The sequence below is a fragment of the Microbacterium sp. SORGH_AS_0454 genome (genome assembly GCF_031453395.1).
Taxonomy (GTDB): Bacteria; Actinomycetota; Actinomycetes; order Actinomycetales; family Microbacteriaceae; genus Microbacterium.
Genome location: NZ_JAVIYS010000001.1, coordinates 1654620 through 1712290 on the forward strand (window position 1 = coordinate 1654620; position 57671 = coordinate 1712290).

Genomic DNA, 57671 nt, shown 5'->3' on the forward strand with positions numbered 1-57671 from the left:
CGTCGTGAGGACGCCCTCGCCGTCGACGAGATGGATGACGCCGTCGCCACCGGCCGTCACGGCGATGACGCCGGTGACCGGATCGATCGCGACGGCCCGTCGCTGCGCGGGGCGTCCGTCGGCACCGTCCCACGGCATCCGACCCGGTTGTGGCGGGGTGCTGAGCGGGGGGAGGGGCACCGCGCGGGCGATGCGCCCCGTCACGCGGTCGATCACGACGAGGGCGTCGCCGTCGGGGTGGATCACGGTGGCCGCGGCGATGCCGTCGGCCAGCGCGAAGCGGAAGATGAGGCCCTCCGGCAGTGGCACGGTGCGCGCGGCACCCGCGCGCAGGTCGATCTCGGCGAAGACGTTGGTCCATTCCGTCCAGCGCGACGGGTCCGCGGGGCCGCCGCGGAGCACCCCCGTCACGGCGCCGGTGTCGCCCGCGCGACGGAGGTAGTAGGCGCGTCCGTTCGCCGGCCACGGGATCACCCCGAGTGCGGACGGGATGCCGTTGTCGATCGCGAACCTCTCCAGGCCGCGCCCCGTGGCGACGCCGACGACCCCCGTCTCGTGGTCCACCACGTCGCCGTGCCCGTCGTCGGCGATGTCGTCGCACGTGGCGCCCCGCAGCACGGGTACGTGCGCGCCGAGATCGAGCGCACTCGCGAGCGGTATCGCCTCGATCGCACCCGGATCGCGGTGGCGCAGCACGATCGTCGGTTCTCGGGTCACCCGGTCGGGCGCGATCACGACGCCCGGCTCTCCCGCTCGCGTTCGAAACCGCACCGAGGAGTCACGAACGAGATCGACGACCGTCACGACGTCGTTCCACGCTTCGTCGTTCGCACCCAGTCCGGGTGTCGCGACGACGTGACGCCCGTCTTCCGAGGCGGCGAGGTGTTCGGCGGGGATCGCAATCGGGATGCGACGGATGCCGTCGGGGCCACGGACGACGAGAGCGCCGCCGCGGTCGTCGGCGAAGGCCCACGCGTCGCGGGCGTCAGGCGGAAGCACGAGGAAGCCGGCGTGCTCCGCGAGTCGGGCGTCCGGGGCGACGACACTCCCGTCGAGGGAGAACACGGTTCCTGCCCGGTGATCCGCGGCGATGAGGGCGGTGGCTGGAGACATGACGGCGATGCTACTAGATATTGAGAATCGTTCTCATTTAGAGTCGACGATGTTCACGACCGTGAACCCCGCTCCGCATATCGGAGTGGACGAACGAGAGAAGGAGAAGGCAATGGACAAGCAGATCCTGTCCGAGATCGAAGAGACCGAGCAGCTGGCGCACCTGTCGGCGACCCACTCGAACGCGCTCGTCGAGAACCCCTTCGAGTGACCCTCGAGGTCGCATCACGTTGACGCGACCCCCGGCCGGGCGCCTCGCGCCCGGCCGGGCTTTCGGAAAGACACCCATGCATCACCACCGCCGAATCACCCCGCTGCCGAGCACCGGAGCCCACGTCGTCACGGTCGCCGATAAGGCGCCCCTGCTGCGTCTTCGCACCGGAGACCACACCGCGATCGGGTCTCCGCCGCCGGGCCTGCACGATCTCCTCGACTCGTCGTCCGCGGGTACCGTTGGATCCGCGTATCGGGATCGTCTCGTCAGCGAGGTCCGAGAACGCGAGCGCGCCGACGGCGAACGCCGCTGGCCCTCGGCCCGTCGGAGCATCGGTGTGGTCGGCACCGGCGTGCTCGCCGACGAGATCGCGCGTGTATTGGCGGCCTGGGGTGCCCGGGTGACGACGGGTGCATCCGCGACCGACAGGCGAGACTCCGCCGCCCTCGTCATCTCCGTGTCGGACGGGGCGAAGGAGCGCCGCGATCACGCGGTGCTCGACGACCTCCTCGCCACCGGTAACGCCCGCCTTCGCGTGTACCGGGAAGGGGAGTGCGTGTTCATCGACCCGATCGCCCTCGACGTCACCGACATCGCGGCACGGCAGGTCGTGCGGCGACGGATCGCCGCCAGCACCGTGCCGGACGCTCTCGACGCGTGGCAGGGGCACGGCCCGGCAGCGGATCAGCCGGTGGACTCCGCGAGCGTGACCCTCGTGACGGCGCGAGTGCTGACGATGACTCTGAGCTGGGCGCGAGACGACGAGGCGCTGCCCCGACTGCGCACCACGCTCTGGAAGCTGGTCCCCGCACTCGGACGGGTGACCGAGCACCCGGTGCTGGCCTACCCGGCGCCGCACCCGGGGGCGGGCAGGTGATCCCGCCGCGCGACGCTCGTGCGCACGTCTGCCGCGCCGACGACGGCGTCGCTCTGCACGGCTGGATCTGGGAGCCCGAAACGCCGCGAGGCATCGTCCTCGTGCGCACGCCATACGGCGCGTGGCGCCACGGCGACACCGCCCGCTCCTGGGTGCGACGGGGATACCGCTGCCTGGTGCAGGACGTGCGCGGCCGCCACTGTTCCGAGGGTGAGTGGAACCCCTATCTCCATGAGCGTCGTGACGGCGCCTCCGCCGTCGCCGCGCTTCGCGCCCAGGACCCGCAGCTTCCCCTCGTCCTCTCGGGAGGGTCGTACGACGCCCACGCGGCCCTGGAGGGCGCCCGCGATGTGGACGTCGACGCGCTCGTGCTCATGGTCCCCGCCCTCGGACTCGCCGAGACCGCCTGGGACGCACAGGGCCGCCCGCAGCTTTACGACCGGATCGGGTGGTGGCATCAGCACGGGCGCGGTTCTCGCTCGTTCCCGCCGTTGAGCGACGACGAGCTGAGGGCGCGGGTCGCGGGCGCCGAGCGGCGGGGCGTGGAGAGGGCGGCCCGAGAGTGGGGGTGGACGCCGACCGTTCTCGCGGGGTGGCGGCGGTTGTGGATGACGCCGCCCGTCGATCTGGACCGCGCATACGGCGGGATCGACGCGCCGCTCCTGCTCGTGCGCGGCGACGATGACTTCTTCCACGCCGATGCGGGGCGCCTGGCCGCCGCGTGGCGCGCCGACGTGCACGTCGTCGACGGACCGTGGGGTCATCGCCTCGGAGCCGACATCCGCGATGAGGATGTGCGCGCTCGTCTCCGCGACTCGGGCGGAATCGGCGCCGTTCTCGACGCCTGGCTCACGCGAACCGGCCTGCCCTCGGGAACGAGCAGCACCCGCCACGTCGTGCCGGCCGGTCGTCGTTCGCGGTCAGCCTTCGAGCCGCGCTCGGGCCACTGGCACCACGAAAGGACCGCATGAACCAGGGCAGTACGTCGTCCCTCCCACCGCTTCCCGTCGAGAGTCTGGTGGATGCCGAGACCGGCGTCATCCGGTCGATTCGCGCGGTCCCGCACCCGGCGGGGGCCCCGCATCGCTACCTCGCTCTGACGGCATCCGTCTCCGATGCGCGCGCGCTCGGCGAATGGCCGGCCGATCGGGTCTCGCTCGGTACGTCGTTCGGTGACCCCGCCCAGGCACGGATCGCGGCGATCGGCGAAGGCGTCGAGCGCTACTGCGGCAACTGGCTCCCCGAGACCTTGCCGCCCGACGACCTCCGCGTCGCCACCGCCGACGAGCTGCGGGGGGACGGGCACCCCGTGATCGAGCTCGACGATCTGCCGCGATTCGCCGACTGGCAGCTCGCTCGGGACGGATTCGCCTACCAGCATCTGGATGCCGTGACGCCCGCGCTCTGGGCGAGATGTCAGGATGCCGAGGGCCGACCCGTCTGGCTGCCTGACGCCCTCGTGCATCTGAACTGGCGGCAGTCGCGCTTCCGGCACCTTCCTCGAACCCACCACCTCAACTACGCCGGCATCGCCACCGGGACGAGTGTCGACGACGCCCGCGACCGCGGGGTGCTCGAGGTCATCGAACGCGACGCGCTCGAAGTGTGGTGGCATCTCGACGGGCCGACGTTCGGCATCGATCCCGCGAGCGTGCCCGGCTTGGTGGATGATCTGCGGGGCAGCAGCCTGACCGTCTGGCTGGTGGCGATGCCAACGGAGTTCGCACCCGCGATCGCCGCTCTGGTGCACGACGCGGATCGCGGACTGTACGCGGCAGGCTTCTCCGCCGCGCTCGACCCCGCGAAGGCGGCGCGGAAGGCCGTACTCGAGGCCGTCCACACCTGGATCTATACACAGGGCTGCACGGATGCCGACGGCTGGGTCTTCCGAGCCGTGCAGGCGGGGGTCATGGCGAAGGGGCTGATGTTGGACTTCCGTCCCGACGCCGACTACCTCGCCGCGGCTGGTCCGCAGTTCGAGCGGGTGATCGATCTCGGAGCCCACGTGCAGGTCTGGCTCGACCCCGCGGTGCACGGTGAGGCGCGCAGGTTCACCGACCCCGCGCTCGGGGTGCGCCCGCTCAGCGCCGTCTCCGCGGTCACGATGGCGCAGGTCCACGATCGGCTGCGTCGCCGGGGCCATCGTGTGCTCACCCGCGATCTCACCACGGCCGACGTGCGCCGCACGCCGCTGCGGGTCGTGCGCACGCTCGTCACGGGGCTCGTTCCCAACGCTCCAGCCGCGTTCTCGTACCTCGGCATGCCCAGACTGCGCGACGCCGCGCAGGAACGAGGGTGGCGTTCGGCCTGGAGCGGCGGACCCGCCGAGTTCACGCTTCTGCCCGCGCCGCACATGTGAGGCGGATGACGTGATCGATCCGCGACCGACCGTTGCCCCGCAAGACGACGCCCTCGTGAAAGGGCCGCTCGCACGCGCGCTCACGAGGGAACCGCCGGGGGAGCCGCGTCCACCGGGACCGCGTGTCAACGCCTGGCATCACGCCGGTGCGGTGGCGGGGAATCCCGGAGCAGCGCTCGTCGGGTTGGCCGAGGCGCTGTGGCGCCCGGGGAAGCCGCATCGCGCATCGGACGGCACCGAGACCGGCATCCTTCGTCGCCCGGTGCCCTCCGCGGGGGCGTGTTACCCCGTACAGACGCACCTCGTCGTCGGCGGCTCGCGCTGGGTCTACGACCACGAGCGTGGCGTCGCCCGCCGGAGAGATCCCGAAACCGAGCGCCGCGCGGGATGGTCCGGCGGCGTGGCTGCGGCAGCCGACACAGCCACGCTCGTCTTCACGGTGCAGCCCGGACGATCGTTCGGCAGATACCGACACCGCGCGTGGCCGTTGTGGATCGCCGACGCCGCCTACGCACTCGCTGCCGTCGAATTCGTCCTCGGGGGGCGCCCCACCATCACGAGATACGGTCCGTCCGCGTCTCTTCGCGCGCTGCTCGCCGTGCCTCGCGCAGCGCAGGCGTCTGCGTGGACCGGTCTGGGGCTTGCCCCCGAGATCCCGCTCGTCGCCCTCGACGTGCCGTTGTGCCCCGAGATGGTCGACGGGGCCGTCGACGCCCTCGCCCGACGGCGTTCGCCCCACCCCGACCGCTTCCTGGCGCAAGCGGCATCCCATGGCCCGACACCGATCGTCGAGGCGGTCGCCCGCGCGTCCGGCCAGGCGTGGGTCCGCGGCGCCGCAGCGGTCCGGTCGTGGGCGGTTCCGGTGCCGTCCTCGCCCGCTGTGCTCGTCCGGGCGCTGTGGGCCGGCCATCTCGCGGCTGCCCGCCTGTCGTATGCCGCGGCGCTGCGCGCTGAAGCCACCCGCTCCGTCTCCGGTCTCGCCGCCCAGGGCAACCGGTGGGTCTTTCACGCCCTCGCCTTCCTCGACTCCCCAGGAGACCGCCCATGATGATCGTCCCCGCACTCTGGCGCGAGGCGTGGCGTCGTCCACGACTCCTCGCCGCGAGCGTCCTGCTGCAGCTCCTGGTGTTCGCGACGTACGTCGCGCAGGCTGTCTCCCTCGCGGTCGCCCTGTCGGCCCTCGTGCGGGCCGACGCGGGACGCGCGCTCCTCGGGATCGGCGTCATCCTCGGACTCGGTGTCGCGCGCCTGCTGCTGGGCCTCGCCCAGCGCGATGCCGCCGTACGTCTCGGCGGGTGCGTGCGCGAAGCCCTGCGGGCGCGGGCCGTCTCCGCCGTGCTCGCGCCGGAGCGACTCCACGACATCTCCCTGCGCGATGGCTCGACCCGACTGACGCTCGGCGACGGAATCGACGGCACCGAGGCCTACGTGTCGAAGTACATTCCCGCGGTCGCTCAGCTCGCCGTCGGCGGCATCGGCGTCGTCATCGTGCTCGCAACGCTGTCTCCGGCGCTCGCCGCGGGAATCGCCCTCGCCCTCGTGCTCGCGGTGCTCGGGCCGATGGCGTGGAAGAAGATGCTCGCGCGCCGAGGGTTCACGCACTGGGACACGTACGAGGCTCTCAGCGGCGACCTGCTCGAGGCACTTCGGGGTATGTCGACGCTCCGCGCACTGGGCGACGTTCCTGCGACGCGCGAGCGCCTCCACACGCGCTCGGAGGCGTTGCGACGGGCGACCGAGCGCGTGATGCGTTCGTCGCTCGCGGAGACGGCGATCACGGATCTCGCGATCCAAGCCGGGACGGTGCTCGCCGCGGGGGTCGCGATCGTCGACGTGCTGACAGGGCGAGCGCCGGCAACGGAGGTGTACGTGCTGTTGCTGCTGTCGTCCGAAGCGTTCCGGCCGGTTCGCGAGCTCTCGCGTCACTGGCACGCGGGGTTCCTCGGTCTCACCGCGGTTCCCGGGCTGCGCACACTCGGTGCGTTCGCCGAAACCGGCTCGAGCGAACGCCGACACCCGGCATCCGACTCTCCGGCGGACGCAGCCGGGGCGGCGATCGTGATCTCCGACGTGACGTACCGCTATCCCGGAGCCGAGTCGCCCGTGCTGAACGGTGTGTCCCTCCGAGCGGAGCGTGGCGCGGTGCACGCCATCATCGGCCCGTCGGGAGCCGGCAAGTCGACGCTGTTCGATCTCGTGCTCGGGTTCCTCCCCGCCGACCGGGGGAGCGTCGAGCTCGACGGACGACCTCTCCGCCCCGAGGACGTCGCGGTGGTCTCTCAGCGCCCCGTCCTGTTCGCGGCGACCATCCGCGAGAACATCGACCTGTTCGGAGCGGCGGAGGGGGAGCTCGAGCGGGCCTGTGCGGATGCCGGGATCCTCGCGGAGATCCGCGCCCTGCCCGGAGGCTTCGACACGCCCGTCGCCGAGGCCGGGGCGAGTCTCTCCGGGGGGCAACGACAGAGGCTCGCCCTTGCCCGTGCCCTCCTGGCCCGTCGACCCGTCCTTCTGGTCGACGAGCCCACGAGCGCCCTCGACGACGCGAACGCAGAACTGGTCGCAGAAACCCTGGAGCGGGTCGCCACCGACCGCATCGTCCTGATGATCAGCCACCGTCCCGAGGCGCTCCGCCGCGTGGCTCACGTGCACGTTCTCGAGGGCGGCGTCCTCGTGGAGGCGGCGTCGTGAGCGGCGGGACGGCGTCGGTCCTGGCTCGCCTGATCCCTCCGCTGCGGCCCGAGTGGCGGCGCATCGTCGGCAGCTACGTCCTCGCCACCACGAGCCTGCTCGCTCTCGCGGCGATCGGGGTGCTCGCGGCCCTGGGCGTCGGCGGCGCCGTCGTCCACGGGGCGTGGCCGCCGGCGGTCTGGTGGGTCGCGATGGTCGTGCTCGTGCTGCTGCGGACGCTGCTCACCTGGCGAGAAATGGACGTCTCGCATGCCCTCGCCTACCGGGTGCTCGCCCGCTTGCGGGTCGCGCTGTTCGACGCCTACGCGCGCAGCGTCCCGGCCCGCCGTCGCGAGCACTCCGGGAGAGCGGCATCGGTGGCGATGACCGACATCGAGAAGCTCGAGTTCTTCTACGCGCACACCCTCGCGCAGATCGGCGCTTCGGTGACCCTGTTCGTCGCGGCCCTCGGGGTCGCTGCGGCCCTGATGCCGGCAGCCGCCCTCGTCATGGTGTCCGGCGCCGTCCTCGTCGCGCTCACCGCGCGGGCGGGAGCGGGCGCGGCGCGTCGCGTCGGCGAGGAGGAGCAGGTCGAGCGCGAGCGCCTCTCGGAGCGACTCGTGGATGCGCTCGGAGCATTACGCGAGATCCTCGCCTACGGGCTGCAGGACCGTGTCGTCGCCGATGCTGTCGAGGGGACGCGGCGCTCGGTCCGGACCGCTCGGCGCCGCGAGCTCCTCTCGGGAATCATCGACGGGTCGCGCGAACTCATCCTCACCGGTGTCCTCGTCGGTGTCGTCGCCTCGGCCCTGATCGTCGGAGGCGTCGGTGACGCCCGATCGGCGGCGCTGGCCCCGGCGGTCGTCGCGCTCGCCGTCGCCGGGGTCGCGGCCATCGCCGACGCGGCGCACACCCTTTCGGAGCTGCACCCCCTCGTCGCGAGTGCGGCGAGAGTGGACGCGGGACTGCGTCGACCGCCGGTGGTCGCTCCGGTGGTCGACGCTCGTCCCCTACCGGCCGGGCCGCTCGGCATCCGTTTCCGAGATGTGGAGTTCTCGTACGACGATCGCACGCGCGTGCTGCGCCGCTGGTCGGCGGAGGTGCACCCGGGCGAGCACGTCGGGATCGCGGGGCCATCCGGTGCGGGCAAAAGCACGGTGATCGCTCTCGCCGCACGGCTCTGGGACCCCGACGGCGGCGAGATCGCACTCGTCGATGGCGAAGTGCGGGGGATGCCGCTCCGCGAGGTGTCGGAGGAAGACCTCCGCGCCGCGGTAGCGGTCGTCGAGCAGGACGCACGTCTGTTCCACGGCTCGGTGCGTGAGAACCTGTTGCGGGGCACGGGGGGTCGATCGGACGCGGAACTCGTCGGCATTCTGGATCGCGTCGGCGCGCGTGACTGGATCAGCCTCGACGACGAGCTCGGTGAGCACGGCGTCCGCCTCTCGGGAGGCCAGCGCGCGCGGCTCGCCCTCGCCCGAGCGCTGTGCCGCGAGCCGCGGATCCTCATCGTCGACGAGATCACCGCAAGCCTGGACCCCGCGACCGAGAGGGCGATCTCCCAGGTCCTCGCCGAGGTCGATGCGACCGTCATCGTCGCCTCGCACCGCCGAGAGACACTGGAACGACTCGAGCGCGTTCTGCGGGTGGACCCACCGTTCGCGACATGATCGCGGTGGATTCTGCACCTTCGATGCCGCCTCTCGGCGTTCGGCGCCTGAGCTCGTCGAGCGGGGTGAGGGCCGCGACGGGTGGGTCGGCGCCGTCGGGGTGAGGTTTCTGACGGTGACCGCGCCGACCCTTTCGTCACTCAGCCCACGCGGAAGGTGGCGTCCTGCCGGTCGGTGTCCGTCGTGACGGGGTCGACGCGCAACGCGAACGCCGAGTGTCGCACGTACCGGTCGGGGAAGTTGAAGGACTGGAACGACGTCGCGGTCGAATCCTTCAGACCGGCGACGCGGCGGAACGTCGCGTCAGAAGCGAAAGCGGCGCTGCCGTCGTTCTTTTCGAGACGCACTTCGAACCCGTAGTGGCGGAGGAAGTACCCGGGGTAGTTGACCGACTCGAACGACACCGTTCCACTCGAGCCGTCGGCGAGACCCGAGCGCAGAACCCACTGCGAGTCCGCGTACGGTGCGACACCCTGGTCGATTCGAGCGGCGAAGTTCGAGTGCCGCACGAAACGGTCCTCGAAGTTGTACGACTGGATGCGCTTCGCGGCCGACGGCCACTTCGCGGACAGGCGCTCGAGTTCGGCGGACGTGATCTGCAGCACGGAGCCGTGCCGCTTCGTCGTCGCGCCCATGCTGTAGGAGTCTTGCGGCCGGATCTTCCAGTTGGCAGCCGACGTGATGTCGGTGGTGGCCAGGGGGAGGTACCCACGGCCCGTCGCGTACTGGTCGACGAACATGCCGAAAGTCTGGGTCGTGCCGTTGTAGCGGAACAGGATGGGTCCCTCGACGTCTGAGCCGGTCAGTCCCTGGCCGCGCAGGTCGCCCACGTAGGTCCACGACCCGAGGATGGAGTTGCTTCCCTCGATGGTGATCTGCCCGTCACCGGAGGCGCGGTAGTACCTGAAGCCGCCCGTGGAGTTGTCACGCTCGACGATCTGGGTGTCGATGATGCTCTGGCTCCCCCGGTCGATGTACAGCTGCGGCGTCGAAATGGAGCGGAAATCGTTCGTGTTGGCGCCCCAGATGCGGTGCGTCACCACGCCGTTGAGGGTGGAGTTCGTGGCCCAGTAGAGGAAGTACGAGTTGGTGGCCGGGTTCCAGATGGCCTCCGGCGCCCACGCGTTGCGGCCGTCGGGGATCGCACCGGCGACGTTCAGCAGCCACGGCGCGGACCAGTTCACGAGGTCGGAGGACTCCCAGACGACGATGTTGCGGCTGCCGTTGTCGATGGCGTTGCCCCAGCCGCTTCCGCTGGCGATGCGGAGATCGGTCGCGACGATCCAGAATTTGCTTCCGTCGGGAGAGCGCACGATCGAGGGGTCGCGCACCCCCTTGGTCCCGACCGTCGAGAGAAGGGCGGGCTGACCGTTATTGAGATCGTTCCAGTACTTCCCGTCAGTGCTGGCGGAGAGATAGATCTGCTCTCCCTGCGATGACTCACCGGTGAAATGGACGAGGAGGTAGGCGGAGTAGGGATCGGCGGCGGACGCGGATTGCGTCCCGGCCAGCGTGAGCCCTGTGAGGGCGATGACGAAGGCGAGGGCGCTCGCCAGGAGACGTCGGAGTGTGCTTCTCATGTCAACTCTCGGTCTGAGACGACGTCGAAGCGCGCAGGGGAGAGCCGCACCTCGGGTCCTCCACTCGCCGGGGGCGAGCACCAGGACATCGTCGTCGGGGTGTGTAAGGGGCACAAGAGAGCGACCGTGAGAGAAGCAACGGGCCGCCGGCGGGTAGCCGAGAGTCCCGCTGACCGGCGAGCGAAGCATTCCCTGGACGTCTTCTTCGACGACCCGATAGTGCTGCGTTCTCCGCGAGTCAGTCAGCTTGCGGAATCAGTATCGTCCATCCCGCGAGGACTCCACCACAGGAATTGTGAGGGTTCACATAACGATTCTGGCAACGAATTCTCTCGCACGCCGGCTACAGCTCGAGCGTGATCCGCGCGCACGCCGCACGCGAGACGCACGGCATCATCGAGCGGTTGGCATCCTGCTCCTCGGGGGAGAGGACGGAGTCGCGGTGCTCGATGTCGCCGTCGACCACCGCCACCTCGCACGTGCCGCAGGTGCCGACGCGGCAGCTCGAGGGCACGACGATGCCCTGCTCCTCGATGACATCGAGCACCGAGCGCTCCGGCGGCACCGTCACCGTCAGCCCCGACATCATCAGGTCGACCTCGAACGGCTCGGTCCAGACGGGTGGCCCGAGCACCTTGGCCTCGAAACGCTCGACGTGCAGGCTCCCGCGCGGCCAGACCGACATCGTGGCATCCAGGGCCTCGAGAAGACGGGCGGGTCCGCACGCGTAGACGACCGTGCGAGCCGCGGGCGTGCCGAGGCGAGCGGGGAGGTCGAGTCGTCGTCCCTCGTCGGCCGCGTACACCTCGACGCGGGAGCCGTACTGCGCCTCGAGCTCGCTGACGAAAGCCATCGTCGTGCGCGACCGCCCGACGTAGAGCAGCGTCCATTCGGCGCCGGCCGCCTCGGCCGCCTCGATCATCGGCACGATCGGGGTGATGCCGATCCCGCCGGCGACGAACACGTACGACCGGCCCGCGGTGGGCGCGAAGAGAAAGTGGTTCGCGGGGCCGCGGACGCGCAGGGTGGACCCCACCCGGGCGTTCTCGTGCAACCACACCGATCCTTCGCGCTCGCGGAGGACCCCGATGCGCCAGGTGCCGCGCTGGGCCGGCGAACCGCACAGCGAGTACTGCCGTTCGATCCCGCCGGGCAGCACGACGTCGATGTGCGCTCCGGGTGACCAGTGGGGCAGTGTGCCCGTCGCGCGCTCGAGGTCGAGCACGACGACGCCGTCCGCGGCATCCCGTCGCTCGCGAACGATGGCTTCGAACGTCACTCCCGCGCTCACGCGTCCTCCTGTTCGACCGCGTCATCGGCGCCACCGCCGTGCACGAGCTCTTTCACGATGAGCAGCCGGTACGTCGAGCCGTCCGGCGAGTGCCACCGGTGGGGGGTACCCGACCGGCAGTACACCGAGTCGCCGACGCGCAGGGTGCGCTCGCCGAAGCCGCCGAAGCCACCGAACGAGATGACGATCGAGCCTTCGAGCACCGTGAGGAACTCGTCTTCTTCGTGGACGTAGTGGTCGCCGGGCGCGGAGTTCGACCCCGTGAACTCGAGGGGCTCGAACCGGCGCGGACCCTCGGCGAGCAGCCGGGCGGTTCCCTCGGCGTACGGGCCGATGACGCCCTCGTCGGCCGCGACGAACGAGGGCTCGCAATCGTGGTCGGCGCGCGGCGGCTCCGACCCCGCGAGCAGTTCGACGCGGCTGGTGCCCAGGGCCCGGGCGAGTCGTTCCAGGCTCGCCATGCTCGGGCGCGCGAGACCGCGCTCCAGCTGACTGAGGAAGGGGTGCGACAGGGTCGCGGCTTCGGCGAGCTGGGTGAGCGTGAGCCCACGCGCCTTGCGCAGCCCACGCAGGTGAGCGCCGAGGCGTTCATCGCTGCTGGGGGTATCCATCACCGGGGCCATGGTGGTCATCGTTTCACCCTCTCGAACAGTCGGGCGACGACCTCGTGTTCGTCCACGCGCACCAGTCGGCCCGCGTCGACGACCACGCGTCCGGCCACGAGGACGGTCCGCGGGCGTCGACCGGGAGCGGCCCACAGCAGCCCCGCCACGGGGTCGGCCACGCCGGCGTCGGCGATGCCCGAGACGTCCCACAGGCACAGGTCGCCCGCCGAGCCGGGAGTCAGGCGCCCCAGCTCGGGGCGACCCAGCCCATCGGCCGATCCCGAGGTCGCCATCGTCAGGACGTCGGATGCCGGCACCTGCGGACCCACCAGGGCTGAGACCTGCATGGCCAGGCGCGCGTCCGCGAGCAGGTGCCCCGCGTCGTTGCTGCCGCCGCCGCTCGTGCCGAGGCCCACGGCGACGCCGGCGTCGAGCAGGCGCCGCACCGGCGCCACGCCCCAGCCCATGGGGACGTCGCACCCGGGAGCGTGGGTGGCGGAGACTCCGGCTGCCGCGACCCGCGCGATCTCGTCGTCGGTCACCGCGCACAGGTGCGCGAGGGTGACGTCGGGAGCGAGCCAGCCCCACTCCTCGAGCAGATCGAGGGGGCGTTTCCCGTAGCGCGAGACGGCGATCTCGACATCGACGACCTCGTTGGCCTGCGTGCGTCGGCGCAGGCCGTGGCGCTGGGCCACCTCGCCGAGCAGCTCGAACGTCTCGCGCGGGTCGCTGTGCACGCCGGCCGGTCCCACGGCGACCTGCAGCATCCCGTCGGCGGAGACGCCGCCCGCACGATCCGGAACGAGGGCCGAGACGATGGCCTCCGCCGAAGCGGCCGCGGTCTGCGGGTCGTCGCGCGCCGCCCCTCGCACGAACACCAGGCGGGCGCCGAGGTCGGTCGCGGCGTCCGCCGCCGCTCGGGCCATCGCGACGGTGTCGGCGTCGGCGGGCCAGGTCAGATGGTGGTCGGCGACGGTGGTCACCCCGCACAGCAGCGCTTCGGCGAGACCCGCTCGACCGGCGAGCCCGGTCAGTTCCGGGTCGACACCCGCCTCGGCGTACGCCGCCGCCATGGCCGGGAGCCACTCCCGCATCGGGATGCCGCGCGTGCCCGGCAGCGTGCGAAACGCCGTCTGCAGCAGGTGATGGTGGGCGTTGACCAGTCCCGGCGTGACGACGCAGCCGGTGGCGTCGATGATCTCGGCATCCGTCGTGTCGGCGCTTGCGACCACGGTCCCGTCGACGATCGTGACGTCTCCCTCGCGCACGCGCCCGGAGCCCTCGACGACGGCGACGGCGCCGCGGACGACGACGACGCTCATGCGCTCCTCGCAGCACACGAGTCCACGCCGCTCGCGATCGCGTGCAGGCGGGGGCCGGCGGCCTCGCGCAGCGGTCGGGCGTCGGCCTCGTTCCGGGATGCCACGATCTCGGCGATGACCGACAGGGCCGTCTCTTCCGGGGAGCGCCCACCGAGGTCGAGGCCGAGAGGGGAGTGGAGGCGCGAGAGCTCGGCATCCGTCACGCCCGCGGCGCGGAGGAGAGCCGCCCGACGCGCGACGGTGGCGCGAGCCCCCATCGCCCCGACGAAACCGACCGGCAGGCGCAGCGCCGCGCGGATCGCGGGAACATCGAGACGCTCGTCGTGGGTGAGGACGCACACGGCGGTGCGTGCATCAGGGGAGGGGAGGGTCTCGAGGACCTCGTGGGGTGCTCCGACGACCAGTTCGGTCGCGTCGGGGAAGCGGTCGCGGGTCACCAGAAGTGCCCAGTCGTCGCAGACGGTGATCGCGAAACCGGCGGCAGCTCCGAGGCGGCAGAGGGCGGCCGCGTGCTCTCCCGCGCCGAGGATGATGAGCCGCGGAGGAGCCGGGCGGTGCAGCACGAGAGGCTGTTCGGTGCCGAGATCGAGGTGCAGCGTCGCCTCGCGCCGGTCTCGGGCCGCTTCGAGCGCGGGTCGGTGCGCCGCATCGACCCGGTAGGCGACGACGTCGACGGCCCCACCGCAGGCGAGGCCGGCGGCGATCGGGGCGATCGCGTCGTCTTCGCCGAAGCCGAAGCGCGCGCGGCGGATCGTTCCGGTGCGCAGGGCGTCGAGGCCGAGCATGACCGCGTCGTTCTCGACGCAGCCTCCCGAGATCGATCCGATCACCCGGGCGTCCCTCGTGACGGCGAGGGTCGCGCCCACCCCGCGGGGTGCGCTGCGCACGACCGCGGTGACCGTGACGGCCGCCACGGGCACGCCCGCGTCGAGCAGCGGCACCAGGTCGGCGGCCAGTTCGAGCATGGATGTGACCGTAATCGGGGCGTGTTTCGCGCACGCTACGCTGTCGTGACCATGCCCGCCGCACCCCTCGGAACCGTGTCGGGCCTCGTGCTGGCCGCCGGGGCCGGACGGCGTTTCGGAGGCCCCAAGGCCCTCGCCCGCACCCGCGCCGGAACACCCTGGATCGCGCTCGTCGCCCGCGCGCTGGTCGAGGGCGGGTGCCACGACGTCACCGTCGTGCTCGGTGCCGAGGCCGACGCCGCGACGGCGCTGGTGCCCACCGGGGTCTCGGTCGTTCGAGCCGAGGACTGGGCCACGGGCGTTGCGGCGTCGCTGCGCGCGGGGCTGGAAGCGCTGGCATCCGGGCCCTCCCACTCCGTCGTGGTGCTGCCCGTCGACACCCCCGACGTCCCGGCATCCGCCGTCGCTCGGGTCGCACGCGGCGCGCGCAGAGACGCCCTCGCACAGGCGACCTATGACGGGGCGCCCGGTCACCCGGTGCTCCTGGGCCGCGATCATTGGGCGCCCGTGGCGGCCTCGATCCGGGGCGACATCGGCGCGCGGCCGTACCTCATCGCGCAGGACGCGCAGCTCGTCGAGTGCGGCGACCTGTGGTCGGGCGTCGACCACGACACGCGCTGAGAGCGGCTCGACGACCGTTCCGTCACGGTCGGATCACGGGCCCGCACGAATTTTGACGCGGCTATAGACAAAACCCCCTCCGGTGGATATTTTTTCGGAGCCGTCATAATTCGACGGGCCAGAGTGCCGGGAACGAAGACGTACCCGATCCGACGCCGGGGAGGGCGCGGGTACGGATCGAAGGATCCCTGCTGTTCAGAGAGGAACGCAGATCACATGCTGAAGAAAATCCTGACCGGTGCGGCCATCGCCGCACTCGCCGTGGGTCTCGGAGCGTGCAGCTCCACCCGTCCGGCCGACGGCGGAGGAGACGCCGCGGGCGGCGGCGCGACCGAATGCAACGTCGGAATCGCCATGCCCACCCGCAGCCTCGAACGCTGGATCAACGACGGCGAGCAGCTGCAGAAGAAGCTCCAGGATGCCGGTTGCACCGTCGACCTGCAGTACGCCGACAACAAGACCGACCAGCAGATCAGCCAGATCCAGAACCAGCTCTCCGGCGGCGCGAAGATCCTCGTCATCGCCGCGATCGACGGATCGACCCTCGGCCCGGTGCTGCAGGAGGCCAAGTCGCAGAACGCCAAGGTCATCGCCTACGACCGTCTCATCAACGGCAGCGAGAACGTCGACTACTACGCCACGTTCGACAACTACAAGGTCGGCACCCTGCAGGGCCAGTACATCGAGACGCAGCTCGGTCTGAAGGACGGCAAGGGCCCGTTCAACCTCGAGCCCTTCGCCGGCAGCCCCGACGACAACAACGCGAAGTTCTTCTTCGCCGGCGCGTGGGACGTGCTCAAGCCCTACGTCGACAAGGGCCAGCTGGTCGTCCCCAGCGGCAAGTCGCCCGCCAACGACGACGCCTGGGCGTCGATCGGCATCCAGGGCTGGGCCTCCGACAAGGCGCAGTCCGAGATGGACAACCGCCTCTCGTCGTTCTACGGCAACGGCAAGAAGGTCAACGTGGTGCTCTCGCCCAACGACAGCCTCGCCATCGGTATCGAGGCGTCGCTGAAGTCGGCCGGCTACACCCCCGGCGCCGACTACCCGATCATCACGGGTCAGGATGCCGACAAGGCCAACGTCAAGGCGATCCTCGACGGTGCGCAGTCGATGACGGTCTGGAAGGACACCCGTGCCCTCGGTGACCGCGTCTTCACGATGATCCAGGAGATCAAGGACGGCAAGGAGGTCGAGGTCAACGACACCAAGACCTACGACAACGGCAAGAAGGTCGTCCCCTCGTACCTGCTGACCCCCGAGGTGGTCACCAAGGACGACGTGCAGTCGAAGCTCATCGACTCGGGCTTCCTGAAGGCATCCGACGTCGGACTCTGAGTCACCCGGCGGCGGGGCGGGTTCGCCCGCCCCGCCGCTCCACGTGCCGCCCGCGGGCGGCGGAGCCACAATGCCGCCCACGGGTGGCGGAGGGACAAGCACACCATGACCGAACCGATCCTGCGCATGTCGGGGATCTCGAAGTCGTTCAACGGGGTTCCCGCCCTGGCCGACGTGTCGATCGACGTCTTCCGCGGCGAGGTCCACGCGATCTGCGGCGAGAACGGTGCCGGCAAGTCGACGCTGATGAAGGTGCTCAGCGGCGTCTATCCCGCCGGCAGTTTCGAGGGAGGCATCACCCTCGAGGGGGAGCAGATGGCTTTCCGCTCGATCAACGACAGCGAGGCCGCCGGCATCGTCATCATCCACCAGGAGCTCGCGCTCAGCCCGTACCTCTCGATCGCCGAGAACATCTTCCTCGGCAACGAGAAGTCGCGTCGCGGCGTCATCGACTGGAACGCCACCAACACCGCAGCGGCCGAACTGCTCAAGCGGGTGGGGCTGCGCGAGAACCCCGCGACGAAGATCTTCGAGCTCGGCGTCGGCAAGCAGCAGCTCGTCGAGATCGCCAAGGCCCTCGCGAAAGAGGTGAAGCTGCTGATCCTCGATGAGCCCACCGCCGCGCTGAACGACGACGACTCCGCCCACCTGCTCGATCTGATCGACCAGCTGCGGACGCAGGGCATCACCTGCATCATCATCAGCCACAAGCTCAAAGAGGTGCTGCGCATCTCCGATCGCATCACGATCATCCGCGACGGTCGCACGATCGAGACGATGCACCGCTCCGACGCCGACACCGACGAGGGCCGGATCATCCGCGCCATGGTCGGTCGCGATCTGAACAGCCTCTTCCCGCCGCGCGAACCCGACATCGGCGAAGAGCTCTTCCGCGTCGAGAACTGGACCGTCCACCACCCCGTCGACACCGAACGCGTGGTCATCGACGACGCCTCCTTCATGGTGCGCGCCGGCGAGATCGTCGGTTTCGCGGGCCTCATGGGTGCCGGTCGCACCGAACTCGCGATGAGCATCTTCGGGCGCATGTACGGCACCGGCATCTCCGGCGAGGTCTACAAGAACGGGCAGCAGATCGACGTCCGCACGGTCGACGCGGCCATCAAGCACGGCATCGCCTACGCCACCGAGGACCGCAAGAAGTACGGCCTCAACCTCATCGGCGACATCCAGGTCAATGTCTCGGCATCCGCCCTCGCCCGTCTCGCCCGCCTCGGTGTGGTCGACCGGTACCGCGAGTACAAGGTCGCCGATTCGTACCGCTACAAGATGAACATCAAGGCGCCCAGCGTCGCCGCGATCACGGGACGACTCTCCGGGGGCAACCAGCAGAAGGTCGTCCTGTCGAAGTGGATGTTCACCGGGCCCGACGTGCTGATCCTCGACGAGCCCACCCGAGGCATCGACGTCGGGGCGAAGTACGAGATCTACGGCATCATCAACGAACTCGCGGCCCAGGGTAAGGCCGTCATCGTCATCTCGTCGGAGCTGCCCGAGGTCATCGGCCTCTCCGACCGCATCTACACGATCTCCGAGGGGCGCATCACGGCCGAGGTCAGCCGCGACGACGCCACGCAGGAGAACCTCATGCGGCACATGACCGCCGGAAGGAACTGACAGCAATGGCCACCGCATCCACCCAGACGGTCGAGGCGCCGACGCAGCCGGGGCCGCGACGTCGCGGCATCCTGTCGCGCATCAACTTCCGTCAGTTCGGCATCCTCGCAGCCCTCGTCATCATCATCGTGCTCTTCCAGGTGCTCACCGGCGGTCGCCTGCTGATGCCCGGAAACGTCAACAACCTCATCCAGCAGAACGCTTACGTGCTGATCCTCGCGATCGGCATGGTGATGGTCATCATCGCCGGCCACATCGACCTCTCGGTCGGATCGGTCGTGGCGATGGTGGGCGCGATCGCGGCGATCGCGATGAACCAATGGGGTCTGCCCTGGTTCGTCGCCGTCCTGCTCTCGCTCGTCGTCGGCGCCGTGGTCGGGGCGTGGCAGGGCTTCTGGGTCGCCTTCGTCGGCATACCCGCGTTCATCGTGACCCTGGCGGGCATGCTGCTGTTCCGCGGTCTCACTCTCGTGCTGCTCACCGGCGGCACCATCAGCGGCCTGCCCGACGGCTTCACCGCCATCGGCGCCGGCTGGCTGCCGCCGTTCCTCGGCTACCTCGGCAACTGGGACGCCCTGACCCTGGCCCTCGGCGCCATCGCCAGCGTCCTGCTCGTCGTGCAGCAGCTGCGCACCCGCGCGACGCTGCGCCGCCTCGAGCTGCCGCGCGAGGTCGCCTGGTCGTTCTGGGCGAAGAACGTCGTCGCGGTCCTCGCGATCATGGCCACCGCCTTCACGATCGCGGCCTACAACGGCACCCCGATCGTGCTGATCATCCTGGCCGTGCTGGTGCTCGCGTACACGTTCGTGCTCAACCGCACGACCTTCGGTCGCCACATCTACGCCATGGGCGGCAACCTCTTCGCGGCCGTGATGAGCGGCGTGAAGACGAAGTGGGTCAACTTCTTCATCTTCGTCAACATGGGTGCCCTCGCGGGTCTCGCCGCCGTGGTCAGCACCGCGCGTGCCGGCGGTGCGGTGGCCTCGGCCGGTCAGAACTACGAGCTCGATGCGATCGCTGCGGTGTTCATCGGTGGTGCGGCCGTCCAGGGCGGTATCGGCACCGTCGTCGGCGCCGTGGTCGGCGGCCTCGTCATGGGCGTGCTGAACATGGGTCTGTCGATCCTCAGCGTCGACGCCGCGTGGCAGATGGCCATCAAGGGCATCGTGCTGCTCCTGGCCGTCGCGTTCGACATCTTCAACAAGCGGCGCAACGGCGGTGCGTGACCGGATGGGGAGCCCGGTCACCCGGCCGGCTCCCCATCCCGGCCGCTCCGGCCGTCGGCCCCTTCGCGTCGCCGTGCGTCGGCCGCGTGAACACTCCGGTCCGCTCGATGGGATGATGGGAGAGGTGCGCCTCTCATGACCCCTGCCGTGTTCGAGCCCGCAACCCCGCTCGCGCCGCCGGCTGGCCGTACGACGAACGACCTGATCCGTCAGCAGAACCTCTCGTCCGTCCTGTCGCTTCTCCACTCCCGGGGAGCGCTCTCACGCGCCCAGCTGGGCGCCATGACCGGGCTGAACCGCTCCACGGTCACGGGCCTGGTGATGGAGCTGACCGAGCTCGGCCTCGTCCGCGAGGCTCCGAGCGGGGAGCGCACCGGCAAGGTCGGTCGTCCCACCCTCGACCTCGAACCCGAAGACCACGTCGCCGCCCTCAGCGTGCGCGCCGAGCCGCACGCCGTGACCGTGGCCCTGGTCGGCCTCGGCGGTGTGGTGCACGCCCGTCTTCGCCACGACACCGCGACGGCGCCCGCGCCGAAGCGGTTCGTGCAGATCGTCGCCTCGTCGGTCGAGGCCATGCGCGCCGACATCGACCGCCACTATCGCGTGATCGGCGCGGGTCTCGCGGTCCCCGGGCTCGTCAACGCCAACGGCTCCGTCCTCGTCTCGCCCACCCTCGGGTGGAAGCGCGATCCGGTCGCGGCGCGGCTGAGCGACGAGCTCGGGATGCCGGTGGCCGCGGGCAACGACGCCAGCATCGGCGCCCTCGCGGAGTCGCGGTTCGGCGTGGGCGTCGGAGTCGGCAACCTGCTGTACCTCGGCGGTGCGATGCACAGCATCGGCGGCGGGCTGATCATCGACGGAACGGTGCTGCGCGGAACGTCGGGCTACGCCGGCGAGCTCGGCCACACCGTCGTCGACCCGCGCGGTCGCCCCTGCGTGTGCGGGCGCCGCGGGTGCCTCGAGGCCGAGGTCAGCCTCGACCTGCTCGAACCGCTCCTGGGCCGCCGCAAGCTCGACGAGGACGAACTCGACGTCGAGCTCGGCGTCGCCCGCGACCCCCGCGTGATGACCGAGGTGACGCGCCAGGTCGAGATGCTCTCGCTCGCCCTCACCAACTTCGTCAACGCCTTCGCCCCCGAGACGGTCGTGCTCTCGGGTTACCTGGGCGCCCTGCTCTCGGTGAGTCGCGAGCGTCTCGCCGATGCCGTGCGTGTGCACCCGCTGGGGGCCGAGGGTCGCACGATCCGCCTCGAGCGCGCACATCTGCGCTCGCGGCTCATGCTCGTGGGCCCCGCCGAGTTGGCCTTCAGCGACCTGTTGGCCAACCCCGCCGGCTTCCGGGGCTGACGCGACGGCCCGTCGCCCTGTCCGACCTCGTCCTGGCCGGCCGCACACGGCCAACACTCCTGCGGCGAGCGAACGACGCGGCGCTCGCCTTGCGCGCTGGCCGGGATCAGCCTGTGGCTACGTTGTCAATCCCCACGCGCTTCCGACGTATGAGCTTTCGCGCCACTACATTCCTGCTCAAGCAAGCGCGGGGTTCGCATCTCCCTCGCCGCCTTGCCTTGTCGGCTTCGCCAATCGGAAGGCCGAACGATGGCGCTCCGGCTACTCTCGCCAGCCGCTTCGTGACGATGCAGGAGGCTCTCATGTTGTTGCTGTCGGTGGGAGTCATGGTGATCGCCGTCGGCGCCGTCATCATCGTCGTCGGAGCCTCGTTCGCGCAACGTCAACCTCTGGACCCACGAACCGCGTTCTTGCGCGTCGCGGCAGCGTCGGGCGTCATGGCGCTGGGCGCAAGCGTCATGTACGTCGTCGGAACACCCCAGCTCGACAAGATCTTCGCGAACACTGCCGCTGACGCGGCGCTCGTCCTGTCAGTGGGACTGATGGGCATCGCCGTCTCGATGGTCTGCGAACGGCGTGCCCGAGCGGCAGCGGTGCTCGCCTCCGTCGCGGGTCTGATCGTGGCCGTGTCCTCCGAACTGCTGCCCGCTGAGATCGCCCGGGCGGTGTTGCTGTACGCGTTGGCCGTGACGTGCGGTGCATGCGCGGTGCTCGCTGTCCGAAACGATCAGCTTCCCGGCCGGCCGACGAGGATCCTCGCGGGGGCGATGGCGTTCTACGGCCTCTACTCCGCGGCCCGCGGGATCGCCCTGACGCTGTATGGGCCCGACTCTGCCCGCCCGGGATCGCCATTCGGCTACGTCGCCGCACTGACAGCCTCGGTGGCAGTGGACGTCACCATCACGATCGCCGTGGCGATGATGCTGGTTCCCGCCACTCGGGCCGCTCGACGGAAATCGCGATCCCTGACCCAGCTCACCATCAGCGATTGGGAACTCGTCGCCAGGGCATACGGTCCCGTCCGAGCAGGGCAGCTCGTCGAGGATCTCCAAGCTGCGACCCGCGATCTCGACCCCCACTCGGTCGACATCGACCGTGGTGTCGCGACCACCATCGCTACGGCGACTCACGCGCTCACCGGTCCGCTCACGTACGAGTACGGATGGCGACCAGAAGAGATCGCGCTTCTCGTGGGTGACGGCGATGTCGACGAAGAGTCCCCCGCGCGACCATCTCGCACCCGACGCAGCCCCGGGCTGGAACAGGGCGCGAGATCAACTCCGCGAGTAGATGGACCATCGTTCTGAAGCGCCAGCCTCACCGCACAGAGATGAATCGACGTCCTCCGGCCGAACGCATCCTCTAACGAACGTCGCGCAGCGCCTTCGCAAGCTGATGGTCGGCGTAGGGCAAGGTGGAGAACGGAGAGACGGGTTCGTACCCGAGGCGGCGATAAAGTCCATGGGCCTCGGCGAGATCGTCACGCACGGTCAACCGAAGGGTGTGAATCCCACGCTCGGCGCTCAGCGCCTCGATCCCGCTCACCCTCGCGATCAGTGGCATCCCGGCCCCCAGTAACGCCCGACGATGTCCGTGTAAAAGCGTCGGAGGACCGCGCGTCCGGTTGAAGACGCCGGGTCGACCAGGGCGATGGTGAGGGAACTCGTCGCCGGCGGGGCCAGTGGTTCACGTTCCATGGTCCGATTCTGGCCCGTCTCCAGGGCGGCCGGCGCGCGCTGAGTGGGCGGTGGATGCCGAAACCGCCGGTGCAGGGGTGTATCGCCCCGACGTGCAGACCATGAATGATCGGCTGCGGCGACGAAAGGTCCAACGTCGGGAGCGCGGGGCAGCCCGCGCGACGGTCAGCCCCCGAGCACCACGTTCAGCGGCTCCTCGCCGCGGTGCAGGCGCTCGATCTGCTGACGCACCAAGCGAGCGATGCGGGGGCGCATGGCATCCGTCGCCCCTCCGATGTGCGGGGCGATGAGCACGCCGTCGAGGCTCCACAGCGGGTGGCCCTCGGCGAGGGGCTCCGGGTCGGTGACGTCGAGGGCAGCCCGGATGCGGCCGCGGCGCACGTGGTCGACGAGGGCATCGGTGTCGATGAGGGGGCCGCGACCGACGTTCACCACGAGCGCGCCGTCGGGCAGGGCCGAGAGGGCGCGGTCGTCGATGACGTGACGCGTCGCTTCGCCGCCGGGGAGTGAGGCGACGAGGATGTCGGTCTCGGCCAGCACCTCGTACAGCTTGCCGAGGGGGAACACCTCGACCTCGTCCTGCAGGCGGCCGTGCGAGGCGACGGCGCGCAGATCGACCTCGAAGGGCTTCAAGCGCGCGGCGATCGCGCGGCCGACTCCGCCGAAGCCGAGCAACGTCACCCGGGCGTCGGCCAGGCCCGGGGCGCCGCCGCCGGTCCACTCGCCGCGGTCCTGGGCGCGCACGAAATCGGGCAGGCGTCGTTGCGCGGCGAGGGTGAGGGCGACGGCGAGTTCGGACGTGGCCGTCTCGTGCACGCTCGAGGCGTTCGCGAAGACGATCCCCTCCGGGAGGCGCCCCTCGACGTTGTCGTAGCCGATCGACTGGCCCTGGACGAGTCCGACCTCGATCTCGGAGAGGCTCTCGATGACGTCGTCCATCGACATGTACGGCGGCACGACCATGTCGAAACGGTCGCGCGGCGCCGGTCCCGTCATGTCCCACACCACCACCTCGACGCCGTCGGGCAGTTCGCCCAGGTCGGCGCGGAGTTCGTCGGTGGGCACGGACACGAGGAGGGGGGTCGAGGTCGTCACCGCAGAGACGCTACCCCCGTCGTCTCGGCGGGTGAGGGAGGTTGCGCCCGGCGCCCGATGTGCACACCGACCGGTACGTCGTATGCCAGGTACTCCTGCAGCAGCGCGCCGGCGTCGCGCTCGAACAACCGCCGCGACAGGGCGGCGGCGAGCTTCGTGGCCCCGCCGACGAGCCCGGGGATCTGGTGGCTCAGCATGCCCTGACTCAGGCGTGCGCCGTGGTTGAACATGTGGATCCGCGACAGTGCCGAGGCCCCCGGCGCGCTCCGGCTGACGAGACCGAAGTCGTCGTCGAGATACGGGAACGCCGCGAGCCCGGGGTTCTGGGCTGCGGAGGCGGGGTCGAGCCGGTCGCTCCACAGCACGGCATCCGAGGCGATGCTCGCCAGCTCGGGGCGCTGCGCGAGGTCGGAGACGATCCCGGTCGCTGCCAGGACGACGTCGTAGTGATGGATGCCATGCGGCGTCGTCACGGCGATCTCGCTGCCCGTCCACTCCACGCTCTGCCACGGCGACGAGGTGAGAAAGCGGAAGGAGTCGAAGGCGTGGGCGCGCCAGAGGGCGTTCTGCGTGGCCGGCTGGTCGACCGCCGACAGGTGGACGTTGAACGCCCACTTCTGCTGGTCGGTGAACGAGCCGTAGTTCTCGATGAGACCGGCGAACTCCATCCAGCGGTAGGGGCTCACCTGCGGCATCGCCGGTCGGCGCATGTGCACGTCGACGCTGGCCGCGCCATGCTCGAGGGCGGTTGCGGCGTTGTCGAACGCCCCGGTCCCCGCGCCCAGGATGCCGACGCGCAGCCCCGCGAGCGCCCCGAAGTCGATCGCGTCGTGCGTGTGATGCACGCGATCGGCGGGGAGCTCGCGCAGGAGGGCGGGGATGTGCCGACCTCCGGCCCCCTCGATGCCCGTGGCGAGCACGACGTGCTGAGCCGGCAGCATCCACTCGCCGTCGGGCCCCTCGAGGTGCATCTCGATCGGACCGTTCGCGCTCGTCGGCGTGAGCGAACGCACACGGGTCGAGGGCACCACCGTGAGGGCGGACACCTCCCGGTACCACCGCAGGAAGCCCTGCCACGCGATCGTGGGGAAGTACTCGATCGCGTCCCACGCGGCGAGGCCGTACACGGCCTCGAACCAGGCGCGGGGGCTCACGGCGGGGGTCCCCCAGGTGGGCCACGCGATGTCTTTCGGGGTGCGCAGCGTGTGCATGCGCGCGTAGGTGGTCCAGGGGCCGGCAGCATCGGCGGGGGCGGCGTCGATCACCACGACGTCGTCGATCCCGCGGCGTCTGAGCCCGCGCGCCAGCACGAGCCCGGCTTGCCCCGCGCCCACGATCACGACGGGACGGATGCCGTCTCGCGCACCGACCCAGGAGCGTCCGTCACCGGCGCTGAGTGCGCTCTGGTGCGCAGCCTCTCGTTCGAGCGCGGCGAGGCGGGCGGCGGAATCGGGGAGCGGGGTCAGCACGCTCACTCGCCGTCGATCACGACGCGAACGCCGAGGGTGTCGTCGAAGCGGTGGTTGTGGTGGTCGGTGACGTTGGTGTCGTCGAGCTCGAGGTTGACGAAGTCCATGCTCGGCTCGGCGAAGAAGGGCCCGGCGTGCCAGGTGCCTTTGCGCATCGTGATGGCCGTGCGCGGCGGGATGCGGAAGGCGCGGAGGTCGTCGAGGGCCGGGGCCTCGATACCGGGAGCGGCGACGGCGATCGTCCACTCGACGTCGCCGACGGACATGAGCGTCTGGGTGGTCTCGAGGTGGCGGGTCACGCGCACGAACTCCGGCGTCTTGTCGTCGAGGTGCATCAGATAGAAGCGCGGGATGCCGTTCGACACGTCGAGCACGGCTTCCTCCGCGGTGAAAGGGGTGCCGTCTTCCATCGGCGTGAGGACGACACCGAAGGGGTCGAACGACGCGGGGGTCACGATCTCGGCGGTGAGGCGATGGACGGTGAGGGTGTCGGACATGGCGGCTCGCTTTCGTCGGGTAATCCGACCGTACGCTTGTCCAACAAGCAGAGGAGCAACTTGTCCGACATGTTCACCGCACTGTTACGCCGGCGAAACGCTCACGAGCGCACCCGGCGGATCAGGGCGTTGCGGAGCCCCTCCGGCGCGGGCAGCTGCACCTCGCGCGACCAGTACCCGATCGCATCGTCGGCGCCGTACCCGCAGTAGGTCATCTCGATGACCGGGGTGCCCGGCGAGCTCGACAGGAGCCGTGATCTCTCGGCATCCAATCCGATCGCCTCCATCCACACGGTTTCCCAGGCGACCCGTACGCCGTTGGCGGCTTCGGCGAGATCGAACACCGGGCGGTGCGCATCGAGCACGGCGTCGTGACGCACGGGGACGAGGTCTTCCGCCAGGGCGTAGGGCGCTCCGTCTGCGCGCCACATCTTGACCGTGCGCAGCACCGTGGTGTCATCGGGCAGGTCGTCGAAGCGGTGTGACCCGGGGGTGAGCTCGAGACGGTCGGACGACACGAGCTCCAGCGACGGCTCGTAGCCGGCGGAGCGGATCGAGAGGGAGTGGTCGAACTGCTGGTCGATCCGGCGGCCCACCCCCGCGAGGCGACGGTTGGGGGTGGTTCGCGCGCCCTGCGTGCGGTGCACGTATCCGCGCTCTTCGAGGCGCACCAGCGCTTCGCGCACCGAGTTGCGGCTCGCGCCGAGGATCTCGGCGAGGCGTGGCTCGGAGGGCAGCGCCGCTGCCTCGCTGCTCCACAGGTTGAGGATGCCCTCGATGATCGGATCGGGATCGGGTACGCGCACGGACTCATCTTCCTCGATCGATGCCGGGACGACCGCCCCTATGGGGCGGGGGAGTCGCGAACGCCCCGAGCGAGACCGCGGGTGAGATCAGGCGGCGGCGCCCACGACGGCGGCGATGGCCGAGGTGAAGAAGCCCAGGCCGTCGACGCCCGAACGCATCGCCGCAGAGGTACCCGGGCCGAAGCCCGGCTCGACCGCGTGCTCGGGGTGCGGCATGAGACCCACGACGTTGCCGCGGTCGTTGGTCAGGCCGGCGATGTCGTCGAGCGAGCCGTTGGGGTTCACCCCGACGTACCGAAAGGTCACGAGGCCCTCGCCGTTCACGCGCGCCAGGGTCTCGGCATCCGCGATGTATCCGCCGTCGGCGTTCTTCAGGGGGATGACGATCTCTTCGCCCTCGGCGAAGTCGCTGGTCCACGCGGTGGAGGCGTTCTCGACGCGCAGGCGCTGGTCGCGGCGAATGAACTGCTGGTGGGCGTTGCGGATCAGGCCCCCGGGCAGCAGGTGCGCCTCGACGAGCATCTGAAAGCCGTTGCAGATGCCGAGCACGGGCATGCCCTTGCCGGCCGCGTCCTTCACCTCGGCCATGATCGGCGCGAAGGCGGCGATCGCGCCGGCACGCAGGTAGTCGCCGTAGCTGAAGCCGCCGGGCAGGACCAGGGCGTCGACCCCCTTCAGGTCGTGCTCGCCGTGCCAGAGGCCGACGGGCTCGCCGCCCGCGAGGCGGATGGCGCGCTGCGCGTCGCGGTCGTCGAGCGAACCGGGGAAGGTGATGACCCCGATGCGAGCGGTCACTCGACCACCTCGACGTTGACGACGTCTTCGATCACGGCGTTCGAGAGCATCTCGTCGGCGAGCTCACGCGCCCGCGCGAGCGTGGCTTCGTCGACCTCGCCCTCGACGGTCAGTTCGAAGCGCTTGCCGATGCGCACGTCGGAGAAGCGGTGCTCGCCCAGACGCGACAGGGCGCCGGCCACGGCCTTTCCCTGCGGGTCGAGAAGCTCGGCCTTGGGCATGACGTCGACGACGATGGTGGGCACTGCAGCTCCAAGAGTCGGGTGGCGTTGTGAAGGCCAGTCTACGCGAGCGGTCGATGGCGCCCGCCACGGCGGACCGGGCCGAGCGGGCGGGGCTTCATAACGATCTCACAGCGTCCTCTTGACCGCGTGGGAGCGATCCCATAGCGTCATCCCCGATCGGTGAGAGCGCTCCCATGCACGGTCGCAGGAAGCCCTCGCCAGCGCCGGTCAGCACCCACCACAAAGGAGTGATCTGTGAAAAATCGTGCCCTGCGCCGGGTGGCTCTCGTCGCCGCCGTCGCATCGACCTCTGCCCTCGTCCTCGCCGGCTGCTCCGGCGCCGGGGGTTCCGCTTCGGGCGGTGACGGTGACGTCACCCTCACCATCGCCACCTTCAACGACTTCGGTTACACCGACGCGCTCCTGCAGGAGTACATGGACGCGCACCCGAACGTGAAGATCGTGCACAACAAGGCCGCGACCAGCAACGAGGCCCGCGAGAACTACTTCCAGAAGCTGGGCAAGACCGGCCTCGCCGACATCGAGGCCATCGAGGTCGACTGGCTGCCCGAGGTCATGGAGTACGCCGACCTGCTGGCTCCGGTGCCCGACGACCTCAAGAGCCGGTGGCTCGACTACAAGGTCGAGGCCGCCACCAGCCCCGAGGGAAAGCTCGTCGGCTACGGCACCGACATCGGCCCCGAAGGCGTCTGCTATCGCTCCGACCTCTTCGCCGCGGCCGGCCTCCCGACCGACCGGGCCGAGGTCGCCAAGATGCTCCAGGGCGACTGGTCGACCTATTTCGCCGCGGGCGACACCTACGTCGCCGCGACCGGCAAGGCCTTCTTCGACTCCGCCGGCGGCACCTACCAGGGCGCGATCAACCAGGTCGAGGCCGCGTACGAGAACCCCGACAACGGCGAGATCACCGCCACGAGCAACCCCGACGTGAAGAAGATCTACGACCAGGTGCTGAAGGCCAGCGCCACGCAGTCGGCGCACCTCGGCCAGTGGTCGGACGACTGGTTCGCGGGGCTCTCGAACGGCGCCTTCGCCACGATGCTCTGCCCGGGCTGGATGCTCGGCGTCATCGAGGGCAACGCCCCCGAGGTCAAGGGCTGGGACATCGCGAACGTCTTCCCCGGCGGCGCCGGCAACTGGGGCGGGTCGTACCTGACCGTCCCCGGTAACGGCAAGAACGTCGAAGCCGCCCAGGAGCTCGCCGACTGGCTGACCGACCCCGAGACCCAGGTGAAGGCGTTCGAGAACGCCGGGACCTTCCCGAGCCAGACCGACGCCCTCAAGGCGGACGCGCTGCTCAGCAACACGAACGCGTACTTCAACAACGCCCCCGTGGGCGAGATGCTCTCCGAGCGCGCGCAGGCCGTCAAGGTCTCGCCGTACAAGGGCACCTTCTACTTCCAGATCAACGACGCCATGCAGAAGGCGCTCACGCGAGTGGAAGACGGAACGCAGGACGCCGCGACCTCCTGGAAGCAGTGGGCGACCGAGGTCGACGCCCTGTCCTGACCCGTAGCGAGCGGATGCCGGGGCCCCGCGCCTCGAGCCCCGGCATCCGTCCCGCTCGTCTCGAGGAGGAGACACCACCGTGACAAGCACTCTCGAACGGCCCACGCGGCCGGCGCAGCCCCCGGCCGGGGACCGCCGGCCACGGCGCCTCGGCTTCGGTCAGCGCCGTAGCGCGTGGGACCTGAAGCTCTCGCCGTATCTCTACATCTCGCCGTTCTTCATCCTGTTCGCGATCACGGGTCTGTTCCCCATCGCCTACACCGCGGTGATCTCGTTCATGGACTGGGATCTGGTTCGCAACTCGGGCGAGTTCATCGGCTTCGACCAGTACGCCTGGGTGCTCTCGCAGCCCAAGTTCTGGATCGCCCTGCGCAACACCTTCAGCATCTTCCTGCTCTCGAGCGTCCCGCAGCTCATCCTCGCGATCTTCATCGCCGCGATGCTCGACCAGAACATCCGTGCCAAGACCTTCTGGCGCATGAGCGTGCTCGTGCCGTACGTGATGGCCCCCGTCGCCGTGGCCCTCATCTTCAGCAACATGTTCGGCGACCAGTACGGCGTGGTGAACACCACCCTGCAGAACCTCGGTCTTCCGGCCGTGCCGTGGCATTCCGACGCCTTCGCCAGCCACATCGCGATCGCGACGATGGTCAATTTCCGCTGGACCGGTTACAACACCCTCATCCTGCTCGCGGCGATGCAGGCCATCCCGCGCGAGTACTACGAGGCCGCGACCGTCGACGGCGCCGGCAAGATCCGCCAGTTCTTCTCGATCACCCTGCCGAGCCTCAAGCCGACCCTCGTCTTCGTCATCATCACCGCCACCATCGGCGGCCTGCAGATCTTCGACGAGCCGCGCATGTACGACCAGTACGGCACGGGCGGGGCGGACAACCAGTGGCTCACCGTGACCCTGTGGCTCTACAACGTCGGCTGGGGCGAGTGGAACTTCGGCCGCGCCGCGGCACTCGCGTGGATCCTCTTCCTGCTCATCCTCGCCATCGGCGCGATCAACCTGTTCGTCACGCGTTCGCTCGTGCGCGACGACGGTGGTCGCGGTGAGACCCGTTCCCGTCGAAACGCCCGAGCGCAGGCACGAGCGGCGAGAGCCCGAGTGAGGGCGGATGCCGCTACCCCGGCGCCCCCGCGAGACACCGACGCGTCCCGAGGCGGCGCCGCACGACAGGAGACCCGCCGATGACCGCCGTGAGCCCCGCCCCCGTCCCGATCGTCGACCCGAACACCCCCGGCCCCGTCCGCCGCCGTCCGCGCCCCGTGCGCGGCTCCCGCCCGGGCTGGATCGTCTACGCCGCTCTCGGCGCGGTGCTGCTGGCGAGCCTGTTCCCCTTCTACTGGTCGCTGCTGATCGGTTCGGGCGATTCATCGACGATCCGCGACGCGAATCGGTCGTGGATCCCCGGCGGCAACTTCTTCGCCAACGCCGCGTCCGTCATCGGCGACCCCGCGGTCAACTTCTGGCCGGCGCTGGTGAACTCGATCATCAGCTCGGGCCTGATCGCGGCATCCGTGGTCTTCTTCTCGACCCTCGCGGGGTGGGCGTTCGCGAAGCTGAAGTTCCGCGGCGGCCCGTGGCTGCTCGTCTTCGTCGTGGCGACCATGGCCGTGCCGACGCAGCTGGGCGTCGTGCCGCTGTACATCCTCTTCAGCGAGCTCGGGTGGACGGGGCAGCTCGGTGCCATCATCATCCCGGCTCTGACCAGCGCCTTCGGCGTCTTCTGGATGACGCAGTACCTGCGTCAGTCCGTGCCCGACGAGCTGATCGAGGCCGCGCGCGTGGATGGCGCGACCTCGTTCCGCACGTTCCTCACGGTGGGCGTCCCCGCCGCGCGCCCCGCCGCGGCGATGCTCGGGCTGTTCACCTTCGTGAGCGCGTGGAACAACTTCTTCTGGCCGTTCATCGTGCTCGACCGTCAGAACCCCACACTGCCGGTGGCCCTGTCGCTCCTGCAGTCCAACTACTTCGTCGACTACTCGATCGTCCTCGCGGGCGTTCTGCTGTCGACGATACCGCTGCTGCTGCTGTTCGTCTTCGCGGGCAAGCAGCTCGTCAGTGGCATCATGCAAGGGGCGGTCAAGGGATGACCCTCGCGCCCATGGAAGGAACCCGAACCATGTCCCACACCCGTTCGTTCCCCGAAGGTTTCCTCTTCGGCGCTGCCACCGCGGCGTATCAGATCGAGGGGGCGGCCTTCGAAGACGGCCGCACGGCCTCGATCTGGGACGCGTTCAGCCGTGTGCCCGACGCCGTGATCAACGCCGACAACGGCGATGTCGCGTGCGATCACTACCACCGCTACGCCGGCGACGTGCAGCTGATGAAGAAGCTCGGTCTGCAGACCTACCGCTTCTCGACCTCGTGGTCGCGCGTGCGGCCCGATGGCGGCGCTGTCAACGCGAAGGGCGTGGACTTCTACAAGCGCCTCGTCGACGAGCTGCTGGATGCCGGCATCCTGCCCTGGCTCACGCTCTATCACTGGGACCTGCCGCAGGCGCTGCAGGACGAGGGCGGTTGGACCGTCCGCTCCACGAGCGAGAAGTTCACCGAGTATGCGCTCGACATGCACGACGCGCTCGGCGACCGGGTGAACGTCTGGACGACGCTCAACGAGCCGTGGTGCTCGTCGTTCCTCAGCTACACCGCCGGCATTCATGCACCCGGGCACTACTCCCAGGCCGAGGGCATGCTCGCCGCCCACCACCTGCTTCTGGGCCACGGACAGACCGTGCGCGAGCTCCGTGCCCGCGACTCTTCGTTGAACCTGGGGCTCACGCTCAACCTCACGGTGGCGGATGCCGTCGACCCGGCGAACCCCGCCGACCTCGACGCCGCACGGCGCGTCGACGGACAGTTCAACCGCTGGTTCCTCGACCCGGTCTTCCGTGGCGAGTACCCCGCCGACATCATCAAGGACTTCCGCAAGACGGACGCCGAGGCGGTGGCGCGTTGGCAGGAGGCCGTGCATCCCGGTGACCTCGACATCATCTCGACGCCCATCGACTCGCTCGGCGTGAACTACTACCACGGCGAGTTCGTCGGGGGGACTGCGCCCGAGATCGACCCGCCCGCGGGAGATGCTCCCACCTCGCGTCCGGTCGGCAAGCCCTTCCCCGCGCACGAGAACCTGTACTGGCACGATCGCGGTCTCGCTCGCACCAACATGCACTGGGAGGTGCAGCCCGAGGGGCTCACGCGTCTGCTCCAGCGGGTCAGCGAGGATTACGCGGCGGAGGCGGGCGTGGCCCTCTTCGTCACCGAGAACGGCGCCTCGTTCGACGACGAGCTGAACACCGAGGGCGACGAGCCGCGCGTGCACGACGTCGAGCGCGTGGAGTTCGTCGAGGCGCACCTCGCGGCGGTTCTGGATGCCGTGGACGAGGGCGTCGACGTGCGCGGCTACTTCTACTGGTCGCTGATGGACAACTTCGAGTGGGCGTGGGGCTACGAGAAGCGTTTCGGGATCGTCTACGTCGACTACGCCACGCAGGAGCGCACGATCAAGGATTCGGGGCTCGCCTACGCGCGGGTGATCGCGGATCGCGCGCTGGAGCCGGTCGTCGTCCGCTGACGTCGGCCGCGAGGGCCCGGTCGCGCGCGTCTGCGGCCGGGCCTTCGCATTCGCGGCGTGAGGCGATGCGGTAGGCACGGGCAGCCGGCGTTCCGCGTGGGCCGCAGGGGATCCGCGCCGGTCCGGTGCGATCCCCGGCGACACCGCAGTACGCTCGCATCAGCGCGGGGTGCATCCGGCCAGCCGAGCGCCGGAGAACGCGGCCGTCCTGAAGGAGGGGAGCGATGGATCTCGCATCCGTGCGGGGTGCCGCCACGATCGAAGAGGTCGCGGCGCGCGCCGGAGTCTCGCGCTCGACGGTGTCGCGAGTCGTCAACGGCTCCTCCGCTGTCTCGCCCTCCGCTCTCGAGGCCGTGCGCCGCGCGATCGACGAGCTGCAGTACGTGCCCAACCGTGCGGCACGCTCGCTCGCCAGCCGCCAGACCCGGGCGATCGCCCTGGTGATCCCCGAGCAGACCGACCGCTTCTTCGGCGACCCGTTCTTCGCCTCGATCGTCGCGGGGATCGGCGAGGTCATCGGCGAGTCCGACTACATCATGAACATGCTCATCGCGAGCGACGACGTCAGCGCCAAGGCGCTCGGATACCTCCGTGGCGGAAGCGTCGACGGGGCGATCGTCGCCTCGCACCACACGAGCGACACCTTCCTCGACCGCGTCGCCGACGTCGTCCCCGTGGTCTACGGCGGGCGCCCCGCGCGAATCCGCGCCGACGACTACTACGTCGACGTCGACAACGTCGAGGGTGGCCGGGTCGCCACCGCCTATCTGCTGGCGCGCGGTCACCGCCGTCTCGCCACGGTGTCGGGCCCGTCGGACATGCCCGCGGGCATCGACCGTCTCCAGGGCTTCCGCAACGCGATGGCGGAGGCGGGGCTGGAGCCGATGGCGATCGAGAACGGGGACTTCACCGAGATGGGCGGGGCGCTGGCGATGAACCGCATCCTCTCGAACGGGGTCACCCCCGAGGCGGTCTTCGTCGCGAGCGATCTCATGGCCCGCGGCGTCTACACGGTGCTGCGCGACAAGGGCCTCGAGCCGGGGCGCGACGTCGCCGTCATGGGCTTCGACGACTCGGCGGTGTCGACCGCCGTCACACCGGCGCTGACCACGGTCCGGCAGCCGTCGCTGGCGCAGGGCCGGCACATGGCATCCGTTCTGCTCGACATCCTCGCCGGGCGTCCCGCGGCTCACGCGACGATCCTGCCGATCGAGGTCGTGCAGCGCGCCTCGGCCTGAGGCCCGTCAGGGACCGGCCGGCAGGCGCAGGTCGATCTCGTAGCCGCCGTCGGCGAGGGGCCCGGCGCGGAACGAGCCCCCCAGCATGTGGGCGCGTTCCGAGAGCCCGAGGTGACCGAGGCGCGCCGTGGGAGCGGGGTCGGGGCGCGGGGCGGGGGAGGCGGCGTTGCGCAGGACCACCCGCACGCCACCGGTGTCGGTGCTCGTCGCGGTCACGGTCACGCGCGACCCGGGCGCGTGCTTCCGCACGTTCGTGAGCCCCTCTTGGATCGTGCGGTAGACCGCTCGCTGGGTCGCGGGTGCGAGCCCTTCGCGCAGGGCGATGCGGGCCTCGATATCGAGGTCGGCGGGGTGCAGGATCTCATCGAGGTGGCGCAGGGTCGGCTGGGGGCCGAGCGGTGCGGCCTCCGGTCCGTCGGCGCGGAGCACCAGCAGCATCTGACGCAGCTCGGTGAGGGTCGTGGAGGCGAGCGTGCGGATCGTGTCGGCCGTCTCGACGACGTCGGGATCGTCGGCGCGGACCATCAGGGCACCCGCCTGCACGGTGATGAGGCTCACCTGGTGCGAGACGACGTCGTGCATCTCGCGCGCGAGGTGGGCGCGCTCCTCCGCGACGGCCTCGCGGGCGACGCGGCGGTTCTCGTCGGCGCGGGCGCGGCGCAGCTCGTCGAGACTCGCCGTCAGCCTGCTCTGGTTGCGTCGGAGGCGGCCCAGCGCCACGGCGCCGCCCGAGGTCATCGTCGCGTACACGATGGCGAGCACGTGGTCGTTGACCGAGGTGAAGGTGTCCCACGACAGGCCGAGTCCGAGGAAGGTGAGGGCGGACGCGACGACGAGCCAGACCATTCCGGTCGCCGCGCTCGCGACGGTGTACAGGGCGATCACCGACGCGATCGGTCCGCCGGTGACGAAGAGGGCGGGAAGCGTCAGCGCCAGTGACAGCAGGGGGATCTTGCGGCGCAGCAGCAGGCCCGCGGCTCCGACCAGGGTCAGCACCAGCTCGAGCAGGTCGGTCGTGTAGAGACCGAGCACGCCGTCGAGGGCGGCCACGGCGACGAGGCCGAGATCGATCAGGACATCGCGGCGCCTCATCGTGCCTCCTCGTCGCGCAGCAGGCCCGCGCGCTCCGCCACGAGAGCCGCCTGCACGCGCCCGTCGACGCCGAGCTTGCCGAGGATCGTGCTGATGTGCGCTTTCACGGTGGCGGGGCTCAGGAACATCTCGGCGCCGATCTGGATGTTCGACAGCCCGCGCCCCAGTTGCACGAGGATCTCGCGCTCGCGCGAGCTGAGCGCGTCGACCAGGTGGGTGTCGGCCGCGGGCTCGGGGCGCAGGTATCCGGCCACCACGGCGCGGCTGACGGTGGGCGAGAACACCACCCCGCCACCGTGGAGGGTGCGCACGAGCTGGGGGAGCTGACGCGGGTCGGTGTCTTTCACGAGGAACCCGGCCGCGCCCGCGTCGAGGGCCGAAGCGATGTGATCGTCGGAGTCGAAGGTGGTCAGGATCGCCACCGTCACGTTCCACCCCGCCCGGCGGATGTCGCGGAGCACCTCGAGACCGTTTCGTCCCGGCATCCGGATGTCGAGCAGCACCACGTCGGGACGCGCCTCTGCGAGGACCTCCATCGCCTGGACGCCGTCGGCGGTCGCCACCACCTCGATGTCGTCGGCGGCGCTGAGGATGTGCGAGAAGCCGGAGCGGATGAGCGCTTCGTCGTCGACGACGGCGACACGGATGAGGGGAGCGGCGAGGGATGCCATGCGACCAGGCTAGGGACTCCGGGCGCCGTCGAGACAGGGGGCGCATCCGATGTACCCGACCGGACGCGGACGGTACCCGGTCAGCCCCCGGTCGCGGGCCCGGGCGTCGAACAGACTGGCTCCCGTCCCATCCTCTCCCCAGGAGTTCTCGCCGTGTCCGTCCCCCTGCTCGTCGTCGGCTGCTCCCTGCTCGTCTGGGCGTTGTGGAGCCGCGTCTTCCGGAAGGCCACCGTCAACGGGCCGATCGTGATGACCGCTCTCGGCCTGCTCGGGGGCGCGCTGCTGCCGGTGCAGGGCGAGCTGTTCCTCGAGTCGAAGGCCACGCTCTTGTTCGCCGAGATCGTGCTGGCCTACCTGCTCTTCGTCGACGCGCTGGAGGTTCGCGGTTCCTTCCGCTCGCACTTCACCGGGGTGCCGGCGCGGCTGCTCGGCATCGGCCTGCCGCTGTCGCTCGTCCTCGTGCTGGCGGTCGGTCTGATCCTGCCGCTGGGGTTGTCGGTGGCGGTGATCCTGGCGATCGCGTGCATCTCGGTGCCCGCCGACTTCTCGCCCGAGACCTCGATCGTGCGCGACGACCGCGTTCCGGCGCGGGTGCGGCGGTGGCTCAACGTCGAGAGCGGGTACAACGACGGCCTGGTCTCACCGCTCCTGCTCGGTGCGGTGGCCTTCGCCTCCGCGGGGACGACGGGCGACGCCGGACGTGCGTTCGCGGTGGCCGCCCCCGCGGGGCTCATCGCGATCCTCGTCGGGGCTGCCGCGGGTGCCGCGATCGGGGGAGCGATGCGCTTCGCCGACGGGCGAGGATGGACCGAGCCCCAGAGCATGCGTATCGCCTTCATCGCCACGCCCCTGATCGTGTTCGGCCTCGCCGTCGCGTTGCAGGGCAATGGGTTCGTCGCCGTCTTCGTCGCGGGCGTCGCCCTGCGTCTCGCGCGCGGGGCGAGTGGCGTCCCCTCCGTCGAGATCTCTCTGCTGGACGACCTCTCGTGGCTGCTCAACCTGCTGTTGTGGTTGGCTTTCGGCTTCGCCTCGATCGTTCTGCTCAGCGAGACCTACGACTGGTGGCCCGCGATCGTCCTCGCTCTCGTGGCCCTGACGGTGGGGCGGTTCCTGCCCGTGCTGCTCGCGCTGATCGGCACCGAGGCCACCCGCAAGGAGCGGTTCTTCGTCGCCGCCATGGGTCCCCGGGGCGCGGCATCCATCGTCTTCGGCCTCATCGCCGCGAACGCCCTGCCCGGGGAGGAGGGGTTCCTCGTGCTGGCGGCGACCTGCATGGTCGTGCTCGGCAGCGTGGTGCTGCACGGCATCGTGGGACCGCTCCTGGTGCGCCGGTTCTGGCCCGGGCGGGTCGCCGCCGCCTGACCGGTCGGACCACCCGATCGGCCCGAGGAGGGGGCCGACCGGGCGATGCGGCGTCCGGGGGCATCTCGCGAGCATGGACAGGATGCCGGTGGTCGGCATGCGCACGCTCGGGGAGGACCGATGGTCGCGGTGATGGACAAGGCGCAGGCAGCGCCCGAGACGACGCCGGCGACGCGGCCCGTGAACCGCGTCCCGCGGTGGGATGTCCCCGGACTGCTCCGGCGTCGCACCGGGACGCTCGGGGTGACACTGGCGATCCTCGTGGTCAGCACCGTGACGATCGCAACGGAGAGCACCTTCGAGGCCGGTCCCTTCGACCTGCGCGACATGCTGCTCGCCCTGGTGCGGGTCGACGACCCGCTCGTGCTCGCCGTCACCGTGCTGTTGACCCTGGTGACGTGCGGCGCGGCGGAGGGGCTCCTGGGCACGCGACGTCTGCTCGCGGCGTTCGTGGGCGGCGGGCTCGTCGTCTGCGCGGTCGGCGAGGTCATCGGCTGGTTCGAGGACAACGTCATCCCCGAGGTCTCGCTGAACGTCACCCCCGACACGGGGGCACCGCCGATTGCGGCGCTGCTGTGCGTCGCGATCGCCGCGAGCTGTTTCGCCTCGCCGCTGTGGCGCCGTCGCATCCGCATCGGCGGCGTGGTCCTCGCCGTGACCATGTTCCTCTACGCGGCCTCTGCTTCCGACCTCTACACGCTCATCGCTCTGCCCGTCGGCATGGCGGCCGGCCTCGTGCTCGGGGGGACGCGGGCCGTCGGCATTCCCCGCAGCTCCCTGCGCGAGAAGCGCGTGCTGCTGGCCGCGCTCACCGCCATCACCGCCATCGGGCCGGTCGTGGCCACCCTCTGGGGCTCGGGGGCGGGAGTGCTCTCGGTCTACAGCTGGCTGTCGTACGACCCGCTGAACGTGGCCGACGGCGTCGTCTGCGCGATCGGTTCGACCAACGCTCCCTGCCCGCCCTCCGCCTCGGTCTACGCCGAGCTCCAGCCCGCCTCGGGGTGGATCGCCGCGCTCCCGCAGCTGGTGCTGCTGATCGCCGCCTGGGGCGTGCTGCGCGGGCGCCGCGGCGCCCTGCACCTGGCCGTGGGGGTGAACGTCCTCACCTTCGCGGCGATGAGCATCCTGCTGCTGCTGAGCGAGACCGACACGCTCGAGCAACTCGCGACGGTGCGTGCCGCGTACGACGTCGCCGACGTCTGGCAGACGGTCGTGGGCATGGTCGTCGGTGCCGCCCTTCCCCTGATGGTCGCCGTGCTTCTCGTGCGCTTCCGCGCCGCCGCGCAGATCCGATCGACCCCCGGGGTGCGCCGGATCTTCGTGCGCACGGTCGTCGTCGCGGCCCTGGGCTCGCTGGCGCTGGCGCTGGTCGGCATCCTGATGACGTCCGCCGAGTTCCGGCCGTGGCCGAACGTCACCACCGTGCTCGCCACTCTGCCCCTGCGTCTCGTCCCGCCGTCGCTTCTGCCGCCCGAGGCCCTCGTCTTCGTCCCGATGACCGGAGCCGCACAGGCGGCGTGGTACCTGCCGCCGCTGCTGTTCTGGCTGAGCGTCGTCGTCGCCGCCGTGCGCTTCGTGGTCCGCTCCGGCGCCGCCGAGACCGCACCCGATCGCGAGCGCGCGCGGGCTCTGCTCGCAGCGGGATCGGGGGACACCCTCGGGCACATGACCCTGTGGGAGGGGAACGTCTACTGGTTCGCCGCCGACGCGGAGGCGGCGATCGCCTACCGGGTACGCGGCGGTTTCGCGGTGACGCTCGGCGGTGCCTTCGGCCCCGACCGGGACGACGCCTCCGTCGGCGCGGAGTTCGCCGCGTTCTGCGAGGAGCAGGGCTGGACGCCGGTCTTCTACAGCGTCGACGACGCCGAGCGCGAGCGGCTCGCCCCGCTGGGCTGGTCGTCGCTGCAGGTCGCCGAGGAGGCCTTCCTCGACCCGCGCAGCTGGACTCCCGCCGGCAAGAAGCGACAGGACGTCCGGACGGCCACCAACCGCGCGGCGCGAGAGGGACTGACCTCGCGTTGGGCCCGGTGGAGCGAGCTGTCGTTCTTCGATCGCGGCCAGATCCGCGACATCTCGGAGGCCTGGGTCTCGGACAAGACGATCCCCGAGATGGGTTTCACCCTCGGCTCGACCGATCAGCTCGACGACCCCCAGGTGCGCCTTCTCGTGGCGCGCGACGGATCGGGACGCATCACGGCTTTCACGAGCTGGATACCGATCCATCGCGACGGCACGATCGCCGGGTACGCCCTCGACGTCATGCGTCGGCGCGACGACGCGATGCCCGGGGTCATGGAGTTCCTCATCGGTCAGGCCGTCGATCGGCTCCGCGAGGACGGCATGACGGTGATGAGCCTGTCGGGTTCGCCCCTGGCGCGGCACTCCACCGGGGACGACGCCGACCGCAGCGCCCTGGACCGCGGCCTCGACGTCATCAGCGCGCTCCTCGAGCCGGCGTACGGGTTCCGCTCGCTGGCGAACTTCAAGAAGAAGTTCCAGCCCGACTTCGCGCCCCTGTGGATGATCTACCCGGATGCCACGCAGATCCCGGCCATCGCGATCGCCCTGGTCCGCTGCTACATCCCCGGCCTCACCCTGCGCTCGGCGGCCGCACTCGCCACGCAGCTGCGGCGGCCGCGCGAGGCGGCGGGGCGTTGACGCGTCGGGCGGGCGCCGCGGCGCGGTGTCATGAGAACAGGGGATGCCACGAGAACAGGCCGATGCGGCGTGGATCGTCCTGTTCTCGGGCGATCAGCCTGTTCTCGTGACATGGCGGCTCAGCGGGCGTCGGGTCGCGGCCGCTGGTACACGTCGGGGATGTCGTCGCCATCGGCATCCACCTCTTCGGCGAGAGCCAGTTGCTTGTAGCGCCGGTTGCGTACGAGCAGGACGGACGATGCGAGGACGGATGCCAGAAGCGAGGCGACCATGATCGCGATCTTCGCGTCGTCGGTGTGGGGCGAGCCGTCGGGGAAGCTCAGCTCGGCGATCAACAGCGAGACGGTGAAGCCGATCCCGGCGAGCAGGCCCACCCCGGCCAGGTCGATCCACTTCAGAGCGGGGTCGAGCCGGACCTTCGTCACGAGAGTGAGCAGGCGGACACCGAGCAGGATGCCGAGGGGCTTTCCCAGCACGAGACCGGCGACGACGCCGAGGGTGACGGGGTCCGTCACCGCGCGGAGCAGTCCCTCGCCGCCGCCGACCGAGACCCCCGCCGCGAAGAAGGCGAACAGCGGCACGGCGATGCCCGCCGACAGGGGACGGAAGCGGTGCTCGAACTGCTCGGCGAGGTCCATGCCCCGCGCCTCGGGCCGGCGCCGGGAGGCGGCGACCGGGATCGTAAAGGCGAGCGCGACTCCGGCGATCGTCGCGTGCACGCCCGAGGCGTGCAGGAACGCCCATGCGGCGAAGCCGATCGGCAGCAGCACGACCCAGGCGCCCCAGGGCGTGCGGGCGAACCACGCGCGGCCACGGTGGGCGATGACGCCGTAGACGACGACGAGCACGGCGAAGATCGCCAGCGGCACGAGCGCGATGTCGCTCGTGTAAAAGACGGCGATGATCGCGATCGCGATCAGGTCGTCGACGACCGCGAGCGTCAGCAGGAAGATGCGCAGGGGTCCGGGAAGATGCGAGCCGACCAGCGCCAGCAACGCCACCGCGAAAGCGATGTCGGTCGCGGTGGGGATGGCCCAGCCCGCCAGCAGGCTCGGCTGCGCGTGCACGATCGCGACGTAGAGGAGGGCGGGCACGGCGACCCCCGCGAAGGCGGCCGTCACCGGCACGATCGCGGTCCCCAGTCGGCGGAGGCTCCCGACGACGATCTCGCGCTTGAGCTCGAGGCCGACCAGGAAGAAGAAGATCGCCAGCAGGCCGTCCGCCGCCCACGACCCGACGCTCAGCTCGAGGTGCCAGGGCACGTAGCCGAAGCGGAGGTCGCGCAGCGCGAAGTATGCCTCGGACGCGGGGGAGTTGGCCCACACGACCGCGGCGATCGCGGCCACGACCAGCAGCATGCCGCCGACGGATTCGCGGCGCAGAAGCGTCGTGACGCGGTGGACTTCGGCGTATCCGGGCCACTGGGGCGCGCGGGTGGTGTCTTGGCTCATGAGGCTTCCTGGAGGGTCGATCGACAGATCGTCGACCAGACTTCCCGACACGCCTCTCTCAGTTTAGTCGGCCCGACCCCGGGCCGGGTTTCAGGCGGACTCCTCGTCCTCTTCGGCGTTGAAGTGCGAGGCCGTGTCGGAGTGGCCGGCGGCGATGCCCTTCGGGTCGTCGGGGATGGTGCCATCGGCCCCGAGCCCGCCGGGCTTGGTCTCTCCGTCGGAGCCCGAGCCGGCGGTGGGCGAGACCTCGACGTCAGCGCCTTCGAAGGAGTCCCCGTCGGCGGCGGCCTGCGACGGGTCGGAGATTTCGGATGCCATGAGCGTGCCTCTCTCGTCATCGGTGGCGAGGCGGTGTGCGGTGCCCCACCGGGTGCCCGACGTTACCGAGCGCTCCGGCGCCGGCATCCCCTCTTGTGGGGCGGGCCCGGGTGTGCAGGGCGGCACCCCGCACGGGACGCGCGAGAGGGCACGGGCCGTCGTGCGGAGTCCAGCCGCGCCGCGCCGCTGCAGGCCCCCTCAACCGGCGTGTCGACGCGGAACTCCGCACGACGGCACGACCCGCTGATCCTTCAGCCCGCGGCGGCCCGCCGCGCGTCAGCTCGGGTCGCCGCCCAGCGGACCCACGGCGGGGATCGGGCCGCCGTCGTCGGCGCCGGTCTTTCGCGCGCGGGCGATCGCGTTGCCGAGGTGGTAGATGACCAATGCCGCCACGGACCCGAGCACGATCGGACCGAGCTGGAAGTCGCCCCACTGCATGGTGAAGCCGGCGATCGCGAGCACCAGGGCCACGGCGCCGGTGTACTGGTTGACCGGACGCGAGAAGTCGACGCGGTTGTCGACCCAGATCTTGATGCCGATGATGCCGATCAGCCCGTAGAGCGCGGTCGTGACACCGCCGAGCACTCCCGCCGGAATGGTGTTGAACACCGCGCCGACCTTGGGCGACAGGCTCAGCACGATAGCGGTGAGACCGGCGACCCAGTACACCGCGGTCGAGTAGACGCGGGTCGCGGCCATGACGCCGATGTTCTCGCCGTAGGTCGTGGTTCCCGAACCGCCGAAGGTACCGGCGAGGGTGGTGGCGACACCGTCGGCGATGAGAGCGCGGCCGGTGGAGCGGTTGGCCGTGGCATCCGTCATCGCCGCCACACCCCGCACGTGACCGACGTTCTCGGCCACGAGCACGAGCACCACGGGGAGGAACATCGCGATGACCGACCAGGTCGCGGGCGTCGTGAAGTCGGCGATCTGGAAGGTCGGCAGGCCCACCCAGGGAGCGGCCTCGACGGCGCCGAAGTCGATGAGCGTCTCGCCGGTGCCCGCCTGGATGAGCACCGTGGCGACGTAGCCGACGATCACGCCGAGGAAGATCGAGATGCGCCCGAGGAAGCCGCGGAAAAGCACGCTGAACACGATGACGGCGACGAGCGTGATCGTGCCGGGCAGGGGCTGCACCTTGAAGTTCGACCACGCGACCGGGGCGAGGTTGAAACCGATCAGCGCCACGATCGCGCCGGCGACGACCGGCGGCATGACCTTGTCGACCCAGCCGAGGCCGACGAACTGCACGATGAAGCCGATCACGGCGAGCAGCACGCCGACGGCCACGATGCCGGCGAGCGCCGAGCCGGTGCCCGCGGTGGTCGTCGCCGCCGTGATCGGCGCGATGAACGCGAAAGAGGAGCCCAGGTAGCTGGGAAGGCGGTTCTTCGTGACGAGCAGGAACAGCAACGTGCCGACACCCGAGAACAGCAGCGTCGTCGACACCGGGAACCCGGTGAGCACCGGCACCAGGAAGGTGGCGCCGAACATCGCGATCACGTGCTGGAGCCCGATCGCGATCGTCGCCCCCCAGTTCAGGCGCTCGCCGGGGGCGACGACGGCCCCGGGTTCGACGGTGCGCCCGTTGCCGTGCAGCTTCCAGCGGAACATGTGTCTCCTCAGGTGGGGGTGGATGCCGAGGTCACGTGTTCTCGCCGAGCTCACACCCCGTGGCGTGTGCTCTCGACGAGGTCGCGTGATCTCGATGGTCGTTCTGGCGAGATCACGTGATCTCGCGGGGTGGTTCCGCCGACGTCACGTGATGTCGGCGGCATCGCGGCGGCATCGCGGCGGGTGAGGTCAGGACGTGAGCAGGCGCAGCAACTCCGCGTAGCGGTCGCGGGTGCGCTCGACGATCTCGGCGGGAAGCGCGGGCGGCTCGCCCTGCTTGTCCCAGTTGGCCGCCAGCCAGTTGCGCACGATCTGCTTGTCGAAGCTGGCCATGCGCTCGGCGGGAGTGGAGCCGGTGCGCCAGGCCTCGGCATCCCAGTAGCGGGACGAATCCGAGGTGAGCACCTCGTCGGCCAGGGTCAGCACCCCGTCGTCGTCGTAGCCGAACTCGAACTTCGTGTCGGCGAGGATCAACCCGCGGGCTTCGGCCGTCGTGGACGCGCGGCGGTAGATCTCGAGCGAGAGGTCGCGCAGGGCCGACGCCGTCTCGGCTCCGACGAGCTCGACCGAGCGCTCGAAGGTGATGTTCTCGTCGTGCTCGCCCATCGGCGCCTTGAACGCGGGGGTGTAGAGCGGCTCCGGCAGCCGGTCGCCGTCGTTCAGGCCCTCGGGCAGAGGGATGCCGCACACGGTGCCCTCGGCACGGTACTCCGTCCAGCCCGAGCCGGTGAGGTACCCGCGCACGACGCACTCGATCGGCTGCATGTCGAGGGACCGGACGAGCATCGAGCGCCCCTGCACGGCATCCGGGATCAGGGCGACGGCCTCGTCGCCCACCAGGGCGTGGTCGGCGGCGAGGTGGTTCGGGATCGAGCGGCCTCCGTCGGCGCCGGCGAGCTGATCGAACCACCACAGGCTCAGCGTGGTGAGCAGCTCGCCCTTGTCCGGGATGCCGGGAGACAGCACGCGGTCGAAAGCGCTCACGCGGTCGCTGGCGACGACGAGGAGGTGCGCGGGGGCCTCGCCCTCGGCGGTGTCGGCGGGCACGTAGAGGTCGCGGACCTTGCCGGAGTAGATGTGGCGGAAGCCGGGGAGCTCGAGCGGGGGAGCGGTGGTCACCCGCTCATTATTGCGGGTGCGCGCGCCCCGCACCGGCGCAGATTGTGTCATAACGCCCGCTGGGGCGCCTGCCCCCCGGTCGCGGCGCACCTCCTGACTACGCTCGGTGGAATGACCGAGGCAGCCCCCGACACCGCGGTGAACATCGACCCTCATCTGGGCAGTCGCCATAAGACCATCCGCGGATGGGTGTTCTGGCCCGCCGCCGCCATCGCGGGGGCGTTCATCGCTTTCGCAATGCTCTTCCCGAGCGCGGCCGAGGCGACCTTCGGCGCCGTGCAGACCTTCATCGTCTCGGCGTTCAACTGGTATTACGTGCTGATCGCGGCGTTCTTCGTCGTGTTCGCGCTCGCGATGGGATTCAGCCGCTTCGGCAACATCAAGCTCGGTCAGGACGACGATGAGCCCGAGTTCTCGACGATGTCGTGGTTCTCGCTGCTCTTCGCGGCGGGCATGGGCATCGGCCTCGTCTTCTACGGCGTGAGCGAGCCGCTCAGCCACTTCGCCGACCCGCGTCCGGGCGTCGAGGGCACGCCGAATCAGCTCGCGCAGCAGGCGATGTCGCAGACGTTCCTGCACTGGGGCGTGCACGCGTGGTCGATCTACGTGGTGATCGGTCTCGCCCTGGCGTACGCCTTCCATCGGCGCAGGCGCCCGCGCACGATCCGCTGGGCGCTCGAGCCGCTGCTCGGGGCGCGTCTCGTGCAGGGCGGTTGGGGCAACGCGGTCGACGTCGCCGCTCTGGTCGGCACCCTGTTCGGCGTCGCGACCTCCCTCGGTCTGGGCGTCATCCAGATCAGCGCCGGGCTCGACTACCTGAACCTCGTGACGCCCTCGGTCATCAGCCAGGCCGTCATCGTCGGTGTCATCACGGCGTTCGTGCTGTTCTCGGTGCTCTCGGGTGTCGGCAAGGGCATGAAGTGGCTCTCGAACATCAACCTCGTGCTCGCCGGGCTGCTCATGCTGTACCTGCTGTTCGCGGGACCCACCGAGTTCCTGCTGCGCGACGTCGTGCAGTCGATCGGCAACTACATCCAGAACTTCGTGAGCCTGTCGTTCACGACGAGCGCCTACTCCGGCGAAGACGGCGTGGCCTGGCAGGGCACGTGGACGGCGTTCTACTGGGGCTGGTGGATCTCGTGGGCCCCCTTCGTCGGCATTTTCATCGCGCGCATCTCGCGCGGCCGCACGGTTCGGGAGTTCGTCACCGGAGTGATCCTGGTGCCCACGCTCGTCGGCATCCTGTGGTTCACGGTCCTCGGTGGCACCGCGATCTACGGCGAGCTGACCGGCACGGTGCAGCTGGTCGGAGCCGACGGTGCCGTGAACGTCTCGACGGCGCTCTTCCAGATGCTCCAGGGCGTCCCGGGAACGGTGTTCCTGTCGATCGGCTTCCTCATCCTCATCGGGATCTTCTTCGTCACCTCGGCCGACTCGGGCGCCCTGGTGATGGGAATGATCGCCACGGGCGGCGAAGAGGAGCCCAAGCGCTGGGTCCGCATCTTCTTCACCCTCGCGACCTCGCTCATCGCTTTCGCCCTGCTCTTGGCGGGCGGGCTCCAGGCCCTGCAGACCGCGGCGATCAGCATCGCTCTGCCGTTCAGCCTCGTGCTGCTCGCGATCTGCTGGGCGACCGTCACGGCCTTCCGCCGTGAGATGCGCGCCTATGACAAGGCCGAGCGGGCGCAGCTTCGCGACTCGATCGGAGCCCACTACGGGCTGGAGGTCGAGGAACCCAATCAGCGTGGCATCTTCGGCATTCCGATCCGTTGGCGTCAGCCTCGTGTCCCGGTGCCCGCTCCGGCGGAGCAGACGCCCGAGACGGCGTCCAGCGACTCTCCGAAGGCCTGACCCCCGGCATCCGGGCCCGCTCTCGAACACGCCGCACCTCCGGACGGGTGCGGCGTGTTCCGCGTGGTGTGGCGGGCTCCGCTCTCCGGGCTGCTCGGGCGTCGAGTGTCCGGAACGCGCCGCACGCGTCCACCTCGGTGCGGCCTGTCGTGGACACTCGATGTTCATCCGCGGGCGTTCGCGCCGAGCGGAGAATGGGCGTATAGTCCACGTGGACTAGTCGAAACGGACCATGAGGAGGACGGATGCCGGAGACCAGCCGCCTCACCCCCGTCGCGGTCATGATCCTGGCCACGCTCCGCGAGGCCGACATGCACACGTACGAGCTCGTGCGCCTGCTCAAGGAGCGCCGCGACGACCGTCTCGTGCCTCTTCAGAAGGGCACGATCTACCACACGGTCGCGCGCCTGGAACGAGACGGACTGCTCGCGGAGGTCGGCGTCGATCGCGACGGCAACCGCCCCGAGCGCACCACATACACGCTTCGGGATGCCGCGGACGCCGGGCCGTCGAGGAATGGGTGCGCGCGGAGCTCCCCCAAATCGATCGGGCGAGTGACTTCCGGGTCGCCCTTTCCGAGGCCCACAACCTCGAGCGCGACGAGGTCATCGACCTTCTCGATCAGCGTCGGGCCCTGCTCGTCGCCTCCGTCGACGAGCACAGCGCCGGCCTCGACCTCGCGGCCGAGCGTGAAACCCCCGAGCAATTCCTCGTCGAGCTGCAGCGGCAGTCCGCTCTGCTCGACGCCGAACTCGCGTGGCAGGACTCCCTGCGTGCGCGCCTCGCCGATCGCTCCCTCCCCTGGGGCGTCGCCGAGATCCCCGAACACATCAAGAACAAGCACCGCGTCTCAAAGGAGACCACAGCATGACCGACTCTCGCGCCGCTTCCGCGGCATCCACTCGAACCGGGTCGCACACGACCCACGAACGCAGCCCCTGGCCGGCCCTCTGGGCGCTGGTCATCGGGTTCTTCATGATCCTGGTCGACACCACGATCGTCTCGGTCGCGAACCCCGCCATCAAGGCGGCCCTCGACCCGAACACCAACAACCTCGACAACGTCGTATGGGTCACCAGCGCCTACCTGCTGACGTACGCCGTGCCGCTGCTGATCACCGGGCGCCTCGGCGACCGCTTCGGGCCGAAGAACATCTACCTCACCGGCCTCGCCCTCTTCACCCTCGCCTCGCTCGCGTGCGGCCTGGCGCCCACGCTCGAGATGCTCATCGTCGCCCGCGCCGTCCAGGGTCTCGGTGCCGCGATGATGACGCCCCAGACCATGGCCGTCATCACCCGCACCTTCCCGCCGCAGAACCGCGGTGCGGCGATGGGCCTGTGGGGCGCCACCGCCGGTGTCGCCACCCTCGTAGGCCCGCTCGCCGGTGGCCTGCTGGTCGACGGCCTCGGATGGGAGTGGATCTTCTTCATCAACATCCCCGTCGGAATCATCGGCTTCGTCGCCGCCGTCATCCTCGTGCCGCAGCTGCCGCGCACCGCGCACAAGTTCGACATCCTGGGCGTCGTGCTGAGCGCCGTGGGTCTGTTCCTCATCGTGTTCGGCCTGCAGGAGGGCGAGCACTACTCCTGGGCCGCGTGGATCTGGGCGATGGTCGCGGCCGGCGTCGTCGTCATGGCGGTGTTCGTCTGGACGCAGGCGCGCAGCACGGGCGAGCCGTTGGTTCCCCTCGACCTTTTCCGCGACCGCAACTTCTCGATCGCGAACCTGGCGATCGCCGCCGTCGGCTTCACCGTGACGAGCATGGCTTTGCCGCAGATGTTCTACCTGCAGCTCGCCCGGGGTCTGACCCCGACCGAGTCGGCGCTGCTGCTCGTGCCGCTCGCGATCCTGTCCGGCGTGCTCGCACCGTTCGCGGGCAAGCTGCTCGACCGCACCGACCCGCGCTTCCTGCTCGTGCCGGGTCTGCTACTCGTCGGCGGATCGCTCGGGCTCTACGTCGCACTGATCCTGAACGATGCCCCGATCTGGATGTTCCTGATCCCCTCCGTCTTCATGGGCATCGGAAACGCCGGCATGTGGGGCCCGCTCGCGACCACCGCGACGCGCAACCTCCCGCCGCGCCAGGCGGGTGCCGGCGCGGGCATCTACAACACGACCCGCACGGTCGGATCGGTCATCGGATCGGCATCCATCGCGGCCTTCATGCAGGCGCGCCTCGAAGCGAATCTGCCGGGGGCTGCGGATGCCTCGGCCAGCTTCGGTGGCGGAGTGCTGCCGCCGCAGGTCGTCGACGGCTTCTCGCAGGCGATGGGTCAGTCGCTCACGCTGCCGATCATCGTGATCGGTCTCGGCCTCGTCGCGGTGCTGTTCATGCGCCGGCCCTCGGTGATCCGCCCGCACGGTGCTCCGCGCGACGCGGCTCCCGCGCAGCAGACCGCTCCGGCCGCCGCGGGCGAGTAGGTCGCCTGCGCGCGCGACGCCGTCGCCTCCGGGCGGCGGCGTCGTCGCGTACGCCGGCTACGCCGATCGCGCGCCGTCGGATACCATCCCTTTCAGTTCGCGGCTACCCTCTACGCATCCTGTCCGCGAGCGGAGAGCCGTGGAGGCGATCGTGTCGTTCGTCGAACCGAAGAGCAGCACCCACAGCGGACGCGCGATGTTCGCCCAGACGCAGGTGCCCTTCTTGATCGGGGTCGCCTACGTCATCGTCATCGTCGGCCTCGAGCGGCCGGCACTGCTGGCGGCGCCGACCTCGGTGATGGGCTTCGCGATGGCGCTCGCGGCCACCGCGCTCGGTGCGTTCCTCCCCGGGAAGAGGGTGACGCCGGTCTCCATGATCGTGGTCGCGGTCCTCGACATCGCGGCCGTGGCCCTGATCCGCGCCGAGATCGCACAGGTGTTCGCCGCGGCGACGCTGCTGGCGATCTTCCCGATGCTGTGGGCGGCGTACACCCTCGGATGGGCGGGTATCACCCTGATCGTGCTCGGTTTGATCGCGATGCTGGTCTTCCGGTTCGCGTACTCCGGCGTCGTGCCGACCACCCTCGCCGAGTGGGCGAACGTCACGAGTCTGCCCCTCGTGATTCTCGGGCTGATGGCCGTTACCTTCCTCGCGGCGCGTCGTTCGGAGCGCCGCGACCGGTTGTTGGATGCCGCGCACGGGGCGCAGCTGAACGCGCTCGCCGAGGCGCGCGATGCCGAGGCGCTCGTCTCAGGCATCCTCGACACGGTCGCCGCGGGGGTGGCGTTCTTCGACGAGCATGGACGGCTGGAGCTGGCCAACGCGGCGGCGAGCGAGATCGCCGCGGCGGCCGGGGTGCGCCTGGACGAGCCCCCGCACACGAGCGACTTCGTGCTCGCCGCCGATCGTCAGACCCTCGTCCCGCCCGAGGAGCAGTTCCTCCCCCGGGCGTTGCGGGGCGAGGCCATCCGCGGACACCTCGCCTGGATCGGACCGCCCGACGCGCAGATGGCGATCCTGGTGTCGTCCACTCAGCTCCGGCGCTCCGACGGGTCGGTGCAGGGAACGGTGGTGGTCGCACACGACGTCACCGAGCTGGCCGATGCGATCGAGGTGCGCGAGGAGTTCCTGCGCACGGTCTCGCACGAACTGCGCACCCCGCTCACCGGTGTCACCGGGTTCCTCTCGCTCATCGACGATGCCGTGGGCCATCACGATGCGAAACTGCGTTCCTACATGGACGTCGTCAACCGACGGGCCGACGACCTGCTCCAGCGCCTGTCCGACCTCGTCGCGGCGACCGCCCGCGACGACGAACTCCGGCTGTCCGAGGTCGACGTCCGAGAGGTGGTCGATGCCGCGGTGCGGCGGGTGCGGGCGCTCGCGCGGGCGCGGGTCATCCCGGTGGATGTGCGTGGCGCACGGTCGGTACGGGCGCGGGTCGACGTCCGGAAGGTGGAGGATGCGATCGCCGAGCTGCTCACCAACGCCGTGAAGTTCGGCGATCCCGACTTCGCCGTCACCGTGACGTGCGACGCCGACGACGAACGCGTGCGGGTGAGCGTCGCCAACGACGGCCCGGGGTTGTCCCACCCCGAGCAGCGTCGTGTCTTCGACCGCTTCTATCGCACGGCTCGCGCGCGCTCGCTGGCCGTCCAGGGTTTCGGGCTGGGGCTGAGCCGGGTCCGCACGATCGTCCACGCGCACGACGGCCGCATCCACCTCGAGAGCGCCCCCGGGGCGCGCACGACGGTGACGATCGAGCTCCCCGCCGCTTCCGCGCTCCCCGCGCGTCAGGGATGATCCGCCGGTCATCACCCCGTCGGTCTCCGCCGCACCCAACGCCGCTCCTCGAGCCCGGTTCCGGTGCCATGGAGGGCCACCGCCGACGCATCCTCGAGGCGTGCCCGCGCCAGTGCGATCCCCGTCATGCCCGCCGCTCGCACGCCAGCGCCCCCACCGGCCGGCCTCCGCGCGTCTCGCGCGTGTGCGTCTCGACGACGTCGAAGCCCGCGGCATCCGCTCTGCGCCCCAGCTCCGCCGCGGGCCAGCGGTACGCGCGGTCGACGGCATGCTCGAAGGCTTCGACCTCCGCACCGACGAAGAAACCGAGCAGCAGTCGGCCGCCCGGACGCAGCGTTCGCGCGAACTCCCGCAGCGGCACGTCGATACGCGCCGCTTCGTGGTGGATCGTCGAGAACCACGACAGGATCCCGCCGAACTCCCCGTCGGCGGCTTCCAGGCCGTCGATCGTGTCGACATCGAACCGGATGCCGGCATGCACCGCCCGCGCGTGCTCGACGAAACGCGGGGAGAGGTCGACACCCCGCACGTCGAGGCCCTGCCGGGCCAGGTGCCCCGTCCAGTGCCCCGGTCCGCATCCGGCGTCGAGCAGCGGACCGGTGACCGAGGCGGCCCAGGCGTCGACGATGCTGCGGTCGACCGGGTGCACGGCATCCATCGATCCGAGGGCCGCGATGTACTCGTCGGCCCGGGCGTCGTACGCGGGAGGTGCGCTCATGCGGCGGGTTTCGTCATGGCTTCGAGATCCATCCGATCGAGCCAATCGCGCACGGCGGCCCCCGTGAGACCGGGGCGCTCGAGGTGGACGTTGTGCCCCGCGCCGTCGACGACGACGAAGCTTCCTCGCGGGTAGTGGTCGCGGAGCGCGAGGCCGTCCTCGAAGCCCACGACGTCGTCCTGACGCCCGTACAGGTGCAGCGCGGGCGCGGTGAAGGGTTCTGGGTGGGCGTTCTCGGGCAGCGCATCCAACGAGTAGTCGCCGGCGATGCGGTCCATCACGGTCGCGTCGGCCCCGCGCAGGCCGGGCAGGACGTATCGCCGGAAGGCGTCGAGCGAGGCGGCATCCTGGATCACGCTGACCTCGGTGAAGGCGTCGCGATCGGCGCCCGCTCGGCTGAGGACGTGGGGATCAGCCCACAGGACGGTTCGCTCGGGCACCGTGCGTGCGGCGTGCTCCGCCTCGACCACTCCGGCCAGCGTGGCGACGCCGAGCACGCGCTGTCGGCGTTCGTGCGCGACGTGACGCGCGAGCATGCCACCGAAGGAGTTGCCGATGACCGCGAAAGGCTCGTCGCCGAGATGTCCATCGATCTCTTCGAGGAGGGCTGTGGCAACCTCGCGCGTGCTGGAGGCCGTGGCGGTCGCCGCCGCCGCCTCCGTCCACGGCAGGTCGATGTAGATCCGTCGCCACGGCGTGCCGTCCGTCATCTGCTCGAGCGGCAACATGATGCGGTGATCGACACCGAATCCGTGAAGAGCGATCAGGGGACGTCCGCTACCGGTCTCGAGTGCGATCACCGTTCGAGGCTACGGCTCCTGGGGTGCTCGCTCAGGCCTGCGCCACCCGCGCCGCGATGTCCGTGCGGTACTGCCCGCCCTCGAGGCCGATGCGCTCGAGTCCGGCGTAGGCCGCCGCGCGTGCCTCGCCGAACGTCGAGCCGGTGGCGACGACGCTGAGCACACGCCCACCCGTCGCGACGAGGTCGTCGTCGCGCAGTGCCGTCGCGGCGTGGGCGACGTGGACGCCGTCGACCTCTTCGGCCTCGTCGATCCCGGTCAGCACGCGACCGGTGAGGGGGGCCTCGGGGTAGCCCTCGCTCGCGAGCACGACGGTGACCGCGGTCGCCTCGGCGAAAGCGGGACGCGGCTGTTCCTCGAGCGTGCCCGAAGCCGCCGCCAGCAGAAGGCGGGACAGGGGATCGATGAGTCGCGGCAGGACGACCTGCGTCTCCGGGTCGCCGAAGCGGGCGTTGAACTCGATGACCTTCACGCCCTGCTCGGTGAGGATGAGCCCGGCGTAGAGCAGCCCGATGAACGGGGTGCCCTCGGCGTCCATCTGCCGGATGACGGGCTCGGCGATGTCGCGCGTGACCTGCGCGACGAACTCGTCCTCGCCGCCGAAGCGCTCCGTCAGCCACGGCAGGGGGGAGTACGCGCCCATGCCGCCGGTGTTGGGTCCCTCGTCGCCGTCGCGCAGGCGCTTGAAGTCCTGAGCGGGGCTGAGAGGAGCGACGTGGTCGCCGTCGCTGAGGAAGAACAGCGACACCTCGGGGCCCGAGAGGAACTCCTCGATCAGCACGGCACCGCTCGGCAGGTAGCTCTCGGCGTGGGCGAGGGCGGCTGCGCGGTCGGAGGTCACGATGACGCCCTTGCCCGCAGCCAGGCCGTCGGCCTTCACGACATATGGGGCGCCGAACTGGTCGAGGGCGCCTTCGACGGTGGCGACGTCGTGCGCGCGCACCGATCCGCCGGTGGGGACGCCCGCGGCATCCATGATCCGCTTGGCGTAGGTCTTCGAGCCCTCGAGCTGGGCGGCGGCCTTGCCCGGGCCGAACACCGGGATGCCGTGCGCGCGCAGCGGGTCGGCGACTCCGGCGACCAGGGGCGCCTCGGGGCCGACGACGACCAGGTCGATCGCCTCGCTCTTGGCGAAGGTCAGGACCGCGGCGGGATCCATCGGGTCGAGGTCGACCAGGTGCGCTTCGCGAGCGATGCCCGCGTTGCCGGGGGCCGCGAAGATCGCGTGCGATTCCTCTTCGGAGCGCAGGGCGAGGATGATGGCGTGCTCGCGCGCGCCCGAACCGAGGACCAGGATTCTCACGCGGTCAGCCTACCGAGCGCGGGTCGGCCCCTTTCGCGCCGCGGGGTGGGAGTGTTCACAACCTCAGGCATCTGCAGGATCTCAGCCCTCGGCGGAGGGGTGTCGCTGAGGTTGCGCGAATCGCCGAGGGTGTGCGCGAGCCGGTCGACGCAGCCCCCGGACCGCGTCGCCATGTCGCAGGTACCGTGGATGCCATGCCTCCTCGCCGTATCGAGACCGGAGACGGCCGCGCAGCTCTCGCCGCCGTCCGCGCCGGAGACGCTCCGCGCCCCGCGACCGCCACGGCCGTGCGGTACCTCCTGCAGCTGCTCGTCGAGAAGGCCCCCGGCAACTCGGTCGAGATGCGCGTGCCGCCCTTCGGCGCCGTGCAGGTGATCGAGGGTCCGCGCCACACCCGCGGAACGCCCCCGAACGTGGTCGAGACCGACGCCGCGACCTGGATCGCCGTCGCCACGGGCGAGGAGCACTGGGCGGATGCCGTGACCGACGGCCGCATCGTCGCCTCGGGCGTCCGCGCCGACCTCAGCGCGCTGCTGCCGCTGCGGCCGTAGGCGCGGGCGAGGCGTTCGGCCCGTCGGACCGCGTGCGTTCGCCGGAGACGCCGGCGATTGCCGCGGACAGGCGGTGTCCTCGTCGCACGGATGCATCTTCGACCCTTCCCGCGGGGCCCGCGATTCGCACGCGCCCCGCGTCGGCGCCGCAGGGGGTCGCCGTCGTGGACCGCCGCGGCCCCCGCAGCGAGCCACGCGGCCGGGGAGGTGGCATCCGGTATCTCGACGCCCGCGCATTCCCGCCCCGCCGATCCACGAGCGGTGGGACAATGGAGGCATGGCCGAGCAGCCCGTCCCCCAACAACCGTCGTCCCCGCGTGATGAGCGACAGACGCTGACGGTTCGTCGCGCCCCGAAGTACGGCGTGTTCCTGGCGGCGGGGGCGTTCGCCGGCATCCTGATCGCTCTCGTTCTCACCGTCTTCGTCGACGGCTCCGCCGTCAGCCCCTACACGCAGGTCGTCTACTCGCAGATGCAGGTCTTCGGCTTCACGGCCCTGATCTTCGTCGTGCTGGGCGTCGCGGTCGGCGCGATCGTCGCCCTCATCTTCGAGCGCACCGTGGGCGGTCGCACGCGCCAGGTCACCGTCGAGCACGAGCAGCACGGCGTCTGACGGACAGACACCGGCCCTTCACGCCAGTTCGGCGATGATCGGGTGGATCGCGGTGTCGAAGGCGGCCACATCGCCGCGCAGACCGTCGGTCACGGCCACCGTGAGCGATCCGATCCACCACACGCCCCGTTGAGCGAGCGGAAGCACCTGCACGTTCAGCTCGAAAGAGTGCGCGCGTCGGCCCACGGCCCGCTCGTGCGCGGCGATGGCGCTCGCGTACGCGCGGTACGACACCCCGGGCCGGGCAGCAGCCTCGTGGGAGTAACGGTCGTGAGCGAGCCGGGCGAAGTCGACGGCATCGTCGGCGTGCGCCCGGATGGCCCGGCGGAGCGTCTCGGACCCCTCGATGGGAAGGGTCACGAGCGTCTCGAACCCGTCGATCAGCTCGAGGGGAACGGGGGAGGGGTGCGCCTGCGGCTCCACCGTCATCGCCCAGTACTCGCGCCATTCGCGTTCGAGCTGCGCGTGCGCGGCATCCGTCCGCTCCTGCACCCAGGGAGCCGGGACGCGTCGTAGCGCGGGGAGGTCCTCGGGAGAACGGATGCCGAGAACCTGGCGCAGATAGAGCGCGACGAGCACCGATTGTGCCGCGTCTTCGCGGATCACCCATTCCGGCTGGCCGCCCGTCATGGCGCCATTGTAGGGACGGGGGGAGGCGTCGGGGTCGGCCTTGCGTTGCCGGGGCGGTGCCCGCGCGTGTCCGCCGCGGGTACTCTGGTCGGGTGGCCTCAGCTCCCCACGAAAACCCGTACTCCGCCGCAGGCGTCGATACCGCCGCCGGAGATCTCGCCGTCGAACTGATGAAGTCGGCCGTGCGTCGCACGCATGGGCCCGAGGTACTCGGTGGGGTCGGCGGTTTCGCCGGTCTCTTCGACGCCTCCGCGCTCCGCGACTACACGCGGCCCCTGCTCGCGACCAGCACCGACGGTGTCGGCACGAAGGTCGCGATCGCGCAGGCCATCGACAAGCACGACACCATCGGCGAAGACCTCGTCGGCATGGTCGTCGATGACATCGTCGTGGTCGGCGCCCGTCCGCTCTTCATGACCGACTACATCGCGTGCGGCAAGGTCGTACCCCCGCGCATCGCCGACATCGTCGCGGGCATCGCGCGCGGCTGCGCCATGACCGGGACCGCGCTCGTCGGCGGCGAGACCGCGGAGCACCCGGGTCTGCTGGGCGTCGACGACTACGACGTCGCGGGAGCGGCGACCGGCGTCGTCGAGGCCGACCGCATGCTCGGCGCCGAGCGCGTCCGCGCGGGCGACGTCGTGCTGGCCCTCGCCTCGAGCGGCCTGCACTCCAACGGCTACTCGCTCGTGCGCCACATCATCGCGGGTGCCGGGATCGCCTACGGCGCCGCCTCCGCCGACCTCGGCGGCACCTGGGGCGAGGCGCTGCTCGAGCCCACCCGCCTCTACACCTCGCCGCTGCTGCGTCTGCTCGACGACGCGTCGGCGGGCGTCGGCATCCACTCGCTCAGTCACGTCACCGGCGGGGGCATCGCCGCCAACCTCGCGCGCGTGCTGCCGCAGGGCACCTGGGTCGATGTCGACCGTTCGACGTGGAGTCCCTCGCCGGTCTTCCGCGTGCTCGCCGACATCGGCGGACTCGACCTGATCGCGACCGAGGGCACCTGGAACCTGGGTATCGGCTTCCTCGCCGTGGTCTCGCCCGAGATCGCGGACGCCGCGACCGCGGCGCTGCAGGCCGACGGCATCGCCACGTGGCAGGTCGGCGTCGTCCGCGACGGCGCCCGGCCCGAGGGCGAGTACGAACAGGGCGCGAAGGGCGTCGACGGAGGCGCCGTGCGCCTGGTCGGAACCTACGCGGATGCCGGTGCGCCGGCGAACGGAGCAAGCTAACACCCCATGTGCGGCATCGTCGGCATGGCCGGGCAGGGCCCGGTCAACCAGGAGATCTACGACGCGCTCCTGCTCCTCCAGCACCGAGGGCAGGACTCCACGGGCATGGCCACGGCCGAGTCCAGCGGCGTCTTCCACATCCACAAGGCCCGCGGACAGGTGCGCGAGGCCTTCCGCACGCGCGACATGCGCGCCCTGCTCGGCGATATCGGTCTGGGCCACGTTCGCTACGCCACCAAGGGCACCGCGTCGAACGAAGAAGAGGCGCAGCCCTTCTACGTCAACGCGCCCTACGGCATCGTGCTCGTGCACAACGGCAACCTCACGAACACGCGCGAGCTGACGACCGAGCTCTTCCACAAGGACCGCCGTCACCTCAACACCAGCAGCGACACCGAGCTGCTCGTGAACATCCTCGGCTCCGAGCTGCAGTCCGAGATCACCGGCCCCGATCTCGACCCCGCGCAGGTCTTCCGCGCGGTCGGCCGCGTGCACGAGCGGGTCGAGGGCTCGTACGCCTCGATCGCCCTCATCGCCGGTTACGGGCTTCTCGCGTTCCGCGACCCGTTCGGCATCCGTCCCCTCATCCTCGGCAAGCGTCCCGCAGCGCAGGTGCACGGCGGTGAGCCGCGCGACGAGTACATCGTGGCGTCCGAGTCGCTCGTGCTCGAGAACGCCGGCTTCGAGATCGTGCGCGACGTCGAGCCCGGCGAGGCCGTGTTCATCACCCTCGACGGCACGCTCCACGCGCAGCAGTGCGCCCGGAGCACCGTGCTCGCACCGTGCTCGTTCGAGTACGTCTACCTCGCCCGCCCCGACTCGGTCATGAACGGCGTCTCGGTCTACGAGACGCGTCTGCGCATGGGCGAGCGTCTGGCCGACACGGTCGCGAAGTACACCCCCGCGGGGGCCATTGACGTGGTCATGCCGATCCCCGACTCGGCGCGTCCCGCGGCGATGCAGGTGGCCCGCAAGCTCGGCATCGAGTACCGCGAGGGCTTCTACAAGAACCGCTACGTCGGCCGCACGTTCATCATGCCCGGCCAGGCGGTGCGCAAGAAGAGCGTGCGCCAGAAGCTCAACGCCATGTCGACGGAGTTCCAGGGCAAGAACGTGCTGCTGGTCGACGACTCGATCGTGCGCGGCACCACCAGCCGCGAGATCATCCAGATGGCTCGGGATGCCGGGGCCAAGAGCGTGACGTTCGCCTCTGCCGCCCCGCCGGTGCGCTACCCCCACGTGTACGGCATCAACATGCCCTCGCGCCACGAGCTCGTCGCGCACGGCCGCACGATCCCCGAGATCGCCCAGGAGCTCGGCTGCGACTATCTGGTGTACCAGGAGGTCGACGACCTCAAGGCGGCGATCATGGAGGGCACCGACCTGGTCGACCTCGACATGAGCTGCTTCGACGGGCGTTACGTCACGGGCACGGTCTCGGACGAGTATCTCGCCTGGGTCGAGGGCAGCCAGGAGTCTTGACCCGCCGTCGCGCGGGAACCATCGCCCTCGCCGCGACCGCGGTCGTGCTGCTCGCACTGACGCTGCGGATCGCGGTCGCCTCGCTCTCGCCGCTGCTGACGCGCATCGGCGAGGAGTTCGCCCTCCCGGCGGCCGTCGTGGGGCTGATCGGCATGGCGCCGCCCGTGGCGTTCGCTCTGGCCGGCATGGTCACCCCGGCGATCGAGCGCC

General features: G+C 70.4%; 52 protein-coding genes and 1 pseudogene (2 of these 53 cut by a window edge). 30 read left to right on the plus strand and 23 right to left on the minus strand.

Annotation, left to right across the window (positions count from 1 at the left end; genetic code table 11):
- Nucleotides 1-1113: the 5' portion of a hypothetical protein gene (locus QE454_RS07680; protein ID WP_307456388.1), read on the minus strand. The gene continues 87 nt to the left of window position 1, outside the view; 1113 of the gene's 1200 nt are visible here — the first part of the coding sequence; the start codon lies at nt 1111-1113; the stop codon falls past the left edge of the window.
- A 112-nt stretch (nt 1114-1225) separates the two neighbouring features.
- Between QE454_RS07680 and amiA the strand changes: the two genes are divergently transcribed.
- The 7 genes from amiA to QE454_RS07715 all read left to right on the plus strand — a co-directional run bounded on the left by amiA (nt 1226) and on the right by QE454_RS07715 (nt 8900).
- Nucleotides 1226-1324 (plus strand): streptamidine family RiPP, encoded by a 99-nt coding sequence (amiA, locus tag QE454_RS07685; RefSeq protein WP_268768111.1) that lies wholly within the window; start codon nt 1226-1228, stop codon nt 1322-1324.
- Nucleotides 1325-1400: 76 nt separating this feature from the next.
- A complete protein-coding gene (locus tag QE454_RS07690) occupies nt 1401-2204 on the plus strand; it encodes a hypothetical protein (RefSeq protein WP_210072533.1) in 804 nt (267 codons plus the stop codon).
- Nucleotides 2201-3175: a CocE/NonD family hydrolase gene (locus QE454_RS07695; RefSeq protein ID WP_307456378.1), complete on the plus strand. Its 975-nt coding sequence runs from the start codon at nt 2201-2203 to the stop codon at nt 3173-3175. The genes QE454_RS07690 and QE454_RS07695 overlap by 4 nt, the downstream gene beginning before the upstream one ends.
- Nucleotides 3172-4563, plus strand: a complete 1392-nt coding sequence (locus QE454_RS07700) for a YcaO-like family protein (protein WP_307456375.1) — start codon at nt 3172-3174, stop codon at nt 4561-4563. Before QE454_RS07695 ends, QE454_RS07700 begins: the two co-directional genes overlap by 4 nt.
- Before the next feature lie 10 nt (nt 4564-4573).
- Nucleotides 4574-5611 carry a hypothetical protein gene (locus tag QE454_RS07705; protein ID WP_307456373.1) on the plus strand — a complete coding sequence of 346 codons (1038 nt, stop codon included), beginning with the start codon at nt 4574-4576 and terminating at the stop codon, nt 5609-5611.
- Nucleotides 5608-7251 (plus strand): ABC transporter ATP-binding protein/permease, encoded by a 1644-nt coding sequence (locus QE454_RS07710; RefSeq protein ID WP_307456371.1) that lies wholly within the window; start codon nt 5608-5610, stop codon nt 7249-7251. The genes QE454_RS07705 and QE454_RS07710 overlap by 4 nt, the downstream gene beginning before the upstream one ends.
- Nucleotides 7248-8900 carry an ABC transporter ATP-binding protein gene (locus QE454_RS07715; RefSeq protein WP_210072529.1) on the plus strand — a complete coding sequence of 551 codons (1653 nt, stop codon included), beginning with the start codon at nt 7248-7250 and terminating at the stop codon, nt 8898-8900. Before QE454_RS07710 ends, QE454_RS07715 begins: the two co-directional genes overlap by 4 nt.
- Nucleotides 8901-9040: 140 nt before the next feature.
- Here QE454_RS07715 and QE454_RS07720 read toward each other — a convergent pair whose 3' ends face one another.
- From QE454_RS07720 to QE454_RS07740, 5 genes are all read right to left on the minus strand, one after another.
- Nucleotides 9041-10480 carry a glycoside hydrolase family 43 protein gene (locus QE454_RS07720; RefSeq protein WP_307456364.1) on the minus strand — a complete coding sequence of 480 codons (1440 nt, stop codon included), beginning with the start codon at nt 10478-10480 and terminating at the stop codon, nt 9041-9043.
- Between the two features lie 343 nt (nt 10481-10823).
- Nucleotides 10824-11771, minus strand: a complete 948-nt coding sequence (locus QE454_RS07725; protein ID WP_307456362.1) for a PDR/VanB family oxidoreductase — start codon at nt 11769-11771, stop codon at nt 10824-10826.
- Nucleotides 11768-12403 (minus strand): helix-turn-helix transcriptional regulator, encoded by a 636-nt coding sequence (locus QE454_RS07730; protein ID WP_307456360.1) that lies wholly within the window; start codon nt 12401-12403, stop codon nt 11768-11770. Before QE454_RS07730 ends, QE454_RS07725 begins: the two co-directional genes overlap by 4 nt.
- The gene (locus QE454_RS07735) at nt 12400-13698 is read right to left on the minus strand and encodes an amidohydrolase family protein (RefSeq protein ID WP_307456357.1); all 1299 of its coding nucleotides are present in this window, start codon (nt 13696-13698) and stop codon (nt 12400-12402) included. Before QE454_RS07735 ends, QE454_RS07730 begins: the two co-directional genes overlap by 4 nt.
- The gene (locus tag QE454_RS07740; RefSeq protein ID WP_210072524.1) at nt 13695-14663 is read right to left on the minus strand and encodes an XdhC family protein; all 969 of its coding nucleotides are present in this window, start codon (nt 14661-14663) and stop codon (nt 13695-13697) included. Before QE454_RS07740 ends, QE454_RS07735 begins: the two co-directional genes overlap by 4 nt.
- A 51-nt stretch (nt 14664-14714) precedes the next feature.
- Here QE454_RS07740 and QE454_RS07745 point away from each other — a divergent pair, with 51 nt between their 5' ends.
- The 6 genes from QE454_RS07745 (at nt 14715) to QE454_RS07770 (ending at nt 22137) form a co-directional block, all read left to right on the plus strand.
- The gene (locus tag QE454_RS07745) at nt 14715-15284 is read left to right on the plus strand and encodes an NTP transferase domain-containing protein (protein WP_210072523.1); all 570 of its coding nucleotides are present in this window, start codon (nt 14715-14717) and stop codon (nt 15282-15284) included.
- 216 nt (nt 15285-15500) lie between these two features.
- Complete coding sequence (gene chvE / locus QE454_RS07750; RefSeq protein ID WP_210072522.1) at nt 15501-16622, plus strand: multiple monosaccharide ABC transporter substrate-binding protein; 1122 nt, start codon at nt 15501-15503, stop codon at nt 16620-16622.
- Between the two features lie 105 nt (nt 16623-16727).
- Nucleotides 16728-18257: a multiple monosaccharide ABC transporter ATP-binding protein gene (gene mmsA / locus QE454_RS07755; RefSeq protein ID WP_210072521.1), complete on the plus strand. Its 1530-nt coding sequence runs from the start codon at nt 16728-16730 to the stop codon at nt 18255-18257.
- 5 nt (nt 18258-18262) lie between these two features.
- Nucleotides 18263-19483, plus strand: a complete 1221-nt coding sequence (mmsB, locus tag QE454_RS07760; protein ID WP_210072520.1) for a multiple monosaccharide ABC transporter permease — start codon at nt 18263-18265, stop codon at nt 19481-19483.
- Nucleotides 19484-19618: 135 nt separating this feature from the next.
- On the plus strand, nt 19619-20830 hold the full coding sequence (locus tag QE454_RS07765) for an ROK family protein (protein ID WP_210072519.1): 1212 nt from the start codon (nt 19619-19621) through the stop codon (nt 20828-20830).
- A 302-nt stretch (nt 20831-21132) separates the two neighbouring features.
- The gene (locus tag QE454_RS07770) at nt 21133-22137 is read left to right on the plus strand and encodes a hypothetical protein (protein WP_307456354.1); all 1005 of its coding nucleotides are present in this window, start codon (nt 21133-21135) and stop codon (nt 22135-22137) included.
- Between the two features lie 55 nt (nt 22138-22192).
- Here QE454_RS07770 and QE454_RS07775 read toward each other — a convergent pair whose 3' ends face one another.
- The 7 genes from QE454_RS07775 to purS all read right to left on the minus strand — a co-directional run bounded on the left by QE454_RS07775 (nt 22193) and on the right by purS (nt 27434).
- The gene (locus tag QE454_RS07775) at nt 22193-22375 is read right to left on the minus strand and encodes a GNAT family N-acetyltransferase (RefSeq protein ID WP_307456352.1); all 183 of its coding nucleotides are present in this window, start codon (nt 22373-22375) and stop codon (nt 22193-22195) included.
- Between the two features lie 317 nt (nt 22376-22692).
- Nucleotides 22693-23622 (minus strand): 2-hydroxyacid dehydrogenase, encoded by a 930-nt coding sequence (locus QE454_RS07780; RefSeq protein WP_307456350.1) that lies wholly within the window; start codon nt 23620-23622, stop codon nt 22693-22695.
- Nucleotides 23619-25097, minus strand: coding sequence for an FAD-dependent oxidoreductase (locus QE454_RS07785; protein WP_307456348.1), 1479 nt, complete (start codon nt 25095-25097; stop codon nt 23619-23621). Before QE454_RS07785 ends, QE454_RS07780 begins: the two co-directional genes overlap by 4 nt.
- Nucleotides 25094-25588, minus strand: coding sequence for an ureidoglycolate lyase (locus QE454_RS07790; protein ID WP_210072515.1), 495 nt, complete (start codon nt 25586-25588; stop codon nt 25094-25096). The genes QE454_RS07785 and QE454_RS07790 overlap by 4 nt, the downstream gene beginning before the upstream one ends.
- A 101-nt stretch (nt 25589-25689) precedes the next feature.
- Nucleotides 25690-26394: a GntR family transcriptional regulator gene (locus QE454_RS07795; protein WP_307456346.1), complete on the minus strand. Its 705-nt coding sequence runs from the start codon at nt 26392-26394 to the stop codon at nt 25690-25692.
- Between the two features lie 87 nt (nt 26395-26481).
- Nucleotides 26482-27189, minus strand: a complete 708-nt coding sequence (purQ, locus tag QE454_RS07800; RefSeq protein ID WP_307456344.1) for a phosphoribosylformylglycinamidine synthase subunit PurQ — start codon at nt 27187-27189, stop codon at nt 26482-26484.
- Nucleotides 27186-27434 (minus strand): phosphoribosylformylglycinamidine synthase subunit PurS, encoded by a 249-nt coding sequence (gene purS, locus QE454_RS07805; protein WP_210072513.1) that lies wholly within the window; start codon nt 27432-27434, stop codon nt 27186-27188. The genes purQ and purS overlap by 4 nt, the downstream gene beginning before the upstream one ends.
- A 234-nt stretch (nt 27435-27668) precedes the next feature.
- Between purS and QE454_RS07810 the strand changes: the two genes are divergently transcribed.
- From QE454_RS07810 to QE454_RS07830, 5 genes are all read left to right on the plus strand, one after another.
- Nucleotides 27669-28943 carry an ABC transporter substrate-binding protein gene (locus tag QE454_RS07810; protein ID WP_307456340.1) on the plus strand — a complete coding sequence of 425 codons (1275 nt, stop codon included), beginning with the start codon at nt 27669-27671 and terminating at the stop codon, nt 28941-28943.
- A gap of 79 nt (nt 28944-29022) precedes the next feature.
- Entirely contained in the window at nt 29023-30144 is a 1122-nt protein-coding gene (locus tag QE454_RS07815; protein ID WP_307456338.1) for a carbohydrate ABC transporter permease, read from the plus strand.
- Nucleotides 30141-31046 carry a carbohydrate ABC transporter permease gene (locus QE454_RS07820; protein ID WP_307456336.1) on the plus strand — a complete coding sequence of 302 codons (906 nt, stop codon included), beginning with the start codon at nt 30141-30143 and terminating at the stop codon, nt 31044-31046. Before QE454_RS07815 ends, QE454_RS07820 begins: the two co-directional genes overlap by 4 nt.
- A gap of 29 nt (nt 31047-31075) precedes the next feature.
- The gene (locus QE454_RS07825) at nt 31076-32530 is read left to right on the plus strand and encodes a GH1 family beta-glucosidase (protein ID WP_267789136.1); all 1455 of its coding nucleotides are present in this window, start codon (nt 31076-31078) and stop codon (nt 32528-32530) included.
- 224 nt (nt 32531-32754) lie between these two features.
- Nucleotides 32755-33768 (plus strand): LacI family DNA-binding transcriptional regulator, encoded by a 1014-nt coding sequence (locus QE454_RS07830; protein ID WP_307456333.1) that lies wholly within the window; start codon nt 32755-32757, stop codon nt 33766-33768.
- Between the two features lie 6 nt (nt 33769-33774).
- Here the strand turns inward: QE454_RS07830 and QE454_RS07835 are convergent, their stop codons facing one another.
- Nucleotides 33775-34860, minus strand: a complete 1086-nt coding sequence (locus QE454_RS07835) for a sensor histidine kinase (RefSeq protein WP_307456331.1) — start codon at nt 34858-34860, stop codon at nt 33775-33777.
- Nucleotides 34857-35531, minus strand: coding sequence for a response regulator transcription factor (locus QE454_RS07840; protein ID WP_307456329.1), 675 nt, complete (start codon nt 35529-35531; stop codon nt 34857-34859). The genes QE454_RS07835 and QE454_RS07840 overlap by 4 nt, the downstream gene beginning before the upstream one ends.
- 153 nt (nt 35532-35684) lie before the next feature.
- On the opposite strand from QE454_RS07840, the gene QE454_RS07845 reads away from it, so the two are divergent.
- Complete coding sequence (locus QE454_RS07845) at nt 35685-36893, plus strand: cation:proton antiporter (protein WP_307456327.1); 1209 nt, start codon at nt 35685-35687, stop codon at nt 36891-36893.
- A 120-nt stretch (nt 36894-37013) separates the two neighbouring features.
- The gene (locus QE454_RS07850) at nt 37014-39551 is read left to right on the plus strand and encodes a bifunctional lysylphosphatidylglycerol flippase/synthetase MprF (RefSeq protein ID WP_307456325.1); all 2538 of its coding nucleotides are present in this window, start codon (nt 37014-37016) and stop codon (nt 39549-39551) included.
- Between the two features lie 119 nt (nt 39552-39670).
- On the opposite strand, the gene nhaA is transcribed toward QE454_RS07850, so the two are convergent.
- From nhaA to QE454_RS07870, 4 genes are all read right to left on the minus strand, one after another.
- Entirely contained in the window at nt 39671-41002 is a 1332-nt protein-coding gene (gene nhaA / locus QE454_RS07855; protein ID WP_307456323.1) for a Na+/H+ antiporter NhaA, read from the minus strand.
- A 90-nt stretch (nt 41003-41092) separates the two neighbouring features.
- The gene (locus QE454_RS07860) at nt 41093-41320 is read right to left on the minus strand and encodes a hypothetical protein (protein WP_307456321.1); all 228 of its coding nucleotides are present in this window, start codon (nt 41318-41320) and stop codon (nt 41093-41095) included.
- Nucleotides 41321-41596: 276 nt separating this feature from the next.
- Entirely contained in the window at nt 41597-42934 is a 1338-nt protein-coding gene (locus QE454_RS07865; protein ID WP_307456318.1) for a uracil-xanthine permease family protein, read from the minus strand.
- Between the two features lie 189 nt (nt 42935-43123).
- A complete protein-coding gene (locus QE454_RS07870) occupies nt 43124-44104 on the minus strand; it encodes a phosphoribosylaminoimidazolesuccinocarboxamide synthase (protein WP_307456316.1) in 981 nt (326 codons plus the stop codon).
- 60 nt (nt 44105-44164) lie between these two features.
- Here QE454_RS07870 and QE454_RS07875 point away from each other — a divergent pair, with 60 nt between their 5' ends.
- The 5 genes and pseudogenes from QE454_RS07875 to QE454_RS07895 all read left to right on the plus strand — a co-directional run bounded on the left by QE454_RS07875 (nt 44165) and on the right by QE454_RS07895 (nt 50129).
- Nucleotides 44165-45904, plus strand: coding sequence for a BCCT family transporter (locus QE454_RS07875; RefSeq protein ID WP_307456313.1), 1740 nt, complete (start codon nt 44165-44167; stop codon nt 45902-45904).
- Nucleotides 45905-46215: 311 nt separating this feature from the next.
- Nucleotides 46216-46338: pseudogene (locus QE454_RS07880) on the plus strand (PadR family transcriptional regulator); the annotation flags it as partial.
- Between the two features lie 86 nt (nt 46339-46424).
- Nucleotides 46425-46775 (plus strand): hypothetical protein, encoded by a 351-nt coding sequence (locus QE454_RS07885; protein ID WP_309668578.1) that lies wholly within the window; start codon nt 46425-46427, stop codon nt 46773-46775.
- A complete protein-coding gene (locus QE454_RS07890; RefSeq protein ID WP_307456309.1) occupies nt 46772-48325 on the plus strand; it encodes an MFS transporter in 1554 nt (517 codons plus the stop codon). The genes QE454_RS07885 and QE454_RS07890 overlap by 4 nt, the downstream gene beginning before the upstream one ends.
- Before the next feature lie 151 nt (nt 48326-48476).
- On the plus strand, nt 48477-50129 hold the full coding sequence (locus QE454_RS07895; protein ID WP_307456306.1) for an ATP-binding protein: 1653 nt from the start codon (nt 48477-48479) through the stop codon (nt 50127-50129).
- Between the two features lie 124 nt (nt 50130-50253).
- Here QE454_RS07895 and QE454_RS07900 read toward each other — a convergent pair whose 3' ends face one another.
- The 3 genes from QE454_RS07900 to purD are packed head-to-tail and all read right to left on the minus strand — an operon-like array spanning nt 50254 to nt 52950.
- Nucleotides 50254-50847 (minus strand): class I SAM-dependent methyltransferase, encoded by a 594-nt coding sequence (locus QE454_RS07900; protein ID WP_307456303.1) that lies wholly within the window; start codon nt 50845-50847, stop codon nt 50254-50256.
- Nucleotides 50844-51647, minus strand: a complete 804-nt coding sequence (locus QE454_RS07905; protein WP_307456301.1) for an alpha/beta fold hydrolase — start codon at nt 51645-51647, stop codon at nt 50844-50846. The genes QE454_RS07900 and QE454_RS07905 overlap by 4 nt, the downstream gene beginning before the upstream one ends.
- Before the next feature lie 31 nt (nt 51648-51678).
- Nucleotides 51679-52950 (minus strand): phosphoribosylamine--glycine ligase, encoded by a 1272-nt coding sequence (gene purD, locus QE454_RS07910; protein ID WP_307456299.1) that lies wholly within the window; start codon nt 52948-52950, stop codon nt 51679-51681.
- 194 nt (nt 52951-53144) lie between these two features.
- Here purD and QE454_RS07915 point away from each other — a divergent pair, with 194 nt between their 5' ends.
- A complete protein-coding gene (locus tag QE454_RS07915; protein WP_210072493.1) occupies nt 53145-53501 on the plus strand; it encodes a sterol carrier family protein in 357 nt (118 codons plus the stop codon).
- A gap of 277 nt (nt 53502-53778) precedes the next feature.
- On the plus strand, nt 53779-54114 hold the full coding sequence (locus QE454_RS07920; protein ID WP_307456297.1) for a potassium transporter Trk: 336 nt from the start codon (nt 53779-53781) through the stop codon (nt 54112-54114).
- Nucleotides 54115-54132: 18 nt separating this feature from the next.
- Here the strand turns inward: QE454_RS07920 and QE454_RS07925 are convergent, their stop codons facing one another.
- Nucleotides 54133-54744: a zinc-binding alcohol dehydrogenase gene (locus QE454_RS07925; protein ID WP_210072491.1), complete on the minus strand. Its 612-nt coding sequence runs from the start codon at nt 54742-54744 to the stop codon at nt 54133-54135.
- 92 nt (nt 54745-54836) lie between these two features.
- Here QE454_RS07925 and purM point away from each other — a divergent pair, with 92 nt between their 5' ends.
- The 3 genes in view from purM to QE454_RS07940 are tightly spaced (at most 6 nt apart) and all read left to right on the plus strand, a layout consistent with a single transcriptional unit that may run on beyond the window.
- Nucleotides 54837-55979: a phosphoribosylformylglycinamidine cyclo-ligase gene (gene purM / locus QE454_RS07930; protein WP_210072490.1), complete on the plus strand. Its 1143-nt coding sequence runs from the start codon at nt 54837-54839 to the stop codon at nt 55977-55979.
- 6 nt (nt 55980-55985) lie between these two features.
- Complete coding sequence (gene purF, locus QE454_RS07935; RefSeq protein ID WP_307456294.1) at nt 55986-57461, plus strand: amidophosphoribosyltransferase; 1476 nt, start codon at nt 55986-55988, stop codon at nt 57459-57461.
- Nucleotides 57458-57671, plus strand: partial view of a CynX/NimT family MFS transporter gene (locus tag QE454_RS07940; RefSeq protein ID WP_307456292.1) — the 5' end (the start) only. The gene runs 1004 nt beyond the window's last position; 214 of the gene's 1218 nt are visible here — the first part of the coding sequence; its start codon is at nt 57458-57460; its stop codon lies off the right edge, out of view. The genes purF and QE454_RS07940 overlap by 4 nt, the downstream gene beginning before the upstream one ends.

Bases quoted from the DNA above. Each gene is read 5' to 3' on its own strand.
- QE454_RS07790 (WP_210072515.1), bottom strand. From the start codon at position 25,588: ATGTCCGACACCCTCACCGTCCATCGCCTCACCGCCGAGATCGTGACC.
- QE454_RS07840 (WP_307456329.1), bottom strand. From the start codon at position 35,531: ATGGCATCCCTCGCCGCTCCCCTCATCCGTGTCGCCGTCGTCGACGAC.
- QE454_RS07825 (WP_267789136.1), top strand. From the start codon at position 31,076: ATGTCCCACACCCGTTCGTTCCCCGAAGGTTTCCTCTTCGGCGCTGCC.
- amiA (WP_268768111.1), top strand. From the start codon at position 1,226: ATGGACAAGCAGATCCTGTCCGAGATCGAAGAGACCGAGCAGCTGGCG.
- QE454_RS07890 (WP_307456309.1), top strand. From the start codon at position 46,772: ATGACCGACTCTCGCGCCGCTTCCGCGGCATCCACTCGAACCGGGTCG.
- QE454_RS07765 (WP_210072519.1), top strand. From the start codon at position 19,619: ATGACCCCTGCCGTGTTCGAGCCCGCAACCCCGCTCGCGCCGCCGGCT.
- QE454_RS07920 (WP_307456297.1), top strand. From the start codon at position 53,779: ATGGCCGAGCAGCCCGTCCCCCAACAACCGTCGTCCCCGCGTGATGAG.
- QE454_RS07865 (WP_307456318.1), bottom strand. From the start codon at position 42,934: ATGTTCCGCTGGAAGCTGCACGGCAACGGGCGCACCGTCGAACCCGGG.
- QE454_RS07915 (WP_210072493.1), top strand. From the start codon at position 53,145: ATGCCTCCTCGCCGTATCGAGACCGGAGACGGCCGCGCAGCTCTCGCC.
- mmsB (WP_210072520.1), top strand. From the start codon at position 18,263: ATGGCCACCGCATCCACCCAGACGGTCGAGGCGCCGACGCAGCCGGGG.
- nhaA (WP_307456323.1), bottom strand. From the start codon at position 41,002: ATGAGCCAAGACACCACCCGCGCGCCCCAGTGGCCCGGATACGCCGAA.
- QE454_RS07870 (WP_307456316.1), bottom strand. From the start codon at position 44,104: ATGACACAATCTGCGCCGGTGCGGGGCGCGCGCACCCGCAATAATGAG.
- QE454_RS07690 (WP_210072533.1), top strand. From the start codon at position 1,401: ATGCATCACCACCGCCGAATCACCCCGCTGCCGAGCACCGGAGCCCAC.
- QE454_RS07735 (WP_307456357.1), bottom strand. From the start codon at position 13,698: ATGAGCGTCGTCGTCGTCCGCGGCGCCGTCGCCGTCGTCGAGGGCTCC.
- QE454_RS07835 (WP_307456331.1), bottom strand. From the start codon at position 34,860: ATGAGGCGCCGCGATGTCCTGATCGATCTCGGCCTCGTCGCCGTGGCC.
- QE454_RS07925 (WP_210072491.1), bottom strand. From the start codon at position 54,744: ATGACGGGCGGCCAGCCGGAATGGGTGATCCGCGAAGACGCGGCACAA.
- chvE (WP_210072522.1), top strand. From the start codon at position 15,501: ATGCTGAAGAAAATCCTGACCGGTGCGGCCATCGCCGCACTCGCCGTG.
- QE454_RS07860 (WP_307456321.1), bottom strand. From the start codon at position 41,320: ATGGCATCCGAAATCTCCGACCCGTCGCAGGCCGCCGCCGACGGGGAC.
- QE454_RS07875 (WP_307456313.1), top strand. From the start codon at position 44,165: ATGACCGAGGCAGCCCCCGACACCGCGGTGAACATCGACCCTCATCTG.
- QE454_RS07820 (WP_307456336.1), top strand. From the start codon at position 30,141: ATGACCGCCGTGAGCCCCGCCCCCGTCCCGATCGTCGACCCGAACACC.
- QE454_RS07710 (WP_307456371.1), top strand. From the start codon at position 5,608: ATGATGATCGTCCCCGCACTCTGGCGCGAGGCGTGGCGTCGTCCACGA.
- QE454_RS07830 (WP_307456333.1), top strand. From the start codon at position 32,755: ATGGATCTCGCATCCGTGCGGGGTGCCGCCACGATCGAAGAGGTCGCG.
- QE454_RS07850 (WP_307456325.1), top strand. From the start codon at position 37,014: ATGGTCGCGGTGATGGACAAGGCGCAGGCAGCGCCCGAGACGACGCCG.
- QE454_RS07700 (WP_307456375.1), top strand. From the start codon at position 3,172: ATGAACCAGGGCAGTACGTCGTCCCTCCCACCGCTTCCCGTCGAGAGT.
- QE454_RS07730 (WP_307456360.1), bottom strand. From the start codon at position 12,403: ATGACCACCATGGCCCCGGTGATGGATACCCCCAGCAGCGATGAACGC.
- QE454_RS07720 (WP_307456364.1), bottom strand. From the start codon at position 10,480: ATGAGAAGCACACTCCGACGTCTCCTGGCGAGCGCCCTCGCCTTCGTC.
- purF (WP_307456294.1), top strand. From the start codon at position 55,986: ATGTGCGGCATCGTCGGCATGGCCGGGCAGGGCCCGGTCAACCAGGAG.
- QE454_RS07740 (WP_210072524.1), bottom strand. From the start codon at position 14,663: ATGCTCGAACTGGCCGCCGACCTGGTGCCGCTGCTCGACGCGGGCGTG.
- QE454_RS07900 (WP_307456303.1), bottom strand. From the start codon at position 50,847: ATGAGCGCACCTCCCGCGTACGACGCCCGGGCCGACGAGTACATCGCG.
- QE454_RS07770 (WP_307456354.1), top strand. From the start codon at position 21,133: ATGTTGTTGCTGTCGGTGGGAGTCATGGTGATCGCCGTCGGCGCCGTC.
- QE454_RS07745 (WP_210072523.1), top strand. From the start codon at position 14,715: ATGCCCGCCGCACCCCTCGGAACCGTGTCGGGCCTCGTGCTGGCCGCC.
- mmsA (WP_210072521.1), top strand. From the start codon at position 16,728: ATGACCGAACCGATCCTGCGCATGTCGGGGATCTCGAAGTCGTTCAAC.